General features: G+C 61.6%; 53 protein-coding genes and 1 pseudogene (2 of these 54 running past the window's edge). 22 read left to right on the top strand and 32 right to left on the bottom strand.

Translation table 11 applies throughout. From position 1 onward, the window contains the following. A protein-coding gene (locus IE095_RS01195; RefSeq protein WP_189409623.1) for an FAD-binding oxidoreductase crosses the window boundary here: on the bottom strand, window positions 1-648 show its beginning. It extends 768 nt beyond the left edge of the window; the window shows 648 of its 1,416 coding nt (coding positions 1-648); the start codon lies at window positions 646-648; its stop codon lies off the left edge, out of view. Then, window positions 648-2,069, bottom strand: coding sequence for a metalloprotease TldD (gene tldD, locus IE095_RS01200; protein WP_189409625.1), 1,422 nt, complete (start codon window positions 2,067-2,069; stop codon window positions 648-650). The genes IE095_RS01195 and tldD overlap by 1 nt, the downstream gene beginning before the upstream one ends. Window positions 2,070-2,238: 169 nt before the next feature. Between tldD and coxB the strand changes: the two genes are divergently transcribed. The 10 genes from coxB (at window position 2,239) to IE095_RS01250 (ending at window position 10,524) form a co-directional block, all read left to right on the top strand. Beyond that, the gene (gene coxB, locus IE095_RS01205; protein WP_189409627.1) at window positions 2,239-3,147 is read left to right on the top strand and encodes a cytochrome c oxidase subunit II; all 909 of its coding nucleotides are present in this window, start codon (window positions 2,239-2,241) and stop codon (window positions 3,145-3,147) included. A gap of 73 nt (window positions 3,148-3,220) precedes the next feature. Continuing rightward, the gene (cyoE, locus tag IE095_RS01210) at window positions 3,221-4,159 is read left to right on the top strand and encodes a heme o synthase (RefSeq protein WP_189409629.1); all 939 of its coding nucleotides are present in this window, start codon (window positions 3,221-3,223) and stop codon (window positions 4,157-4,159) included. Beyond that, entirely contained in the window at window positions 4,147-4,359 is a 213-nt protein-coding gene (locus IE095_RS01215; protein WP_308428860.1) for a cytochrome c oxidase system small membrane protein, read from the top strand. Before cyoE ends, IE095_RS01215 begins: the two co-directional genes overlap by 13 nt. Further along, window positions 4,356-4,922: a cytochrome c oxidase assembly protein gene (locus tag IE095_RS01220; protein WP_189409631.1), complete on the top strand. Its 567-nt coding sequence runs from the start codon at window positions 4,356-4,358 to the stop codon at window positions 4,920-4,922. The genes IE095_RS01215 and IE095_RS01220 overlap by 4 nt, the downstream gene beginning before the upstream one ends. A gap of 27 nt (window positions 4,923-4,949) precedes the next feature. Next, the gene (locus IE095_RS01225) at window positions 4,950-5,813 is read left to right on the top strand and encodes a cytochrome c oxidase subunit 3 (RefSeq protein ID WP_189409633.1); all 864 of its coding nucleotides are present in this window, start codon (window positions 4,950-4,952) and stop codon (window positions 5,811-5,813) included. Between the two features lie 69 nt (window positions 5,814-5,882). Beyond that, a complete protein-coding gene (locus IE095_RS01230) occupies window positions 5,883-6,554 on the top strand; it encodes an SURF1 family protein (protein WP_189409634.1) in 672 nt (223 codons plus the stop codon). A gap of 10 nt (window positions 6,555-6,564) precedes the next feature. Then, window positions 6,565-7,950, top strand: coding sequence for a threonine synthase (gene thrC / locus IE095_RS01235; protein WP_189410120.1), 1,386 nt, complete (start codon window positions 6,565-6,567; stop codon window positions 7,948-7,950). Continuing rightward, window positions 7,947-9,206, top strand: coding sequence for a M16 family metallopeptidase (locus IE095_RS01240; protein WP_189409636.1), 1,260 nt, complete (start codon window positions 7,947-7,949; stop codon window positions 9,204-9,206). The genes thrC and IE095_RS01240 overlap by 4 nt, the downstream gene beginning before the upstream one ends. Before the next feature lies 1 nt (window position 9,207). Further along, window positions 9,208-9,798, top strand: coding sequence for a GNAT family N-acetyltransferase (locus IE095_RS01245; RefSeq protein ID WP_189409638.1), 591 nt, complete (start codon window positions 9,208-9,210; stop codon window positions 9,796-9,798). Window positions 9,799-9,837: 39 nt separating this feature from the next. Next, window positions 9,838-10,524 carry a M48 family metallopeptidase gene (locus tag IE095_RS01250; protein ID WP_189409640.1) on the top strand — a complete coding sequence of 229 codons (687 nt, stop codon included), beginning with the start codon at window positions 9,838-9,840 and terminating at the stop codon, window positions 10,522-10,524. Here IE095_RS01250 and IE095_RS01255 read toward each other — a convergent pair. Further along, window positions 10,521-11,063, bottom strand: a complete 543-nt coding sequence (locus IE095_RS01255) for an RSP_2648 family PIN domain-containing protein (RefSeq protein WP_189409642.1) — start codon at window positions 11,061-11,063, stop codon at window positions 10,521-10,523. The two genes, IE095_RS01250 and IE095_RS01255, sit on opposite strands and share 4 nt — an antisense overlap. After that, window positions 11,060-12,292: an RSP_2647 family RNA methyltransferase gene (locus IE095_RS01260; protein WP_189409644.1), complete on the bottom strand. Its 1,233-nt coding sequence runs from the start codon at window positions 12,290-12,292 to the stop codon at window positions 11,060-11,062. Before IE095_RS01260 ends, IE095_RS01255 begins: the two co-directional genes overlap by 4 nt. 158 nt (window positions 12,293-12,450) lie before the next feature. Between IE095_RS01260 and edd the strand changes: the two genes are divergently transcribed. After that, the gene (edd, locus tag IE095_RS01265; RefSeq protein WP_189409645.1) at window positions 12,451-14,256 is read left to right on the top strand and encodes a phosphogluconate dehydratase; all 1,806 of its coding nucleotides are present in this window, start codon (window positions 12,451-12,453) and stop codon (window positions 14,254-14,256) included. A 63-nt stretch (window positions 14,257-14,319) separates the two neighbouring features. Next, a complete protein-coding gene (gene eda / locus IE095_RS01270) occupies window positions 14,320-14,961 on the top strand; it encodes a bifunctional 4-hydroxy-2-oxoglutarate aldolase/2-dehydro-3-deoxy-phosphogluconate aldolase (RefSeq protein WP_189409646.1) in 642 nt (213 codons plus the stop codon). A gap of 27 nt (window positions 14,962-14,988) precedes the next feature. Here the strand turns inward: eda and glmM are convergent, their stop codons facing one another. The 7 genes from glmM to speB all read right to left on the bottom strand — a co-directional run bounded on the left by glmM (window position 14,989) and on the right by speB (window position 23,231). Beyond that, complete coding sequence (glmM, locus tag IE095_RS01275; RefSeq protein WP_189409647.1) at window positions 14,989-16,332, bottom strand: phosphoglucosamine mutase; 1,344 nt, start codon at window positions 16,330-16,332, stop codon at window positions 14,989-14,991. Next, window positions 16,329-17,330 (bottom strand): dihydropteroate synthase, encoded by a 1,002-nt coding sequence (gene folP, locus IE095_RS01280; RefSeq protein WP_189409648.1) that lies wholly within the window; start codon window positions 17,328-17,330, stop codon window positions 16,329-16,331. Before folP ends, glmM begins: the two co-directional genes overlap by 4 nt. 45 nt (window positions 17,331-17,375) lie before the next feature. After that, window positions 17,376-18,248 (bottom strand): dihydroneopterin aldolase, encoded by an 873-nt coding sequence (locus IE095_RS01285; protein ID WP_189409649.1) that lies wholly within the window; start codon window positions 18,246-18,248, stop codon window positions 17,376-17,378. Between the two features lie 117 nt (window positions 18,249-18,365). After that, a complete protein-coding gene (locus IE095_RS01290) occupies window positions 18,366-18,992 on the bottom strand; it encodes a cell wall hydrolase (protein ID WP_189409651.1) in 627 nt (208 codons plus the stop codon). Between the two features lie 155 nt (window positions 18,993-19,147). Beyond that, window positions 19,148-21,763, bottom strand: coding sequence for a putative PEP-binding protein (locus tag IE095_RS01295; protein ID WP_373295386.1), 2,616 nt, complete (start codon window positions 21,761-21,763; stop codon window positions 19,148-19,150). Between the two features lie 53 nt (window positions 21,764-21,816). After that, window positions 21,817-22,269 (bottom strand): DUF1499 domain-containing protein, encoded by a 453-nt coding sequence (locus IE095_RS01300; protein WP_189409652.1) that lies wholly within the window; start codon window positions 22,267-22,269, stop codon window positions 21,817-21,819. Beyond that, complete coding sequence (gene speB, locus IE095_RS01305) at window positions 22,266-23,231, bottom strand: agmatinase (RefSeq protein ID WP_189409653.1); 966 nt, start codon at window positions 23,229-23,231, stop codon at window positions 22,266-22,268. Before speB ends, IE095_RS01300 begins: the two co-directional genes overlap by 4 nt. Window positions 23,232-23,482: 251 nt before the next feature. Here speB and IE095_RS01310 point away from each other — a divergent pair, with 251 nt between their 5' ends. After that, window positions 23,483-23,773 carry a hypothetical protein gene (locus IE095_RS01310; RefSeq protein WP_189409654.1) on the top strand — a complete coding sequence of 97 codons (291 nt, stop codon included), beginning with the start codon at window positions 23,483-23,485 and terminating at the stop codon, window positions 23,771-23,773. On the opposite strand, the gene IE095_RS01315 is transcribed toward IE095_RS01310, so the two are convergent. Next, entirely contained in the window at window positions 23,770-24,984 is a 1,215-nt protein-coding gene (locus IE095_RS01315; protein WP_189409655.1) for an MFS transporter, read from the bottom strand. The genes IE095_RS01310 and IE095_RS01315 overlap by 4 nt on opposite strands. A gap of 96 nt (window positions 24,985-25,080) precedes the next feature. Here IE095_RS01315 and IE095_RS01320 point away from each other — a divergent pair, with 96 nt between their 5' ends. Continuing rightward, a complete protein-coding gene (locus IE095_RS01320) occupies window positions 25,081-25,983 on the top strand; it encodes a LysR family transcriptional regulator (protein WP_189409656.1) in 903 nt (300 codons plus the stop codon). 73 nt (window positions 25,984-26,056) lie between these two features. Here IE095_RS01320 and ispG read toward each other — a convergent pair whose 3' ends face one another. From ispG to hemA, 3 genes are all read right to left on the bottom strand, one after another. Beyond that, a complete protein-coding gene (gene ispG, locus IE095_RS01325) occupies window positions 26,057-27,181 on the bottom strand; it encodes a flavodoxin-dependent (E)-4-hydroxy-3-methylbut-2-enyl-diphosphate synthase (protein ID WP_189409657.1) in 1,125 nt (374 codons plus the stop codon). A gap of 76 nt (window positions 27,182-27,257) precedes the next feature. Then, window positions 27,258-28,439, bottom strand: coding sequence for a helix-turn-helix domain-containing protein (locus tag IE095_RS01330; RefSeq protein ID WP_189409658.1), 1,182 nt, complete (start codon window positions 28,437-28,439; stop codon window positions 27,258-27,260). A 113-nt stretch (window positions 28,440-28,552) separates the two neighbouring features. Further along, window positions 28,553-29,776 carry a 5-aminolevulinate synthase gene (hemA, locus tag IE095_RS01335; protein WP_189409659.1) on the bottom strand — a complete coding sequence of 408 codons (1,224 nt, stop codon included), beginning with the start codon at window positions 29,774-29,776 and terminating at the stop codon, window positions 28,553-28,555. A gap of 256 nt (window positions 29,777-30,032) precedes the next feature. On the opposite strand from hemA, the gene IE095_RS01340 reads away from it, so the two are divergent. After that, a complete protein-coding gene (locus tag IE095_RS01340) occupies window positions 30,033-31,418 on the top strand; it encodes a M20/M25/M40 family metallo-hydrolase (RefSeq protein ID WP_189409661.1) in 1,386 nt (461 codons plus the stop codon). Between the two features lie 94 nt (window positions 31,419-31,512). Here IE095_RS01340 and IE095_RS01345 read toward each other — a convergent pair whose 3' ends face one another. Both IE095_RS01345 and IE095_RS01350 read right to left on the bottom strand, forming a co-directional pair. Continuing rightward, window positions 31,513-31,854: a BrnA antitoxin family protein gene (locus IE095_RS01345; RefSeq protein WP_189409663.1), complete on the bottom strand. Its 342-nt coding sequence runs from the start codon at window positions 31,852-31,854 to the stop codon at window positions 31,513-31,515. Then, window positions 31,842-32,102 carry a BrnT family toxin gene (locus tag IE095_RS01350; protein ID WP_189409664.1) on the bottom strand — a complete coding sequence of 87 codons (261 nt, stop codon included), beginning with the start codon at window positions 32,100-32,102 and terminating at the stop codon, window positions 31,842-31,844. The genes IE095_RS01345 and IE095_RS01350 overlap by 13 nt, the downstream gene beginning before the upstream one ends. A gap of 259 nt (window positions 32,103-32,361) precedes the next feature. Between IE095_RS01350 and IE095_RS01355 the strand changes: the two genes are divergently transcribed. Beyond that, window positions 32,362-32,547, top strand: a complete 186-nt coding sequence (locus IE095_RS01355) for a hypothetical protein (protein ID WP_189409666.1) — start codon at window positions 32,362-32,364, stop codon at window positions 32,545-32,547. A 109-nt stretch (window positions 32,548-32,656) separates the two neighbouring features. On the opposite strand, the gene IE095_RS01360 is transcribed toward IE095_RS01355, so the two are convergent. The 3 genes from IE095_RS01360 to IE095_RS01370 all read right to left on the bottom strand — a co-directional run bounded on the left by IE095_RS01360 (window position 32,657) and on the right by IE095_RS01370 (window position 35,532). Then, window positions 32,657-33,295: a DUF2971 domain-containing protein gene (locus IE095_RS01360; RefSeq protein WP_189409668.1), complete on the bottom strand. Its 639-nt coding sequence runs from the start codon at window positions 33,293-33,295 to the stop codon at window positions 32,657-32,659. Continuing rightward, window positions 33,296-35,251, bottom strand: coding sequence for a DNA topoisomerase IV subunit B (parE, locus tag IE095_RS01365; protein WP_189409670.1), 1,956 nt, complete (start codon window positions 35,249-35,251; stop codon window positions 33,296-33,298). A 65-nt stretch (window positions 35,252-35,316) separates the two neighbouring features. Beyond that, window positions 35,317-35,532: a hypothetical protein gene (locus IE095_RS01370; protein ID WP_189409672.1), complete on the bottom strand. Its 216-nt coding sequence runs from the start codon at window positions 35,530-35,532 to the stop codon at window positions 35,317-35,319. An 84-nt stretch (window positions 35,533-35,616) separates the two neighbouring features. On the opposite strand from IE095_RS01370, the gene IE095_RS01375 reads away from it, so the two are divergent. Then, window positions 35,617-36,513, top strand: coding sequence for an NAD-dependent epimerase/dehydratase family protein (locus IE095_RS01375; RefSeq protein WP_189409674.1), 897 nt, complete (start codon window positions 35,617-35,619; stop codon window positions 36,511-36,513). A gap of 30 nt (window positions 36,514-36,543) precedes the next feature. Here the strand turns inward: IE095_RS01375 and IE095_RS18525 are convergent, their stop codons facing one another. Further along, a complete protein-coding gene (locus tag IE095_RS18525) occupies window positions 36,544-38,502 on the bottom strand; it encodes a CAP domain-containing protein (RefSeq protein WP_189409676.1) in 1,959 nt (652 codons plus the stop codon). A gap of 138 nt (window positions 38,503-38,640) precedes the next feature. Further along, window positions 38,641-40,155, bottom strand: coding sequence for a helicase HerA-like domain-containing protein (locus IE095_RS01385; protein ID WP_189409678.1), 1,515 nt, complete (start codon window positions 40,153-40,155; stop codon window positions 38,641-38,643). 413 nt (window positions 40,156-40,568) lie between these two features. On the opposite strand from IE095_RS01385, the gene IE095_RS01390 reads away from it, so the two are divergent. After that, on the top strand, window positions 40,569-41,240 hold the full coding sequence (locus IE095_RS01390; protein WP_229804394.1) for an invasion associated locus B family protein: 672 nt from the start codon (window positions 40,569-40,571) through the stop codon (window positions 41,238-41,240). Window positions 41,241-41,312: 72 nt separating this feature from the next. Here the strand turns inward: IE095_RS01390 and IE095_RS01395 are convergent, their stop codons facing one another. Genes IE095_RS01395 through IE095_RS01410 form a run of 4 tightly spaced genes read right to left on the bottom strand, consistent with a single transcriptional unit; the run spans window position 41,313 to window position 45,583 of the window. Further along, window positions 41,313-42,542 (bottom strand): beta-ketoacyl-[acyl-carrier-protein] synthase family protein, encoded by a 1,230-nt coding sequence (locus tag IE095_RS01395; RefSeq protein ID WP_189409679.1) that lies wholly within the window; start codon window positions 42,540-42,542, stop codon window positions 41,313-41,315. Further along, window positions 42,542-42,805 carry an acyl carrier protein gene (locus IE095_RS01400; protein WP_189409680.1) on the bottom strand — a complete coding sequence of 88 codons (264 nt, stop codon included), beginning with the start codon at window positions 42,803-42,805 and terminating at the stop codon, window positions 42,542-42,544. The genes IE095_RS01395 and IE095_RS01400 overlap by 1 nt, the downstream gene beginning before the upstream one ends. Before the next feature lie 3 nt (window positions 42,806-42,808). Continuing rightward, window positions 42,809-43,918: a UDP-3-O-(3-hydroxymyristoyl)glucosamine N-acyltransferase gene (locus IE095_RS01405; RefSeq protein ID WP_189409681.1), complete on the bottom strand. Its 1,110-nt coding sequence runs from the start codon at window positions 43,916-43,918 to the stop codon at window positions 42,809-42,811. A 45-nt stretch (window positions 43,919-43,963) separates the two neighbouring features. Beyond that, window positions 43,964-45,583, bottom strand: coding sequence for a L,D-transpeptidase family protein (locus IE095_RS01410; RefSeq protein ID WP_189409682.1), 1,620 nt, complete (start codon window positions 45,581-45,583; stop codon window positions 43,964-43,966). 309 nt (window positions 45,584-45,892) lie between these two features. On the opposite strand from IE095_RS01410, the gene mepK reads away from it, so the two are divergent. Continuing rightward, window positions 45,893-46,462, top strand: coding sequence for a peptidoglycan L,D-endopeptidase MepK (mepK, locus tag IE095_RS01415; RefSeq protein WP_189409683.1), 570 nt, complete (start codon window positions 45,893-45,895; stop codon window positions 46,460-46,462). A gap of 49 nt (window positions 46,463-46,511) precedes the next feature. Here mepK and IE095_RS01420 read toward each other — a convergent pair whose 3' ends face one another. Together IE095_RS01420 and IE095_RS01425 are read right to left on the bottom strand one after the other, a co-directional pair. Then, a complete protein-coding gene (locus IE095_RS01420) occupies window positions 46,512-47,252 on the bottom strand; it encodes an RlmE family RNA methyltransferase (protein WP_189409686.1) in 741 nt (246 codons plus the stop codon). 1 nt (window position 47,253) lies between these two features. After that, on the bottom strand, window positions 47,254-48,396 hold the full coding sequence (locus tag IE095_RS01425) for a Ppx/GppA phosphatase family protein (protein WP_189409688.1): 1,143 nt from the start codon (window positions 48,394-48,396) through the stop codon (window positions 47,254-47,256). Window positions 48,397-48,630: 234 nt separating this feature from the next. Between IE095_RS01425 and IE095_RS01430 the strand changes: the two genes are divergently transcribed. From IE095_RS01430 to IE095_RS01440, 3 genes are read left to right on the top strand one after another with little or no spacing between them, the layout of a single operon-like run. Next, complete coding sequence (locus tag IE095_RS01430; RefSeq protein ID WP_189410123.1) at window positions 48,631-48,939, top strand: virulence factor; 309 nt, start codon at window positions 48,631-48,633, stop codon at window positions 48,937-48,939. A 16-nt stretch (window positions 48,940-48,955) separates the two neighbouring features. Next, a complete protein-coding gene (locus IE095_RS01435; protein WP_189409689.1) occupies window positions 48,956-49,879 on the top strand; it encodes a methylenetetrahydrofolate reductase in 924 nt (307 codons plus the stop codon). Window positions 49,880-49,882: 3 nt separating this feature from the next. After that, a complete protein-coding gene (locus IE095_RS01440; RefSeq protein WP_189409691.1) occupies window positions 49,883-50,863 on the top strand; it encodes a methyltetrahydrofolate cobalamin methyltransferase in 981 nt (326 codons plus the stop codon). Window positions 50,864-50,885: 22 nt separating this feature from the next. Here IE095_RS01440 and IE095_RS01445 read toward each other — a convergent pair whose 3' ends face one another. The 4 genes and pseudogenes from IE095_RS01445 to metZ all read right to left on the bottom strand — a co-directional run. Further along, window positions 50,886-52,334, bottom strand: coding sequence for a TrkH family potassium uptake protein (locus IE095_RS01445; RefSeq protein ID WP_189409693.1), 1,449 nt, complete (start codon window positions 52,332-52,334; stop codon window positions 50,886-50,888). Between the two features lie 55 nt (window positions 52,335-52,389). Continuing rightward, the gene (locus tag IE095_RS01450) at window positions 52,390-55,185 is read right to left on the bottom strand and encodes a calcium-binding protein (RefSeq protein WP_189409695.1); all 2,796 of its coding nucleotides are present in this window, start codon (window positions 55,183-55,185) and stop codon (window positions 52,390-52,392) included. A gap of 159 nt (window positions 55,186-55,344) precedes the next feature. After that, a pseudogene (gene folE2 / locus IE095_RS01455) lies at window positions 55,345-56,280 on the bottom strand (GTP cyclohydrolase FolE2); the annotation flags it as partial. A gap of 109 nt (window positions 56,281-56,389) precedes the next feature. Continuing rightward, a protein-coding gene (metZ, locus tag IE095_RS01460) for an O-succinylhomoserine sulfhydrylase (protein ID WP_189409699.1) crosses the window boundary here: on the bottom strand, window positions 56,390-56,673 show its 3' end. 898 nt of this gene lie beyond the right edge of the window; 284 of the gene's 1,182 nt are visible here — the last part of the coding sequence; its start codon lies beyond the right edge, outside the window; its stop codon occupies window positions 56,390-56,392.

Here is a 56,673-nt window from a genome sequence, read left to right on the forward strand (position 1 = left end):
CAGGATCAGTGCGGCGGCGGTGATCACGCCCAAAGTTCCCTCGGCCCCGATCAGCAGGTCGCGCAGATCGTAACCGGCATTGTCTTTGCGCAGACGGGTCAGGCCGCGCCAGATGGTGCCATCGGCCAGAACCGCCTCAAGCCCCAAGCAAAGCGAACGCGCATTGCCATAGCGGATGACGTTCACGCCCCCGGCGTTGGTCGCGAGGTTCCCGCCGATGGTGCAACTGCCTTGGCTGGCCAGCGTCAGCGGGAACAAACGGCCCGCCGCTGCGGCAGCGTCCTGCACTTGTTGCAAGGTGCAGCCCGCTTCGGCGACCAGCATGTTCTCCTCTGGGAAAATATCGCGGACACGGTTCATCCGCTCCAGCGAAAGCACCAAGGGCAGCGGCCCGTTGGCCATCAGCTGCCCACCAACCAACCCCGTCCCCCCGCCCCAAGGCACGATCCCGACCGACGCCGAAGCACAGGCCGCGACTATACTCGCCACCTCCTCTACCGAACGCGGCAAGGCCACAGGCCCCGCTTGCCCCGTCCATCGCCCACGTGGGTCGGCCAGATGCCGGGGTTCTGCCTCGCGGATGGTGCCTTCGGGCAAGTGCGCCGCCAGAAAGGCCGCAAATTCGGGGGTCAGCGCATTCAAAGCCATCAGGCCGCCGCCCCGCCCACCGTCAGCCCGCCGATCATCAGCGTCGGCTGCCCCACACCCACGGGCACCCATTGCCCGGCCTTGCCGCAGTTGCCGATGCCGGGGTCCAGCTTCATGTCATTGCCAATGGCGCGGATATGTTTCAGCGCCGTCGCCCCGTCGCCGATCAAGGTGGCCCCTTTCACCGGCGCGCCGATCACGCCGTTCTTCACGCGATAGGCTTCGGTACAGGAAAACACGAACTTGCCATTCGTGATGTCCACCTGACCGCCGCCAAAGCCCACTGCATAAATGCCGTCCTTCAGCGAGGCGACAATTCCCGCCGGATCATCCGTGCCGCCCAGCATATAGGTGTTCGTCATACGGGGCATCGGGATATGCGCGAAACTTTCGCGCCGCCCGTTGCCCGTTGCGGCCACCCCCATCAGCCGCGCATTCTGCCGGTCCTGCATATAGCCGACCAGAACCCCGTCTTCGATCAGCACATTGCGCTGCGACGGCGTGCCTTCGTCGTCGATGGAAATGGACCCACGCCGATCCGGCAAGGTGCCGTCATCCAGCACCGTTACCCCTTTGGCGGCAATCTGCTGCCCCATCAGGCCGGCAAAGGCGCTGGTCTGCTTGCGGTTAAAGTCGCCTTCCAGCCCGTGGCCAATCGCTTCATGCAACAGGATTCCCGGCCAGCCCGGCCCCAGCACCACATCCATCACCCCCGCAGGCGCGGGTTCCGCGTCCAGATTGACCAAAGCGATCCGCAAAGCCTCGCGCGCGGCGGCTTGCCAAAGCGTGGGTTCCATCAGCGCGGCCAGCCCGTAACGCCCGCCCTGCCCCGTCCCACCGCTTTCGCGCCGCCCGTTCTGTTCGACGATCACCGAGATGTTCAGCCGCGCCATGGGGCGAATGTCGGCCAGCCGCAGCCCTTCGGGGCGCAGAATCTCCACCTCTTGCAGACCCGCCGAAAGCGTCACCGAAACCTGCACCACGCGCGGGTCAAGCCCCCGCGCAAAGCCGTCAATTTCCCGCAGGATGTTGATTTTCGACGCGAAAGACGCGTCGGCCATGGGGTCGGCACTGGTGTAAAGCCGCTGGTTGGTGCCACGTGGGCTGGGGGCCAGAACGCCCCCGCTATCTCCTACGGCCAGACGCGCGGTCTCCCCCGACCGCCGCAAGGCCTGCACCGAGATTTCGGTCGAATGGGCATAGCCCGCCACCTCGCCCTTGACCGCCCGCAGGCCAAAACCTTCCGATGCGTCATAGCTGGCGTTCTTCACCCGCCCGTCGTCCAGCACCAAAGCCTCGGACCGGCGACGTTCCAAGAACAACTCGCCATCCTCGGCCCCAGCGGTGGCGCGCCGCAGTTCGGCCAAAGCCTCAGCCTCATCCAGATGGGTTTCAAAGGGGCGAAAGGCGGATTCGGTCATGTTCTGTCCTTGATCTGGCGCAATCCAAGCTATCTACGTCACAGTTTCGCTTGTCGCGGCTTGCCTAATATGGTTTCACCAGCGGCAGAAACAACGGGATTCTGCTGTGACAAACGGCAGCCCCTGAACGACCGGGCCGCAAGGCCACCAAGCCACACGGGATAGCCAGATGAAAACCTTCCGCGTTCTTTCGGGTTTGACGGCCGGGGCCACCGCCCTTTTCGTCGCCGGTGCCGCCATTGCCCAAAGCCTGCCCATCATTGGCGCGCCGCAGGACAAGTTGATGGGCTTTCAGCCCGCCGGGACCGAGCTGGCCGAAGGCATCCATTGGCTGGATCACTTTATCCTGATCATCATCACCGTGATCACCCTTTTCGTGACCGGCCTGCTGATCTACGCCATCCTGCGCTTCAACCAGCGCGCCAATCCGAAGCCGGCAAAATTCACGCACAATACGCCGCTTGAGGTGATGTGGACCCTGATCCCTATCGTCATTCTGGTGGTGATCGGCGCGTTTTCCCTGCCGCAACTCTTTCGCCAACAGGAAATCCCGCAGGCGGACATCACCATCAAGGTCACGGGTAACCAGTGGTATTGGTCCTATGAATATGTTGATGTTGAAGGCGTGTCCTTTGACAGCAACATGATCGGCGCTCCGGCCAATGGCGGCACCTTCCGCCTGACGCCCGAGGTTGAAAAGCAACTGGCCGATGCGGGTTACACCAACAAGGAATTCCTGCTGGCCACCGACACTGCCGTTGTCGTGCCCGTCGGCAAGACCATCGTGATGCAGGTCACCTCGGTCGACGTGATCCATTCGTGGAAGATCCCGGCCTTTGGCGTGATGCAGGATGCTGTTCCCGGTCGTCTGGCGCATCTGTGGTTCAAGCCTGAAACCGAAGGCATCTATTTCGGCCAATGCTCGGAACTCTGTGGCCAGGCCCATGCCTATATGCCGATCACCGTTAAAGTCGTCTCGCAAGAGGTTTATGACCGCTGGCTGGAGTCGGCCAAGGCCGGTGATGTGGTTCTGAGCCAAGCATTGCTTGACGGCACGACTGAAGTCGCCGCGAACTAAGGCCGCAAGGCCAATCAAGGCCGCCGGGCTATCGGCGGCCTTTGTGCATGACCCAGATGATCGGACCCCAGGGATGAGCGAGACCCAGGCCATTCAGCAAACCGGCGAGGCAGGCTTTGGCGATTTCCTCGCCTTGCTGAAGCCGCGCGTGATGTCGCTGGTGGTGTTCACCGCTTTGGTGGGCCTGATCGTGGCCCCCGTGCCCGTGCATCCGGTGGTGGGCTTTGCTTCCATCCTGTTCATCGCGCTTGGCGGCGGTGCCTCGGGTGCTTTGAATATGTGGTGGGATGCCGACATCGACGCCATCATGCGCCGCACGCAGGGCCGCCCGATCCCCTCGGGCAAGGTCGCACCGGGTGAGGCTTTGGGTTTCGGTCTGGCGCTTTCGGGGCTTTCGGTGGCGATGCTGGGTTTGGCGGCGAATTGGTTCGCGGCGGCTTTTCTGGCCTTTACCATCTTCTTCTACGTGGTTGTCTATTCGGTCTGGCTGAAACGCCTGACGCCGCAAAACATCGTGATCGGCGGCGCCGCCGGGGCCTTTCCGCCCATGATCGGCTGGGCGGTCGCCACGGGCGGGGTTTCCATCGAAAGCCTGCTGATGTTCGCCGTGATCTTTATGTGGACGCCGCCGCATTTCTGGGCCTTGGCGCTGTTCATGAAGGATGATTACGGTCGCGCCGGGGTGCCGATGCTGACCGTGACGCACGGCCGCAAGGCGACCCGTGCCCATGTTCTGGCCTATACGATCCTGCTGATCCCCTTTTCGCTGGCGCTGGCCCTGTCGGGCATCGGGGGCTGGGTGACGCTGGGCGTGACGCTGATCCTGAACGCGATCTTTGTTTTCGGCGGCTGGAAAATCTGGCACCGGGATGAGGCCACGGCCGAGGCGGACAGCTACCGTGTTGAAAAGCAGGTCTTCCGCTTTTCCCTGTCCTACGTCTTTCTGACTTTTGGCGCGCTGGCCTTGGATATGTTGCTGGGCACCCGTTGGCCCATGGCGTGGTGGGGCTGATCGTGGCGCATTTTCCCAAACCCCATGAACTGCACCAACGCCGTTTTGGCCGCAATCTGGGGCTTGGCCTGTCGCTGGCCGCTTTCGTGGCGCTGGTCTTTGCGCTGACCGTGGTCAAGGTGACGGGCGGCGATCCGATGGCGGCGATGTCCGGGCAAACCCAAGGCGTCACCGGCCCGATCAAAGGGGCGCAACCATGACGCCAAAGAAAACCGCCATCTGGCTTGTGGCCCTTGTCGCCACCATGCTTTCGCTGTCCTTCGTCGCCGTGCCTTTCTATGACTGGTTCTGCCGCACCACCGGCTTTGGCGGCACCACGATGGTCGCCGAAGAAGGTTCGGACACGATCCTGGATCAGACCATCCGCATCCGCTTTGACGGCACTGTCGATGGCGGGATGCCGTGGGAGTTCAAGCCCGTGGTCCGCACCATGGAACTGCGGATCGGTGAAACGGCGCTGGCCTATTACACCGCGCACAACCCGACCGACCGGGTGATTGCGGGCACGGCCAGCTATAACATCACGCCGGATGCGGCGGGCGGCTTTTTCTTCAAGATCGACTGTTTCTGCTTTACCGAACAGGTTCTGCAACCCGGTGAGACCGTCGAAATGCCAGTCAGCTTTTACGTTGACCCAGAAATCGTCAAAGACCCCGAGGGGCGCTATGTCCCCGAGATCACGCTGTCCTACACTTTCTACGAAACTGCCCTGCCCGACACGCAGGCCGCGCTTGAAGCGGTCAAGCCGGGCGCGGTAAACTGAACAAGACAAAGACCGAGGGAAACCGCCATGGCTCATGCCAAGAACCACGACTATCACGTCTTGCCACCGTCGATTTGGCCCTTCGCGGGGGCGATCAGCGCCATCGTGATGCTGGCCGGGGCCGTGGCCGGGATGCATTGGTCCCCCGCCGAGGGGCAAGAGGTCACCGGCATCGTCTGGTTTGTTCTGGCCTATAAATGGTTCCTCATCGGCCTGTTGATGGTGCTTTATGTCATGTTCGGCTGGTGGTCGGATGTGGTGACAGAAAGCCAGGCCGGCGATCATACCCCGGTGGTGCGGATCGGCCTGCGCTATGGGTTCATCATGTTCATCATGTCCGAAGTGATGTTCTTCGTGGCATGGTTCTGGGCCTTCTTCAAAAACGCGCTCTATCCGATGGGGCCGCAAAGCCCGGCGATTGACGGCGTCTGGCCGCCGGTGGGGATTGAAACCTTTGACCCCTGGCACCTGCCGCTGATCAACACTCTGATCCTGCTGTGCTCGGGCTGTGCCGCCACTTGGGCGCACCACGCGCTGGCGCATGAGAATAACCGCAAGGATCTGGTCAACGGCTTGATCTTGGCGATTGTTCTGGGCCTGATCTTCACTGTCTTCCAGATCTACGAATACAGCCATGCCGCCTTTACGCTGGGCAAGGATGCGGTCGCTGAAAACTCGATCTATCCGTCGACCTTCTTCCTCGCGACCGGCTTTCATGGTTTCCACGTTCTGGTGGGCACGATCTTTCTGGCCATCTGCTTGGCCCGCGCATTGAAGGGCCATTTCACGCCAGAACGCCATATCGGCTTTGAAGCTGCCGCTTGGTATTGGCACTTTGTCGACGTGGTTTGGCTGTTCCTTTTCGCCTCGATCTACGTCTGGGGCCGCTGATCTACGATGTCTTGAACTTTCGGGCGCGGGGTGGTCAAACACCCCGCGTCTTGCGTTGAAAGGGCCACCGTGCGTCGTCTGATCCTTCCCCTGCTGTTCGGCCTTTGCGGCGCGGCTGTGCTGATTGGGCTGGGCGTCTGGCAATTGCAGAGGCTGGAATGGAAGGAAACCGTTCTGGCAGCCATGGCGGCCCGCATCGGTGGCCCGCCTATCCCCCTGCCCGAAACGCCCGAAAAGACTCGCGACAATTATCAGACGGTCACGCTGACGGGCCGTTTCCTGCCGGGGCATCTGGACGTCATGTCCGGCCAGAAACTGGTCGGCCCCGGTTTCCGCGTGATCGCCCCCTTTGAAACCGAGGAGGGGCGGCGGGTGATGGTGGACCGTGGCTTTGTCCCCGATGCCGAACGCAAGACGCCAAGAACCGGCGCAGGTGTCACCGAAATCAGCGGCAACCTGCTTTGGCCCGACGATGCCGACAGCTATACCCCCGCCCCGAACCTGACCGAAAACCTCTGGTTCGCCCGCGATGTGGTGACGATGGCCAAGGCTTTGAACACGGAACCGGTGCTGATCGTGGCCTTCACCGACACGGGTGAGGGTGTTTCCCCCGTTCCCGTCGATACGATGTCGGTGCCGAACAACCATTTCCAATACGCCATGACATGGTTTTCCTTGGCGCTTGTCTGGTTGGGGATGACAGTCTTCTGGCTTCGGCGTATGGCTTTGCGGATCAATTGACGGCGGTATGATGCGTTACATCTCGACCCGGGGCGCGGCCCCTTCCCTGACCTTCGGCGAAGCGATGATGACGGGCCTTGCCCGTGATGGTGGGCTTTATGTGCCCGAGACGATTCCTCATATCTCACCGGACCAAATCGCCGCACTGGTGGGGCAATCCTATGAGGATATCGCTTTTGCCGTGATGCGCCCCTATATCGGGGATCTTTTCACCGATGCCGAATTCAAGGGCTTGATTGCCAAGGCCTATGCAGGTTTCGGCCACATGGCCCGCGCGCCGCTGAAACAATTGGCGCCGAACCATTTCCTGCTGGAGCTGTTCCACGGCCCGACGCTGGCTTTCAAAGATTTTGCCATGCAGCTCATCGGCCAGATGATGCAGGCGGCCCTTGCGAAATCGGGCGAACGGATCACCATCGTGGGGGCGACCAGCGGCGATACGGGTTCGGCGGCGATAGAGGCGTTCAAGGGTCTGGCGAACGTCGATGTCTTTATCCTGTTCCCCCATGGCCGCGTTTCGGAAGTGCAGCGCAGGCAGATGACAACACCGGATGCCGCGAACATCCATGCGCTGGCGATTGACGGGACGTTTGACGATGCCCAAGCGCGGCTGAAGGATATGTTCAACGACTTTGCCTTCCGCGATGGTGTGCGGCTGGCGGGGGTCAATTCGATCAACTGGGCGCGGGTTCTGGCGCAGGTCGTCTATTACTTCAGCGCCGCCGTTTCGCTGGGCGCGCCGCATCGCAAGGTGTCGTTCACTGTGCCCACCGGCAATTTCGGCGACATCTTCGCAGGCTATATTGCCCGCCAGATGGGCCTGCCCATTGAAAAGCTGGTGATTGCCACGAACCAAAACGACATACTGCACCGCGCGCTTTCCACGGGCGATTATCGCCCCGATGGCGTCGTTCCTTCGATCAGCCCTTCGATGGATATTCAGGTTTCTTCCAACTTTGAACGCGCGCTGTTCGATGCCTATGGTCGCGACGGCAAGGCGATTGCCGCACTGATGGACGATCTGAAAGCGGGCGCGTTCCACATTTCCCAAGGCGCGCTGGAAACGCTGCGCGCGACCTTTGCGTCGGGCCGCTGTTCCGAAAGCGAAACGCAAGACACCATCCGCCAGACCCTGAACGACAGTGCGGAACTCCTTTGCCCGCATTCGGCCGTGGGCGTCTATGTGGCGCAGGATCATCTGGGTGCAACCCCGATGATCACCTTGGCTACCGCCCACCCTGCGAAATTCCCCGATGCGGTGGAACAGGCCAGCGGGTTGCGCCCCGCCCTTCCGCCCCGCATGGCCGATATGATGACCAAACCCGAACGCGTGACCCGCGTGCCGAATGACCTTGCCGCCTTGCAGGCGCTGGTTCGTGAAAGGATTGCCCGTTGACCATCCGTCTGGATACATTGCCCAACGGCCTGCGGGTCGTGACCGAACATATGCCGGGGCTTTTGTCGGCGTCCGTTGGCGTCTGGGTTCTGGCCGGTGGGCGGCACGAGGCGGCCGAGCAAAACGGCATCGCGCATTTTCTGGAACATATGGCCTTTAAGGGCACGAAAACCCGCAGCCCCCTGCAGATTGCCGAAGCGATCGAGGATGTGGGCGGCTATATCAACGCCTATACGTCGAAAGAAATGACCGCCTATTACGCCCGCGTCTTGTCTGGCGATGTCGCGCTGGCCTTGGATGTGATTTCCGACATCGTGCTGAACCCGGTCTTTGCGAAAAAAGAAATCGAAACCGAGCGCCATGTGATCCTGCAAGAAATCGGGCAGGCTTTGGACACGCCCGACGACATCATCTTTGACTGGCTGCAAGAGGTGTCCTATCCCGACCAACCCTTTGGCCGCACGATCCTTGGGCCAGAGGAACGCGTCGCGGGTTTCACAAAGGCGGACCTGCAACGCTTTGTTGCGGAAAACTATGGTCCCGGTCAGATGATCGTCGCGGCAGCGGGTGGGGTCGATCACGACACGATCCTTGCGCAGGTGAAGGAAATCTTTGGCGATCTGAAGCCCAAGGCGCAACCCGGTCTGGCCCCCGCCCGCTTTGCCGGGGGCGAACGGCGGACGGTCAAAGATCTGGAACAAGCCCATTTTGCGCTGGCCTTTGATGCGCCGAACTATCGCGCCCCCGATGTCTATGCCGCGCAAGTCTATTCCACGGCGATGGGCGGCGGCATGTCCTCGCGCCTATTCCAGAAAATCCGTGAGGAACGTGGGCTTTGCTACACGATCTTTGCGCAGGCTGCGGCCTATGAAGATACCGGGCAAATGACGATTTACGCGGGAACGTCGGGGGAAGAGGTCGCAGAATTGACCCAACTGACCTTGGACGAACTGAAACGCGCCGCCGAGGATATGTCCGAGGCCGAAGTGGCCCGCGCCCGTGCGCAGATCAAGGCGGGGATGCTGATGGGGTTGGAAAGCCCCTCAAGCCGCGCCGAACGCATTGCACGCCTGCTGGCGATCTGGGGGCGTATCCCCGACATCTCTGAGGCGGTCGAAAAGATTGACGCGGTGGGTGTCGAACAGGTGCGCGCCTATGCCGGGGCCTTGCTGTCCGCAGGTTCGGCGCTGGCGCTTTATGGGCCGGTTGAAAAGGCCCCTGACCTTGATCTGATCAAGGCGCGGCTGGCCGCGTGACATGCTGGGTCTTCGCCGCGTCACCCGTCTTCGGATCGAAACGCAGCGCATGACGCTGCGCCTGCCCGATCATGGCGATTTCAATGATTGGGCCTCTTTGCGCGACCATTCCGCCGATTTCCTGATTCCATGGGAACCGTCGCGCTCCAACGACCATCTGTCGCGCAAATCCTTTACCAACCGCGTCTATTGGGCAACCCGCGCCGAACAGCAAGGCACCGCCCTGCCCCTGATGATGATCCGCCGCGCCGATGATCAACTGATCGGGGCGATCACCTTGGACAACATCCGCCGTGGCCCGGTGCAGGCGGGGACTTTGGGCTATTGGATCGGCCAGCCCTTTGCCCGCCAAGGCTTTATGCGCGAAGCGATCCTGGGCGTCGTCCACCATGCCTTTACCGCACTGGACCTCAGCCGGATTGAGGCTGCGTGCCTGCCGGAAAACGCCCCCAGCCGGGGTGTGTTGGAAAAATGCGGCTTCAAATACGAAGGTGTGGCGCAAAGCTATTTGCAAATCAACGGCCGCTGGCGCAACCATGTGCTTTACGCCAATCTTCGGGGTGATCGGCGGGGCCGAACGGATGTGGGCTAAGGCCCTTTCTTTTGGCGCAGCAAACCCCATCTTAGACCCATGCTTTGGCTGATCCTGACCCTTGTTGCGACGGTGGCAATCGCCCTTGTGACCCACCCGATGAAGGTGGCGGCGACCTTGCAGCATCTGAAAGACAACAGCCGCCGGATGGACGACCCCGATCTGATGGCGCGTGTCCAGCTTTTGGCTGAAGCGATGGATATCGCCGCCATTCCCGTGCGGATTTATGAGGTGGATCCGATCAACGCCTTGGCCGCCCCTGATGGACAGGTCTATATCACACGCGGTTTCATGCAGGCCTATCGTTCGGGCAAGGTTTCCGCCGATGAACTGGCGGGCGTCGTTGCGCATGAATTGGGCCATGTGGCCCTAGGGCATGGCCGCAAACGGATGATCGACATGACGGGGCAAAGCGCCCTTTTTATGGTGTTGCAAGTCGTGCTTTTGCGGTTCGTGCCCTTCGTGGGCTTCTGGATCGCAGGAATCTTGACGCAAGCCATCGGTGCCCATCTGTCGCGCAAGGCGGAACATGAGGCCGATGCCTATGCGACAGCCCTGATGCTGAAATCCGGCATCGGGACCGAGGCGCAAAAGTCGATGTTCCGCAAACTGGGCAGTCTTACGGGCAATGCAAGGCCACCCGCCTGGGCCGCAAGCCACCCCGCACCCGAAACCCGGATCGCAGAAGTCGACGCGCGCGAAAGGCGCTGGGGCATCAAGGCCTAGGCCCCGACCGCCTTGCCCAATTTGTGCAAACGCAGGCGTTTCAGCAGGCCTTTCAGACCCACCTCCTCCCCCGCCCTTGCACTGGCCGCCGCCCGCACGCGTTCCAACACGGCGTTCACCTGATCCGGCGCGCCAGACCACAATTCCCACAGAAACCCATCCGGATCACGCCGTTCCACGCCTTCACTGGCCAGCAGTCCACGCGGAAAATCAGCGGCATTATAGGTCAATATCGCATCCGCATGGCCCGCAATCGCCACGGCCAGAACATGGGCATCGTTCATATCGGGCAGGACAAGCCGCTGTTCCACGCCAGGTGCCGCAGGCAAAAGCGCCCGTGGAAAGGCCGCGTTCAGCCGCGCCGCATCCTGCCGCGCCTCTTGCTCATCCAAAGGCCCGCGCTTTCGAACCGCCCGCGCCCATTCTTCCAGAATGCGGTCCGACCACAAAGGTTGATACAGACCCTCAGCCGCCACGCCCGCCAAGATCCCCCGCAAAAGCGGCGGATACAGAACGCAGGCGTCTAAGACGACTTTCAACCGTCCAGCCGGAAGAACAGCGATTTCAGATAACCGCCTTCGGCCAGCTGCGGCAGGATCGGATGGTCCGGCCCGGCAAAGCCGGTGTGGATCAGTTGCGACCGCCGCCCGGCCCGCCCAATGCCCCGCGCACTGGCATTGCGGAACGAGGACAGATCCGCCGCATGGGAACAGGAACAGCAGACCAGATAGCCCCCCGGTGCAACCAGCAAAGCCGCCAGTCGCGCCACCCGTTCATAGGCCCGCAACCCCGCCTCCAACGCCGGTTTCGCAGGCGCAAAGGCCGGTGGATCGCAGATCACCAGATCGAATTCCGCGCCTTCCGCCGCCAAAGCCTCCAGCACCTCAAACGCATCGCCTTGCCGCGTGTCGAAACGATCGGCCAGACCGCTGGCTTCTGCCCCCCGCCGCGCCAGTTCCAGCGCGGGCGCGCTGGCATCGACGGCCAGCGCCGAATTCGCCCCGCCCGCCAAAGCCGCCAAGGCAAAGCCGCCCACATGGCTGAACATGTCCAGCACCCGCGCGCCTTTGGCCAAACGCGCCGTCAGCGCATGGTTCGGCCGCTGATCGTAAAACAGCCCCGTCTTCTGCCCGCCCAACAGGTCGGCCATATATGTGGCCCCGTTCATCGGCACGGGCACAGGCCCGCCGACCAAACCATCCAGCACCACGGTTTCCTCGGGCAAACCTTCAAGCCCCCGCGAACGGCCCGTGCCGTTTTTCACAACAGTATCGACGCCCGTCACCGATTTCAGCGCCGCCACCAGCGCCGACAGATGGATTTCCACCCAAGCCGCATTCGGCTGCACCACGGCCACTGGCCCGAAACGGTCGATCACCATGCCCGGCAATCCATCCGCCTCGGCATGCACCAGTCGGTAGAACGGCTGATCAAACAGCCGCTCCCGCAGGGCCAAAGCCACCCGCAGACGCGCCGCGAACCAATCTTCGTTGATCTCGGCGTCCGGGTTGCGGTCTAGAACCCGCGCGATGATCTTGGATTTGGTGTTCACCGTCACCAGACCCAGGGGCCGCCGCTCGACATCCTCCAGCACCGCCAGCGCCCCCGGCAGCAACGCCTGAGTCCGCCGGTCCGTCACCAGCTCATCCGCATAGACCCAAGGGAATCCGTGCCGGATCGCCCGGGCCTCGGCCTTGGGTTTCAAACGCACCACGGGGCGCGCATTCGGGCGGGCGGCGTCATCGCCATTCTGATCATGATCGTTCATGCCCCGCCCATAGCGCCAATGGATGCAACCGAAAAGCCCTTGCTTGGTTTTCCCCCGGCAAAGGGCTATTTTCAACTTATGCGCCGACAAGGCCGCTTCATCACTTGTTAGCGCTAACAGGCCCTGCTACATTGTCCGCGAACCGCAGGAGAAGCCCCATGTCGCTGAACCCCACGATTGACCGCGTGACCGACCGGATCCGCGAAAGGTCCGAACCCATGCGCAGCGCTTACCTCGCGCGGATGCGGGCGGCCCGCGATGAAGGTCCGGCGCGGGCGCATTTGTCTTGCGGCAATCAGGCCCATGCCTATGCGGCGATGGGGGCGGACAAGGCCACGCTCATGGCCGACCGCGCCCCGAATATCGGCATTGTGACGGCCTACAACGATATGCTTTCCGCGCACCAACCCTATGAGGCCTATCCCGCCCTGATCCGTGAGGCGGCGCGGAAACATGGGGCGACGGCCCAGGTGGCGGGCGGCGTGCCCGCCATGTGCGACGGGGTGACGCAGGGTCGCGCGGGCATGGAACTGTCGCTGTTTTCCCGCGACGTGATCGCCTTGGCGGCAGGTGTTTCGCTGTCGCACAACACCTATGATTCGTCGCTTTATCTGGGCGTCTGCGACAAGATCGTTCCCGGCCTGATCATGGCGGCGGCGACCTTTGGGCATCTTCCGGCGGTGTTTGTGCCCGCTGGGCCGATGACCTCTGGCCTGCCGAACGATGAAAAATCCAAGGTGCGTAATGCTTTTGCGAATGGAGAGGTCGGGCGAGAGGCGCTGATGGCCGCCGAAATGGCCAGCTATCACGGGCCGGGCACCTGCACCTTTTATGGCACGGCGAACACCAATCAGATGCTGATGGAATTCATGGGTCTGCATCTGCCCGGCGCCTCCTTTGTGAACCCCAATACCCCCCTGCGCGACGCCTTGACGCTGGCCGCTGTCGAACGCGCTGCGCATATCAGCGCCTTGGGCAATGACTATCGTCCGGCGGGCGAAATTCTGGACGAACGCGCCTTTGTGAATGGTGTGGTCGGGCTGATGGCCACGGGCGGTTCGACAAACCTTGTGCTGCATTTGCCCGCGATGGCCCGCGCCGCAGGGATCGACCTGACTTTGGACGATTTCGATGCCCTGTCCGACGTCGTGCCGCTGATGGCCAAGGTCTATCCGAACGGTCTGGCCGATGTGAACCATTTCCACGCGGCCGGTGGTCTGTCCTTCATGATTGGGCAGTTGCTGGATCAGGGGCTTTTGCACCCCGATGCGAAAACCATCGCGGGCGAAGGGCTGTCGCATTACCGGCAAGAACCGAAACTGCGCGACGGCGTGCTGGTTTGGGAGGATGGCGCGGCGGATACGCTGAACGACAAGATCCTGCGCCCTGCGGCCACCCCTTTTGCGGCGACGGGCGGGTTGAAACTGCTGAACGGCAATCTGGGCACGGGAATCATCAAAATTTCTGCCGTGGCCCCCGAACGCCATGTGATCGAGGCCCCTGCCCGCGTCTTCCACACGCAAGAGGCGGTGAAAGCGGCTTTCAAGGCGGGTGAGTTTACCGGTGATACGGTCGTCGTGGTCCGCTTCCAGGGGCCGCAGGCCAACGGGATGCCGGAACTGCATTCGCTGACGCCCATGATGTCGGTCTTGCAGGACAAGGGTTACAAGATGGCCCTTGTCACCGATGGCCGCATGTCGGGTGCCTCCGGCAAAGTCCCCGCCGCGATCCATGTCAGTCCCGAGGCAGCGGCAGGTGGCCCCTTGGCCCGCGTGCAGGACGGCGATATTCTGCGGCTCGATGCCACCAAGGGCACGCTGGAAATTCTGACCCCCGGCTTTGACGCCCGCACGCCCGTTCAGGCCGACCTTACCGCCAACGCCTTCGGCATGGGCCGCGAATTGTTCGATGTCTTCCGCCGCAATGTCGGCCCCGCCAGCGCCGGGGCGGCGGTCGTCGTCTGACCCTTGCCCTTTCATCCGGCCTGACATACCGCTTTCAAGACCCACACAACCAAAGGAACCGCCATGACCCCCGAACAGCAAAGCGCGAAAGCCCGCGAAATCTGTGCCTTGGCCCCGGTGGTTCCGGTTCTTGTCATCCATGACGTCGCCCATGCCAAACCCTTGGCAAAAGCCTTGGTCGCCGGTGGCCTGCCCGCCTTGGAAGTAACGCTGCGCACCCCCGCCGCGCTGGACGTGATCCGCGCGATGGCCGAGGTTGAAGGCGGCGTTGTTGGGGCAGGCACGCTGCTGACCCCCGCCGATGTCAAGGCCGCGAAAGCCGCTGGCGCGCAATTCGGCGTGGCTCCGGGCGCGACCGACCGCCTGATCGGCGCTTGTGAGGATGAAGGTCTGCCCCTGCTGGCCGGGGCCGTGACGGCATCCGAGGTTATGACCCTGCTGGAAAAGGGCTTCACCATGGCGAAATTCTTCCCGGCTGAAACCAGTGGCGGTGCGGCGGCCTTGAAAGCGCTCGGCGCACCCCTGCCGCAGATGACCTTTTGCCCCACCGGCGGCATCAGCCCCGACAATGTGGCAAGCTACCTTTCCCTTTCCAACGTCGCCTGCGTCGGCGGAAGCTGGGTCGCCCCCAAGGGCCTGATGGAAAAGGGCGATTGGGCCCGCATCACCGAACTGGCCCACGCCGCCGCGGCTTTGCCACGCTAACGTCGCGGCAGGCCGGTCCAAACCCCATCAGACTGCGGCCTGCACCGCCGAAACGATGCCATCAACCACTTCGGTCAACAGCGCATCGTCCTCGCATTCCGCCATCACCCGGATCAGGGGCTCTGTCCCTGATTTGCGGATCAACAAACGCCCCTTACCCACCAGCCGCGCTTCGGCCTCGGCCACCACGGCCTTGACCTCGGCCGCCTCCATCGGGGTCATACCCGCGCCAAAGCGCACGTTCTTTAGCATCTGCGGCACGGGCACGAACTGGCGGCTCAGCGCATCAGCCGTTTGTCCCGTCCGCACCATTTCCGCCAGAAATTGCAAGCCTGCAATCAGCCCATCGCCCGTCGTCGCATAATCCGTCATCACGATATGGCCGGACTGTTCGCCCCCCAGATTGAACCCACCGCGCCGCATGGTTTCCACCACATAGCGGTCGCCGACGGCGGTGCGTTCCAGCCCGATCCCCTGCCCGCCCAGCCAGCGTTCCAGCCCCAGGTTCGACATCACCGTCGCCACCAGCTTGCCGCCGCGCAAGCGCCCTTCAGCCGCCCAACGGCTGGCCAAAAGCCCCATGATTTGGTCGCCGTCTGCCACCTGGCCCCGCTGGTCCAGAATCATCACCCGGTCGGCATCGCCGTCCAGACAAATCCCCATATCCGCCCCATGCGCCACCACTGCCTCGGCTGCCGTCTGGGTGTGGGTCGATCCGCAATTCAGGTTGATGTTCGTGCCATTGGGCGAAACCCCCACCTGGATCACCTCGGCCCCCAATTCCCAAAGCACCTCGGGCGCAGCCCTATAGGCGGCCCCGTTGGCGCAATCGATCACCACCTTCAACCCGTCCAGCCGCAGGCCCGAAGGGAAGGTCGATTTCACCCGTTCCACATAGCGAAAACGCCCGTCGTCAATCCGCTTGGCCCGGCCAATCTGTTCCGGCTCGGCCAAGGCCATCTCACCCTCGACCAGCGCCTCAATCTCCGCTTCGGCCTCATCCGACAGCTTGAAACCGTCAGGGCCAAAGAATTTGATGCCGTTGTCCTGATGCGGGTTGTGGCTGGCGGAAATCATCACCCCCAGATCGGCCCGCATGGAATGCGTCAGGAAACCCACAGCAGGCGTCGGCACGGGCCCCAAAAGCAAGACGTTCATGCCCGTCGAGGTCAGCCCCGCCGTCAGGGCGTTTTCCAGCATATAGCCCGAAAGCCGCGTGTCCTTGCCAATGACCACCCGATGCGCCGCCGAGCCTTCGCGTCGGAAAAACCGCCCCGCCGCCGCGCCCAAACGCAGGGCCATTTCCGCCGTCATCGGATATTGGTTGGCCCGTCCCCGAACCCCATCCGTCCCGAACAATTTGCGCGTCATTGGCCCATCCCCGTTACCGCTTGCCACAGGCGCAGGGCCTGTCGCGTCATTCCCACATCATGCACGCGCAAAATTTGCGCCCCCTGCATCACCCCGGCCAAGGCCACAGCCACTGACCCCGGCGCGCGACGGTCGGCGTCGGCCTCTTGCGCGATGGTTCCAATGAACCGCTTGCGCGACACGCCCAAAAGAAGGGGGCAACCCAGCCCGTGAAACAGCGACAACCGCTCCAGCAGCGCCAGATTATGCGCCAGCGTCTTGCCAAAACCGATGCCGGGATCGACGATGATCCGGCCCCGCGCGATCCCCGCCTGTTCGGCAAAGGCGATCCGTTCGGCCAGATGGTCATAAACATCCAGCAGCACATCGCCATAGCGCGGATCGTCCTGCATATCCTGCGGCGTGCCCTGCGCATGCATCAGGCAAACCGGCCAATCACCCGCCGCCAAAACCCCTGCCATCGCCGGGTCATGCCCCAGCGCTGACACGTCATTCACCATCGCGGCCTCGGCCGCCAATCCCGCCTTCGCAACCGCAGCCTTGCGTGTGTCCAGACTGACCGGGGCCAAAGCCTGCACCGCCTGAACCACAGGCAGAATGCGCGCGACCTCCTCAGCCTCGGGCACAAAGGCCGCGCCGGGACGGGTGCTTTCGCCCCCCACGTCGATGATCTCGGCCCCTTCGCCGATCAGTTCAAGCACATGCCCCACCGCGTGGGCCGCATCGAGATAACGCCCGCCGTCGGAAAAACTGTCCGGCGTCACGTTCAGAATGCCCATCAGACGCGGCGCGTCCATCGACAGGCCCACCACATCCGCCCGCTTTGCCGTCAACCGCTCCCGCCACTCAGCGGGCAAATCCGCCACGGGCAAAATGCGCGGTGCCTGCCCGCGCTGCAAAAGCTCTACCTGCGAAAACCATGACCATCCCCCGGCCAAGGGCAGCGCTCCCTCGGGCCGTGCCACGTCACAGATTGGAATCGGGCGAAAATACTCCATCGCCACGGGTTAGGCCCTTCGCCCGCTTCGGGCAAGCCCGCCGGATCAGGCCGCCCTAAAGGGCACGCGGCTTTCCGCGCGCAGCGTTACAGGCCCGTGAATGACCAAAGCCCGCGCTTTCAGATGTTCCGCCAGCCAAAGTGCCAGTTCCTGCCCATCCGCCCCTTTCGGCGCATCGGCATGGTCCAGCACCAGTTTCGACGGGGCCCAAACGATCACCCGCCCCCGCCGCAAGGCCCAGTCAATTTCTGTGGCGCTTTCCACCACCACGCAACGCCCATCCCGCGCGGCCAAAACCCAAGCGTTCTGCTCCATCGCCAAAAGATCGACCCGCCGCTGCGTCAGCGCATTTCCTGTCACCGGACGCAAACCCTCCGGCATCCCCACGCACAAGGCCAAAGGCGCACCCTGCCCCACCAGCGCATCAATCCGCGCCGAAAGATCGGCGGCGCCGATTGTATCATTGTCCAGATAGGTGATCAGCGGTGCGGGCGGCGCTTCCTCGGGTGCTGATGCCGCCTCGCCCTTACGCCGCTCAATCTCCACCCCCAGCGCATAGGGCCCGACATCCAGCTTTTCGATCCGCAGGAACAGCCGACGCGCCTGCGGTTCCGCCAAAATCCGCGCAGCCACCCCTTCCGCCAGGGTCTCCAGCAGGTTCAAACGCCCCGCCGCCAGTTCCGCCGCAATCGCCTCGGTGATCCTGTCATAAGACAGGATCCGGTCCACGTCATCCTCCAGCGGCTGATCATAGCCCGCCAGTTCGACAACGACATTGAAACGCAACCGTTGCTGACGCCCGCGTTCGCCCTGAAACGCCCCAATATCGGCGCTAACGATATGATCGCGCAACGAAATGCGGTCGGCTGCGGCTGGCAGCCGATCTTCCGGATGGGCGAAGGCCCCGCTTTGATCCATGGCCCTCACCGCCCCCTGCTTGCGCCACCCTCGTAGCGCAGCCAAAGAACGGCGTCACCACCGGATACGACGCAAAGCAGCCCTCAGCGCCCTCATCTTTTTAGCCGAGTGTCGCGCTCACGCCCCTGGCTGGCGATAAAACAGATGCGCACCAATCTGCGCCGTTTTCGGGAAACGCTTGCTCCAGCCGGGACGCACCCGTTTCGTGTGGAAATGCGTCGCCCCATCGGTCAGGCGCCGCTCTGCCCCGTCCAGCATCAACCGCGCGATCCGCCCGGCCTGCAAAGCCGCATCCTTTTCCCGCATCTTCACCCGCCCATCGCAGGCAAAGCTGAACTGGCAGGCTCCACGACCGCCCTGATGCACCACACCGCAGACCGTCCGCGGATACAGCGCACTGTCACGACGGTTCAGGATCACTTCCGCCACAGCGAACTGACCCTCAATTTCCTCGCCCCGCGATTCAAAATACAGCGCTTGGGTCAGGCATTGCCATTCCTCGTCGCCCTCTGCCTTGGGCAGGCTGTTCACCCAGGCCTCGTCATAGCGCAGATTCTGCTCAGCGGCTTTCCAGACCAGCGGGGCCACCATGTCCCCCGCCGCATCGGCCAGAAGAGCCACCTTCTGTTGGGCACTATCCAGCCACTCTGCCGGTGCCTTCGACGCCCCTGCCGCAGAGAAAAAACCAGCCGCTGCCACCAAGGCCATCGCCCCGGCGGTTGCCCGCACACTTTTCAAGATCATTCACATGCTCGGTCTTGTTGCCGTTGGTCCCGCAACTTTCCCCACCCGGGAACCGCTTTGGAACGCGGCTGAATTGGACCTGCCCCCGCATGGGGTCAAACCCATGTGGCCGAAATCACACGATTTTTGGCGAAATTCCGCCGAATCAGTCGGCGTTATTCCGCCGCCGCAGAAGATTGTTGCGGGCGCCCCGCCGCCTCAGCACGCAAATTGCGCCCGCGCAGCGCCAGATGGGCCGCCGCCAGCCGTGCCTGCGGCACGCGATAGGGCGAGCAGGACACGTAATCGAACCCCGCTTGACGGCAGAAATCAATCGACTCCGGGTTGCCCCCATGTTCGCCACAAACCGAAAGCGTCAGATCGCCCCGCGTCTTGCGACCGCGTTCTGCTCCGATCAGCAGCAGTTCCCCCACACCTTCGACATCCAGAATGTGGAACGGGTCTTCGGTAAAGACCCCCTGCCGCACATAGGTGTTCATGAACCGGCCCGCATCATCGCGCGACAATCCATAGGTCATCTGGGTCAGGTCATTCGTGCCGAACGACAGGAACGCCGCATGTTGCGCAATCTCGCCCGCCCGCAGCGCGGCCCGTGGCGTTTCGACCATCACGCCCAGCTTATAGTCAAAACTGGCCCCCGTCTGCGTCCGCACCGCTGCGGCCAGTTGGTCAATGCGGGTTTTCACCAATTCCACCTCACGCCGGGCCGAAACCAGCGGAATCATAATTTCCGGGACCACGGGGCTGCCCTGCCTTGCAGCCTCCACCGTCGCCTCGAAAATCGCGCGCGCCTGCATGTCATAGATTTCGGGCAACACGACCCCCAGCCGCACCCCCCGCATCCCCAGCATCGGGTTCACTTCCGAAAGGGCCTCGGCTCGCCGTGTCACATCGGACAGGGGTTTGTCCAACGCCTCGGCCAGATCGCGCAGGCCTTCGCGGCTTTGCGGCAGGAATTCGTGCAAGGGCGGGTCGAACAGCCGGATGCAGACGGGTTGCCCCTGCATGATGCTGAACAACTCCGTGAAATCCGCCCGTTGCATCGGCAAAAGCAGGGCCAAAGCCGCCGCCCGATCCTGCGCCGTATCAGCAAAGATCATCTCGCGCATGACGACCAGACGGTCCGCATCAAAGAACATATGCTCCGTCCGGCAAAGGCCGATGCCTTCCGCCTTAAAGGCCCGCGCCGTCCGCGCGTCGGATGGCGTATCCGCATTGGCGCGAATACCGATATCGCGCACCCGGTCGGCCCAGCCCAGCAAAGTCTGAAAACTGTCGTCCTGCCCCGGCGGCAGCATATCCACCACGCCGGCCAAAGCCTCACCCGTGGTGCCATCCACCGTGATCCGCTCGCCCTCGCGGAATTTGCGGCCGTCCGGCGTCGTCAAAAGCCCCAGCCGCGCATCGATCCGCAGGTCAGACGCCCCGACGATACAGGGCAGCCCCAACCCCCGCGCAATCACCGCCGCATGGCTGGTCATGCCCCCGCGTTCGGTCAACACCCCCGCCGCCGAATGCATCCCGCGAATATCTTCGGGTGCGGTCTCACGCTTCACCAGAATGCAAGACTCGCCCCTTGCCGCCAAAGTCTGCGCTTCGGTCGAGGAAAATACCAGAACGCCCGTCGCAGCCCCCGGACTGGCGGCAATCCCCTTGACCAGCACATCGCGTGGCCCACGCGGATCGACCTGCATGTGCAAAAGTTCGGCCAGCGAGCGGGGCTCGACACGCATCACGGCCTCTTCTTCGGAAATCACCCCATCATTCGCCAAGGCCACCGCAATCCTCAGATTGGCCCGCGCCGAACGCGGCACCCGCACGGCATCAATCACCGCCAGATTGCCATCTTCGATGGTGAATTCGATCTGCATCTCTTCGCGCAAACCCTTGCGGCAGATCGCCCCATAGCGCAGCAAATCGGCAAAGATGTCGGGGGCCGCCTCTTCCAACGAAGCCCCCCGCTTGTCGCGCGTCAGATAAATGGCCTCTGTCCGCCGCAGGGCATCGCGCCCCTGCGACTGCGACAAATAGCGCCCGGTGATCTGCGGCAGACCCAAAAGCGGATCAACGAACTGAATGACCCCCGCGCCCGACAGTCCCTGCCCGAAACCTTGGGCCATCTCCTGCACGATCAGCCCCAAACCCGCCCCGTCCGGCGCGCCCTTGGCCTGCCGCAACAGCCGCGCCGAAGTGCCCTCCCAGGCCCGCGCCATCGACCGCAAGACTTCCGACAATTGGCGCCCCGGATCTTGTGGAAAGGGTTCGTCCATCTCGTCTTCGTAGCGCCGCAGCGCCTCGGCCAAAGCCTCGGCCTTGGGTGCAGGGCTGGCGAACATATCCGGGTCCAGCCGCGCCACGTTCACCGCATAGCCCTGCACGAAACGCAGATACATCGCATCCGCTGCCGCCTGCCCATGGCTTTGCGTCAACTGCGCGTGGCGTTCAGCATTCAGCCCCACATTCAAAACCGTCGCAGGCCCGCCCCAAGCCGGATTTTCCGGGCTCGGTCGAACCGAGACGAGGGCGCCAGAGCCAAAAAGCGCCAAGAGGCCAGTATTATTAAGCTTTTTCCCCGCCGCGATCGCCCGAACGGTCGAAAAAGGCAATGCAACGGTGTGGGGGACAGGCATTTCCAACCGGATCAGCCGTTGCAGACATTTTGCCCGCCAGCCATGCGTCGCCGCTGCGATTTTCGCAGTCATGGTTGCTTCGGTGAAATCCATGGCCATCGGCTCTTGCTGCACTGCGGCGATCCTCCCTTCGCGCAGCATAGTCCGATTGATCCGTCACGCAAGCATGATGATGGAAGCCGTTGAATTTCCGTTCAGATATCGGGCGCTTCGTTCAATCCAAGCGCCTCTTGCAACCAGCCCTGCAACCGCGCTCGGTTCACCCCCCAATCCCTCGGGCCGAACCTTTGGCGGGCATAAAGACACAGGGTTTCGCCATCTGGCATCACTTGCGCGGTGGTGTAGTCGGGAAATCCCCAGATCAGGCTGCGGCTGACCCAAGTGATCCGCCCCTCACTGGCCACCAGTTGCTGCGTGCGTGGGCTTGCGAGGGCCACTTTGTCCAACTTGGCCAAGGTCGCCAGAGCTGGCCCCGCTGGGGTATAGCGGTGGCCGGGTTCCATACAGGCCAAGGTCGAATGCGCTCTTGCCTGAAAATCCGCCGCCGCCAGATCGACATGCCAATCCGCCGGATCGCTGGGCAACAGCCGGATCATGGCCCCCGCGCCCAAGATCAGCAGGACAGCGAAGGCCAGAAACCGTTTCATCTTTGGGTCTTGGCCCAATGGTAAAGGCAGATCAATTCATGCGCGACATGGGCGCCGGCGATGGCGGTCGCGCCGGTGGTGTCATAGGGGGGCGAGACTTCGACGACATCCCCGCCGACCATGTTCACCCCCGCCAGTTCGCGCAGGATCGCTGCCGCTTGCCAGGAATGCAGGCCTCCCCAGACCGGGGTTCCGGTGCCGGGCGCGACCGAGGGGTCAAGGCAATCGATGTCAAAGGTCAGATAGGTGGGATGGTCGCCGACGATGCCCTTGGCCCGCTCCACCACCCAATCCACGCCTTTTTCGTGGACCAGCCGCGCGTCGATCACGTTCACGCCGAGATAATCCTCGGTCATCGTCCGGATGCCGATCTGGACCGAACGTGAGGGGTCGATCAGGCCCAGCTTCACGGCCTTGTAAAGGAATGTCCCGTGATCGATCCGTTCCATGTCATCGTCCACCCACAGGTCGGAGTGGGCGTCGAAGTGGATCACTGCGAGGGGGCCGAACTTGGCGGCGTAGGCGCGCAGGATGGGCAGGGTGATGAAATGATCACCGCCAAGGGTGATCGTGCCCGCCCCCGCCGCCAGAATCTTCGCGATATGGGCGGTCAGCGTGGCGGGGAATTCGCTGGTCTTGGCGTAGTCAAAGGCGAGGTCGCCGTAGTCGACGATGGCCATTTCTTCCAGCGGGTTCGTGGGCCAGCCGTAGGGCGGGTCGAAGGGTTGCAGGCTGGAGGCCTCACGGATCGCGCGGGGGCCGAAACGGGCGCCGGTGCGGTGGGTGACGGCCTGATCGAAGGGGACGCCGGTGATCGCCAGATCGACCCCCATCAGGTCTTTCGTATAGGTCCGCCGCAGGAAGGAGGTTGCCCCGCCGAAGGCGTTTTCAAAGGCCAAGCCGCGCAGGCCGGGGCGGGTGAAGGCGGTGTCTACCTGAGTTTTGGCATCTTCGAGGGCCATGATCGCTCGCAAGGAAAGGTTCGCGGGCGTCGTTGTCGGGGCCGGAGACAACCCTGATCCGGCCCATCCAGATTGAGCAAGCCGAGGGCGAAGGTCAAGCCCTGCCCCGAGGAAACAGATTTCACGCGTGAAAAGCACTATAACAAATTGATATATAATATCTATTCATTATTATGAATATTAAAACGCCCAGCAGTCGCCCTGCGATGCCAAGGCTTGCCCCGTGGCGACATGCCACCTAAAACAGTGACATGCGCCTTGTCCTGATCCTTTGCCTGTTGCCCCTGCCTGCCGTTGCGGATGCGGCATGGACGGCGGAAAAATGCAGCCGTTATGCCCGCGCTTGGGACCAGTTGGCCGAAACACCCGATCTTTCCCCCGCTTTCACCGATGCCCAGAATGCGTTCATCGCGCGGGGCTGTCAGCCACCGCGCGATGTTTGTCCCGGCTCTGCCGCCGATCTGGAAACCGCCGACCTTTTGTCCTTGATGGCCGTGGCCGAAGGAATGGCGGGTTCCTTTCTGCCCTTTGCCTGCGATTAGGCCATCACCGGCGCGCGCAGGATTTCGCCCCTAAGCCCCACGGCCAATATCACCGCGCCGACGCCCATCAGAATGACGGCCATCACCTCAAATGCGCCTGCCAGTCCGAACAGCGCGATCAGGGGGGCCGAGATCAGCGGCGAGGCGAATTGCCCGGCGAAAAAGGCCGTCGTCAGCAGGCCCGAGGCCCGGCCCCGCAGATCGGCCGGCACAAAGGCCATGAAGAAAGTGGTGTAGTTCGGCATGGATGGCCCCATGCCGATGCCCATCAGCAAAGACCCGACCAACAGCGTGACCGGCCCCGTCGCCAAGGCCATCACCACCAGTGCTGCGCCCATGATCACATAGGACAGGCCAAAGACCGCGGTGGCCGACAGATAGCGGCGGATGCGGCCATAGTTCAGCGCGCCGGGGATCGAGGCAAGCGTCATCGCCGCCATGATCGCCGCCATTAGCATGGGGTTTGTCACCCCCTTTTCGGCCATCAGGAATGGGCCACGGGTGGGCAGCACATAGAACATCGCCATGAAGAAAAAGCCCAAAGGCGCCGTCACGCCAAAGGCGGCCCAAGGAAAGCGGCTGTCGCTTTTGGCCCGCGACAGCGTGGCGCGTTCCGCCTTGCGCGCGGCAATCGCCCGCGCGTGGGGTTGCAAGGCTGCGACCGCCAGCAAAGCCACGGGCAAGACCAGCGCATAGACCGCGAAAGCGCCGCGCCAGTGCAGCGCGGCCAAAGCGCCGCCCGCCAGCATCACCACGATGCCGCCGCCCGACATGGCCGCCCCCTGCCAGCCCAGAAACCGCGCCCGCGCTGGCCCCTGCCAAAGGTCAGCGCCCCAAGTCATGCCCAGCGTCATGGTGCCCGCGACGCCCAGACCCAGAATGAAACGGCCAATCAACATGCCTTGCAGGCTGTCCACCCAGAGGCCGGACGTGCCGCCGATGGCATAAAGCAGCGCCGAAACGATCAGCAGGGTCTGGCGGTTGAAGCGGTCCACCATCCAGCCCATTGCCCCCGCCGACAACACGATGGCCAGCGACGGCAGCGAAAGCAGCAGGCCCGACAGGGTTTCAATGCCGTCAACATCGGCATAATGCTCCTTGAGCCCCGGTAGCGAAGGCGAAATGGTGGCATTGGCCATGATGGTCAGCGCCGAAAGCATCAAAACAGAAGCGGTGACAAGCCGCCCCGGAACGGGAGGATGATCGGTCATTGGATTGTCCAGATTTGGAAACTTGCTTGACGTTTCATGTCTCACAATTCAAATTGATGGACAAGACAGCAATTCGTGAACGGATAATCCACAATCATGCATAATGACCTTGACCTGCCCGCCCTGCGCGCCTTTCGGACCGTGGTGCGCGAAGGATCGTTTTCCAATGCCGCGCTGGCGCTGCGGATGCCCAAATCGACAGTTTCCAAGAAAGTGGCCGATCTGGAAATGAATCTGGGGGTGCGGCTGATCGAACGATCAACGCGCCAGTTGCGGGTGACGGCGGAGGGGGAGGTTCTGGCGGCGCGGGCGGAACGCCTTTTGTCCGAGGCCGAGGATATTCGCCGTGCCTTGGGCGAACAGGGCGGCGCGCCCAAGGGGCATCTGCGCATTGCGGTGCCGCAGGCGATGGGCGACATGCTGATGGGGCCGATTGCGGCGCGGTTTCTGGCGGCCTATCCGGACATTTCGCTGGAAATGCATTTCATGGACCGCCCGGCGAACCTGTTGGAGGAAGGCTTCGACGGGGCCTTGCGGCATATGTATGAAGAGGACGGCAGCCATGCGGCCAAGGTGATGCTGCGGGCCTATGCGGTGTTTGTGGCGCATCCTGCTGTCGCCTCGGCACTGGACCTGCAACATCCGATGGATCTGGTCGACGTGCCGTTGATCGGAAAATCCGCAGGCTGGAACAATGGGTTGCAACTGGAGAATGGCTTGCAGCGGACGGTGCTGAACGTCAAGCCGCGGCTGGCGTTGGGGTCTTTCCTGTCGATGCGCGATGCGGCGATTGCCGGGGCGGGGGTGGCGATCCTGCCGATTCCCTTTGCCCTGCCCGACCTGCATGAAGGGCGGCTGGTGCGCGTGCTGTCCGACTGGCGGACACCGCAGAAAGAGCTGACCTTTGTCTATCCCTCGGCGCAGTCGGTGACGGCGCGGCTGCGGGTGTTCATGGATTTCCTGCAAGAGGAACTGGCGCTTTACGACATTCAGGAGTGACAGCGGCACAGGGCGCTGGGGCATCGGATCGGTGGATCAAGGCCCCGGCTCGGCGGTCGGGGCGATGATGCGCCTATTCCGCGGCTTGGGCCTGCTCTGCCTCAATCTGCGCGGCCTTTTCCTCGACCAGCTCGACGATGTGATCGACCATCTGGTCATTGGTCATCTTGTGGGCCTGCTTGCCCGCCAGATAGACCATGCCGGACCCTGCCCCGCCGCCGGTAAAGCCGATGTCGGTCATCAGCGCCTCGCCCGGGCCATTCACCACGCAGCCGATGATGGAGAGCGACAGGCTGGTCGTCACATGGGCCAAGCGATCCTCCAGTGCGGCGACGGTTTTGATCACGTCAAAGCCTTGGCGGGCGCAAGAGGGGCAGGAAATGATGGTGACGCCGCGATGGCGCAGGCCGAGGGATTTCAGGATTTCAAAGCCGACCTTGACCTCTTCGACCGGGTCTGCGGAAAGCGAGACGCGAATGGTGTCGCCGATGCCCATCCATAGGAGGTTGCCCAGACCGATGGCGGATTTGACGGTGCCGCTGACAAGGCCCCCCGCCTCGGTGATGCCCAGATGGATGGGGGCATCGGTGGCTTCGGCCAGTTTTTGATAGGCGGCGGCGGCGAGGAAGACATCGGAGGCTTTCACCGAGATTTTGAATTCGTGAAAGTCGTTATCCTGCAAGAGTTTGATATGGTCCATGCCCGATTCGACCATGGCATCGGGGCAAGGTTCGCCGTATTTTTCCAAGAGGTGGCGTTCGAGGGAACCGGCGTTGACGCCGATGCGGATGGAACAGCCGTGGTCTTTGGCGGCTTTGACAACCTCGGCCACGCGTTTGGCGTCGCCGATATTGCCGGGATTGATGCGCAGACAGGCGGCGCCAGCCTCGGCGGCCTCAATCGCGCGTTTGTAGTGGAAGTGGATGTCGGCGACGATGGGAACGGGGCTTTCGGCCACGATTTCGCGCAGGGCGCGGGTGCTTTCGACATCGGGGGTAGAGACGCGGACGATATCGGCCCCGGCGATGGCGCAGCGCTGGATCTGTTCGATGGTGGCGGCGATGTCGGTGGTGAGGGTGTTCGTCATGGTCTGGACAGAGATGGGGGCATCGCCGCCGACCAGAACCTTGCCCACGCGAATCTGGCGGGAGGGGCGGCGGTAGATGTTTTTCCAGGGACGGACGTGGTTCAGCGACATGGGAGACCCGATGTGATTGGCTGAGCCTTGCTAGCTTATGCCGGGCCCGGCGGCAACGCCCGGCCCGAAGATGTGATCATTCGGCCGGGGCGTCGGGGGCGATGACGTCGGAGGCGTCGGCGACAGCCTGGACAGCCTTTTGCAGTTCGGCATCGCTGGACAGATCGACGGCGGCGTAGGTTTCGGTCACGGCGTCCACCGAGAGCGGCACGTTTTTGGCCACCCGTCCGTCGGTCGCCACGGGACCATAGGTCGTGTCGCCGATCATGAAATAGGTGGCACCGGAATTGCCTGCTTTCAGCAACGCAGCTTCTTCCAGTTGCGGGACGACATAACTTTGGCCGGCGTCCAGCGTTTCACTGAACAGAATGGTTCCGTCAGGGGCCTTGACCTCGACCCACGAGGGGCGCGCGGCCACAATCGTCACGACTTTTGGCTTTTCAACCACCTGCGGAGCTTCGGGGCCCATGGCTTCGGCCAAGGCCTGATCGACGGCGCTTTCGCCTTCTGCGGGCGTCGCAGCGCCCGCCATCCGGCCCGGATCAATCGCGGCAATCGGCCCATCACGCGGCACAACAATCGGCTCAGCCAGCGGATCAGGGCGGTCCAGCCGGGTCACGCGGCCATCGGCCACGTTCGCATCCGGCGCGGTCAGGCTGATGCCGCCCACCGGGTCAATATCGGCCACCACAACGGGTGGCTGTTCCACCGGCGCGATTTGCACACGCTGCACTTCCTGCAGAACGGTCCAGCCGCCGTAACCAAGCCCGCCAATCAGCCCCAGCAGCACCAGCACCGAACCCACCGCCGCAGGTTCCACCCGCGACAGCCAGCTTTCGCTGCGCGGCACAAAGCTGGCATTCGGGTCAGCGAAGGGATCGCGCACCTCGGCCCCCAAGGGCGGGCGCGTCTTGTTCGCCGGAGCGGCCGCCGCCGACGACATGCCATGCGCGATTTCAAAATCGGCTTCGGCACAGAATTGATGAAAGGCCGCGTCGGCATCCATGCCCAGATAACGCGCATAGGAACGCACATAGCCCGCCACAAAGCCGGGGCTTTCAAAGGCCGAAATGTCGCAATTTTCGATGGCGGCGATATAGGTCGCCTTGATCTTGAGTTCACGCTGCACATCCAGCAGCGACTTGCCCAGCGTGGCGCGTTCGCCCCGCATCAGGTCGCCAAGGCGAAGCTCAAAATCATCGAAACCCTTGGGCGTTTCCGCCTCTGCAACCGAAGGTTTCGTCCTCCGCCAGATCATGCGCCTGTCCCGTGTTTTTTGTGGCAGCAAACGAGTCGTTCCCCACGACTCATTCCTGATCGTATTGGCCGGAAATTAGCACAGGGCAAGGCCCAATGCACCGCCGGAATCGATTAAGCCGCCCCTTCGGCGCGATTCAGCGCACAATGGCCCCAAAGTGCATCCAAAGCGTTCACCAATTCATTGATCAGACGCACATCATGCTGCGGCGAGGGCGTGAAACGCAGGCGTTCCGTTCCGCGCGGCACGGTGGGGAAATTGATCGGCTGCACATAGATGCCGAAACGATCCAGCAGCATGTCGGACAGCATCTTGCAGTGCACCGGATCGCCGATATGCACCGGCACGATATGGGTGCCGTGATCATCCACCGGCATCCCCAGCGCCCGCAGCCGCATTTTGAGCAGTTTGGCATGGGCCTGCTGGGCATCGCGCAGATGCTGCGCGCCCTTCACAATCCGCACCGATTCTGCTGCGCCTGCCGCAATGGCCGGCGGGATCGAGGTGGTAAAGATAAAGCCCGGCGCATAGGACCGGATGGCATCGACCATCTTGGCGCTGGCCGCGATGTACCCCCCCATCACGCCAAAGGCCTTGGCCAGCGTCGCATTGATGATGTCGATGCGCCCCATCAGCCCATCGCGTTCCGCCACCCCTGCCCCACGCGGACCATACATGCCCACAGCGTGAACCTCGTCGATATAGGTCAGCGCGCCAAATTCTTCGGCCAGTTCAACAATCTGCCGGATGGGGGCAATGTCGCCATCCATCGAATAGATCGATTCAAAGGCAATCAGCTTGGGCGCCGCCGGATCATCGGCCGCCATCAGCGCGCGCAGATGGGCCACATCATTGTGCCGGAAGATGCGCTTTTCGCCGCCACCGCGCCGGATACCTTCGATCATCGAGGCATGGTTCAAGGCGTCGGAATAAATGATCAACCCTGGGAACAGTTTTGGCAGGGTTGAAAGCGTGGCATCATTGGCGACAAAGGCGCTGGTAAAGACCAAGGCCGCCTCTTTGCCATGCAGATCGGCCAATTCCTGTTCCAGCGCGCGGTGGTGCAGCGTGGTGCCGGAAATGTTGCGCGTGCCGCCGGAACCTGCCCCGGCCGCATCAAGCGCATCTTTCATCGCGGCCAGAACCTGCGGATGCTGGCCCATGCCCAGATAGTCATTGCCGCACCAGACGGTGATCTCTTGCAGGCTGCCGTCGGGACGGCGGCGCGTGGCACGCGGGAAATGGCCCTGATGCCGTTCGATATCAATGAATGTCCGATAACGCCCTTCGTCATGCAGACGGTTCAGGGCGGCATCAAGGGCATTGTCAAAGTGCATCAGTCTCTCCCATCGGTCGGCTTGCCTTGCGGCTGGCGTCCTCGGTCTGCCACATGCCCTTGGCATCCACCTTGACCTGGGTCAAGTCCAAAGGCCGGATTTCCGACCTTTGGCCCGGCGGCCAATGCCCGGATTTCCCTGATATTACGCCTGATCTGCCGCTGCTGCATGGCAGGCTTGCGTCTCTTCACCCCAATGTGATCCCTTCCCCCGTCTTGGGTCGCCTGCTAGCCTGCGGCAAACGATAGGAGCGCCCATGGACCTGAACCCCATTCTTTCCCGCGTCGATGCCGATTTGCCCGCCGCGATGGACCGATTGCTGGAACTGCTGCGCATCCCGTCGATTTCGACCGATCCAGCCTTTGCCGAGGATTGCGCCCGTGCCGCAGACTGGCTGGTGGCGGATCTGCAATCCATCGGCTTTGCGGCATCAGCGCGCCCGACACCCGGCCATCCGATGGTGGTGGCGCATTATGATGGGCCCCCGGACAATTCAGGCCCGCATATTCTGTTCTATGGGCATTATGACGTGCAACCCGTTGATCCTTTGGATCTTTGGGATCGCGCGCCCTTTGACCCTGCGGTGGAGGAGACGGCCAAGGGGCCAGTGATCCGGGGGCGCGGTTCGGCGGATGACAAGGGCCAGTTGATGACCTTTATCGAGGCTTTCCGGGCGTGGAAGGCTGAAAAAGGCAGCCTGCCGTTCAAGATCACCGTGTTTCTGGAGGGGGAGGAGGAATCGGGTTCGCCGAGCCTGATCCCGTTCATGCGGGACAATGCCGCCGAATTGCGGGCCGATCTGGCGATGATCTGCGACACGGGGCTGTTTGAAAGCAAGGTGCCCGCGATTGTGACGATGCTGCGGGGGCTGTTGGGCGAGGAAATCACGATCCACGGGCCGAACAAGGATCTGCATTCGGGCATGTATGGCGGGGCCGCGATCAACCCGATCCGTGTGCTGAACAAGGTGCTGGCGAGCCTGCATGACGAGACCGGGCGGATTGCGATTCCGGGGTTTTATGATGGGGTGCGCGAGCTTTCGGATGAAATGCGGTCGCAATGGCAGTCTTTGGCCTTTGATCACGCGGCGTTTCTGGGGGATGTGGGTCTGTCGGTTCCGGCAGGGGAACAGGACCGGACGCCGCTGGAAATGCTGTGGTCGCGGCCGACGGCCGAGGTGAACGGGATTTGGGGCGGCTATATCGGGGCGGGGTCGAAAACTGTGCTGCCGGCCGAGGCCCATGCCAAGCTGACCTTCCGGCTGGTTCCGGGGCAGGATCCGCTGGACCTGCGGGAAAAATTCCGGGCGCATGTGCGGGCGCAATTGCCTGCGGATGTGACGGTGGAATTCCACGCGCATGGGGCCAGCCCGGCCGGGGAAATGACGGTGGATCACCCGGCGTTTCAGGCGACGCGGGCGGCTTTGTCCGAGGAATGGGGGCGTCCGGCGGCTTTCGTGGGTTGCGGCGGGTCGATCCCGATTGCGGGGTATTTCAAGACGGAACTGGGGATGGATGCGCTGCTGACCGGGTTCGGGCATGACGATGACCAGATTCATTCCCCGAATGAGAAATATGCGGTGGAAAGCTTCCACAAGGGAATCCGGTCCTGGGTGCGGGTTTTGGCGCGGCTGGCGGGGTGATTTCACGCGTGAAAATGTGTGTAAATTATTGATATTGAATATATATTCAGTGATTTGAATTCTTTTTGGGGTGTAGGTCGGACCGAGGCCCGACCTACGCATCCAACCCGAGGGCGCGGCGCAGGGCGGCGTTGGCGCGGGTCTGCCAGCCTTTGCCATCGGCCTTGAGCGCCGCCAGAATGTCGGGGTCCAGATGCAGCGTCACGCGCTGTTTGCGCTGTTCGGGGGGCATGGGCGGGCGGCCAAGATAGCCGTGCTTTTGCAGGGTTTTCACGAGGTCGGGGAATTCCCAGACGGGTTTGGCGGCGGCAAACCATACATCATCCAACTCTCGCGCATCCGGGTCTTGGGCGATGCCTTTGTTGATTTCGGCGTCTTCCTCGGGGGTTGGAAGACGCACCTTTTGCCCGGTTGGACTGTCTTTCAGGTCAGCCATCGCTCCACCTCTCTTGCATTCGCCTTGCGCAAGCTGATCAGCCGCCGACGGTTGCCGCGCGGTGTGTAGACCAGAACGCACAGCCGTTCGCCAATCAGGCCCGAGGATTCAAACCTTTCCTCGCCATAGTCGCGGCGCAGATCAACCTCGGTCTTGGCCGAAGCCCAGTCAAAGCCCTCGACCAAGGCGAAATCCACCCCGTGTTTGGCGCGGTTGGCTTGGCGTTTGTCGTCGTCCCATTCCCACATTTATATGCATACATTAAGTGGCGGTCAAGTGTAGGGGCAGGTTAGGATGCGTTGGTTAATGCGGGGTGAAGGTTGGGAAACGCATCGTTTGGGGGTTTGGGGTGGGCGTTGGGTGGGTGAAACCCACCGTCCGGGTGGGTTTTGGTGGTTGCCCCCCGTTTTGAGCCGCCGCCATGAAGGCGCGCTTGACCCGCAGCCTTGGTTCGCGGCACAGGATGGATTGAGCGTTCGGCGCGTTAAGGCGGGCAAGAGGTCAGAAATGAAAGACTGGCTGGGCGGGTTCGATTTCCTTTGGGATTTGCCAAAGGCGATGCTGCCAGAAAATTTGGGCCTTGTGCGAACAGCGCTGAACCTCGTTTGGCAAATAGCCTTGGTTGGTGTGCTGGCTTATGTCGCCGTCACGCAGATTTATTATGAGTATTTTTTGTGGGTCGTTGAGAGGTAGAGTGCGTGATTTCACGCACCGGTTTGGGGTCTGGTGCGTGCGAGCATGGCATCCTACGAGGGGTTGGTTTTTGGGTGTGGTGCGCCATGAATGCGCACCCTACGGCGCGCTAATCCGAAATTTCAATACTAAACTCAGTTCGAGATTTTCTCATTCGTTTGACATAAACAGATGAATCTACAAGCCCCTCAATTTTTGAACGAGAGACTTCAGACTTTGGACCAATCATCACCCTTGTCAACTCAAGACTTTTGCTAAACGGAACAAACACCAATGGTTGTTGCCCAAGCTCCTGATCAATTGCAACAATGAATCTAACCTCATCCTCATATTGCCAATCCGTTGATTTTACAGAAAATGCTAATTTTACGAGTTCAATTTTATGCTCATGGCTCATCTGCGATATGCTGGAAGATACGATGCGCGTACTTCGATATTCTACTGGCAAACAGCCCTCAGCCTCCACCTCAAACTCAAGGACAATACCTTTTCCACTATCGCCGTAGTGCGCCCACATCAGTGGACTATCAAACCTTCGAGAAAAACAACAAATGCAAATCGGGTTTGAAACGTGCCTTCCCCTTCTATCGATAAAATTCTCCCAAACAATATTTTCCTTTTCAGAAGCAAAAACTACACCAAAAAAATCAAAGCTGTCGTTTAAGTCAGAAATACGTGAAGCCTTTATTTGACGCTCAGTTAACGTCTTAATCGCAAACTCGGCCGATAGAAATTTATACAATTTCATTCAAACATCCAACTCCTCCACAAACCGCGCGTTCTCTTGAATATACTGGAACCGCAGCTCGGGCTTTTTGCCCATCAGCCGCTCCACCAGATCGCCCGTCTCGCCCGGTTCATCCTCATCAATCGTCACGCGAATGAGTTTTCGGGTCAAGGGGTTCATGGTTGTGTCTTTCAGGTCTTTGGCGTCCATTTCGCCCAGACCTTTGAACCGTTGCACGTCGATCTTGCCTTTGCCGCCCAGGCCTTTGGCCAGCCAGTATTCTTTTTCCACATCATCGGCGACATACAACCGTTTCGCCCCCTGGGTCAGGCGGTAAAGCGGGGGGCAGGCCAGGTAGAGGTGGCCCTTGTCGATCAGGGGGCGCATTTGGGTGAAGAAGAAGGTCATCAAAAGGCTGGCGATATGCGCGCCGTCGACATCGGCGTCGGTCATGATGATGATCTTGTCATAGCGCAGGTCATCGACGTTGAAACGGGTGCCCATGGAGACACCCAGCGCCTCACAGATATCGCGGATTTCGCTGTTTTCCGACAGTTTGCCCGAGGCCGCGCCCAGAACGTTCAGGATTTTACCTTTGAGCGGCATCAGCGCCTGATATTCGCGGTCGCGGGCCCCCTTGGCGGAGCCGCCGGCGCTGTCGCCCTCCACCAAGAAAAGTTCGGTCCCTTCGCGGTTCTTGGCGGTGCAGTCGGTCAGCTTGCCGGGCAAGCGCAGGCGTTTGGTGGCGGATTTGCGCTGGGTTTCCTTTTCCTGACGGCGGCGAAGGCGTTCTTCGGCGCGCAGGATGAGGAAATCGAGGATGGAACCGGCGGATTTGGTGTCATTGGCCAGCCAGTTGTCGAAATGGTCGCGGACGGCGCCTTCGACCCATTTGGCGGCCTCTTCGGTGGCGAGGCGGTCTTTGGTTTGGCCGACGAATTGCGGTTCGCGGATGAAGACCGAGATGAGGGCGCAGCCGCCGGTGAGCATGTCGTCGCGGGTGATGAGTTCGGCCTTGCGGTTCTTGACCAGATCACCATAGGCGCGGATGCCTTTGAGGATGGCGGACCAAAAGCCGGATTCATGGGTGCCGCCCTCGGGCGTGGGGACGGTGTTACAGTAGGATTGGATGAAACCGTCGCGAGAGGGGGTCCAGTTGATGGCCCATTCGACGGAACCGGGGACGCCGTATTTGTCCTGAAAGCCGACTTTGCCGGCAAAGGGCTTGTCGGCATAGGTGGTGGCTTTTTCCAGCGTGTCGGAAAGGTAATCGGAAAGGCCGCCGGGGAAGTGAAAGGTGGCCTCCATCGGCGTGTCGCCGTCGGGGATGGCGGATTTCCAGCGGATTTCGACGCCGGAAAAGAGATAGGCCTTGGAGCGGGCCATTTTCAGCAGGCGATGGGGTTTGAAGGCCTGGGTGCCAAAGATCTGGGGATCGGGGTGGAAGGTGGTGGTGGTGCCGCGGCGGTTGGGGGCGGGGCCGATTTTCTGGATGGGGCCAAGGGGTTGGCCGCGCGAGAATTTCTGGGAGAAAAGCTCGCGGTTGCGGGCGACTTCGACATCCATGCGGTCAGAGAGGGCGTTGACGACAGAGGAGCCGACGCCGTGAAGGCCGCCGGAGGTTTCATAGGCCTTGCCGTTGAATTTGCCGCCGGAGTGGAGGGTGCAGAGGATGACCTCGAGCGCGGATTTGTCGGGGAATTTGGGATGGGGATCGACGGGGATGCCGCGGCCGTTGTCGCGGATGGTGAGGGCGCCGTCGGCGTGAAGTTCAACCTCGATCCGGGTGGCGTGGCCGGCGACGGCCTCGTCCATGGAGTTGTCGAGGATTTCGGCAGCGAGGTGGTGGTAGGCGCGTTCGTCGATGCCGCCGATATACATGCCGGGGCGGAGGCGGACGGCCTCTAACGGCTCCAGCACCTCAATCGAGGAGGCGTCATAGGTGTCTTTTCCGCCGGAAAGAAGATCGTCGGCCATGATGCGCCCCCTGTGGTGATCGCGTGATTAGATCAGTTGGGGGCGCGGGGCGCAAGATGTGGGGGTTAGGTGGCGTCGCCAGTGGGTTTGAGATGGTTGCGCAACATGTCGATCAGCGCTTGGGGATCGCGGTTCCCCTGCGGCTGCGCCTCAACCCATTTTGCGGGCAGATAGTAGCCGATCACCTGACCGTTTTCGATCAGTTCGACGGGTTCCCCGTCCTTTGCCTTGCGGGATTTGGCGAGGGCGTGAAGGTCGTTCAGGGGAAGGATGCGCGACATGGGATTCCCGGCTTGTGTTCGGGCATTTTGCGCGGCAGAACGGGTGAAATCAAAGACATTATCGTTAAAATTGGGAGGGACCACATGCGCGTTCTGTTCACGGGGGGCACGGGGAAGGCGGGGAAGCATGTGGTGGCTTACCTGGCGGCGGCGGGGCACAAGGTGCTGAATTTCGACCGGGTTCCGCTGATGCATCCGGGGGTGCATGACCTGATGGGGGATATCACCGATGCGGGGCAGGTTTATTCGGCGATGTCCTCCCATGCGGGTTTTGACGAGATGGAAGACCCAAAGGGCGCGCAGGTGTTTGATGCGGTGGTGCATTTCGCGGCGATCCCGCGGCTTTTGCTGGCGCCGGATACCGAGACTTACCGCGTCAACGTCTTGGGCACCTATAATGTGATCGAGGCGGCGGTGAAGATGGGGGTGAAGAAGATCATCATCGCCAGCAGCGAGACGACCTATGGTCTGTGTTTCAGCGATGGGGTGGTGGACCCGAAGGTTCTGCCCTTGGAGGAAGACTACGACATCGACCCGATGGACAGCTATGGCATGTCCAAGAAAGTGAACGAGGTGACGGCGCGGTCGTTTCAGCGGCGGTCGGGGGTGGACATTTATGCGCTGCGGATCGGGAATGTGATCGAGCCGGATGAATATGACAAGTTCCCCGGTTTCTTTGCCGATCCGGGGCAGCGGCGGCGGATCACATTCAGCTATATCGATGCGCGCGATCTGGGGCAGATTGTGGATCAGTGTTTGCGGAAGGATGGGCTGGGGTTCCAGGTGTTCAATGCGGTGAATGACACGAATTCGGTGTGTCAGCCGAATGCGGAGTTGTTGGCGGAGTTTTTCCCGAAGGTTCCGGTGTCGCGAGAGTTGGAGCGGAACGAAAGTCTGTTGTCGAACCGCAAGGTGCGCGAGGTTCTGGGGTTCAAGGAAGAACACAACTGGCGGCGCTATGTGGCCGATCCGATGGGATGAGAAAGGGGGCCGGTTGGCCCCCTTTTGGTTTCAGATGATTTCGACTTGTGCCGTCATCAGCTGTTCGAGCGTTGTATGTTTGAGGCGCAGTGTATCACCGAATTCGAAATGCAAGACCACATCCGTTCCATCAACCTCGACGTTGCCTTGCTCACTTGCCCAGTCCACGAAATCTTGGGCATCGTTCAGATTGGCGGATGAAATACGAAGAACGTCCTGCAAGATATTGAAATCATTTATGACATCAACATCATCGGCACTGTCATCGCTGTTCGAAAAGACAAAGACATCCGCACCTTCGCCACCAGTGAGTGTATCGTCCCCCGCGCCGCCAATCAGTGTGTCGGACCCGGCGTCGCCGTTCAACAGGTCGTTGCCGTCGTCACCTGACAGGAGATTGTTCCCGTCGCCAGCCTGCAAGGTATCGTCGCCTGAACCGCCGTAAAGCGTATCGTTACCCGCATCGCCATCGACGCGATCATTTCCGGCGTCGCCATAAAGCAGATCGTCCCCGTTTTCCCCGTTGAGGGTATCATTGCCCTCGCCGCCTAGCGCAGTGTCGTTGCCGTCGCCGCCCAAGATCAGGTCATTTCCGGCCTCACCCAGCAAGCTGTCGTTGCCAGCTTCACCGGAGAGTTCGTCGTCGCCACCGTTTCCACGAAGGCTGTCATGCCCTGCCCCGCCGAACAACTGATCGATGCCGTCGCCACCGCTGATGCTATCGTCGCCATTGCCGCCGAACAGTTCGTCATCCCCGACGCCGCCCGACAGATCGTCGTTGCCGTCGCCACCGATCAGCATGTCATTGCCTTCGCCGCCGGACATCGTGTCGTTGCCCAGACTGCCCGACAGATAGTCATGGCCTGCTTCGCCATTCAGCCTGTCATGCCCCTTTTGCCCCAGCAGCCGGTCATCGCCGTCGCCGCCGTTCAGGGTGCTGGTGCCGTTGCCGCCGTCCAGCGTGTCGTCGCCAGCATCGCCCCAAAGCGTGTCGTCGCCGTCCTGGCCCAAAAGGCTGTCATTGCCATCGCCACCATAGAGCTTGTCCTGGCCAGAGCCACCGAACAGCGTATCGTTGCCGCCCTGCCCGTTCAGCGTGTTGTTGGCAATATTGCCCCAGAGCCGGTTGTTGCTTTCGCTGCCAGTCAGGGTCACGGCGCTGATGCCCAGGGCCTTCATGTCCTTGATCGAGCCGGACACCAGATAGGTGCTGGTCGAGACAAGCAGCAGGTTGTTGCTGACGACATCGAGTTTGGCGTTAAAGCCGCTGCGGCCGTTCAGGGTGTCAATCTCGACCACGGCCTTGCGGCCACCATCGATGCTGACGCGGGTGTTGTCCGAGGGGGTGACGCGCAGGGCATAGCCGCCCGCCGCCGCTGCCTTGACCAGACGGCCACCGTCCATGGAAAAGGCCAAGCCCTGCCGACCCTCGCCGATGTTATAGAAATTGTTGCCATTCTTGTCGTTGAAGACAACGCCAGTGACATAGGTATAGCCGCGCGAGCCAAAGCCCTGCGTCAGCATCGACACTTTATGGCCGCCAAAATTGCCCTGGGCCAAACCATAGCCCACCTCGTTCAGCCAACCCGACAACAGGTTGTAACGGTGGCCGGCCGAATCAAAAAGCATACCGTGCTGCGCCGCGGTCAGGCGTTCCAGCGAGTTGGCAAAGCCAACCGAGGCATAGTTGATGTTTTCGGCGTTGGCTGTCCAATCAAAGCCCGCCTGACGGAAACGGGTGGATGGCGTGCCATCGCCAATGCCGTCATGCGCAAATTTATCGACGCGGAGCATGTGGTTGGAATGCTTTTCCGCCGCGACCTGCAATTGCGTGCTGGGGGCTAGAACCTGCTTTGGCGCGGTTGAAATCGGTCCGGGCAAGTTCCCCTGATTCAACCCGATCTTTTGAAGCGCGGCTTCTTTGGATGGATCCATCCGCGCCCTGTTCAACAACTCGATACCGTACTGTTCTGCTGCCGAAAGTCCCATGTCTTACCTTTTTGTCCCTTTGACGGGCCCCACCCGCTTGTCCTTCCCTTTCACCGGGAAATGGGGCGCGGATGGGGCACCAATCGACAGAAGACAAGGCCAAAAACAACGCTTTGGCGCAATTCTATCACGATTACGTCAGCGGCTTTTGAAGAGTGAGCCGAGAATCCCGCGCACAATGGCCTGACCGGACTTGGTGCCCAGTTGACGGGCGAAGCTTTTGGTAAAGGCTTCGGTGACGCTGTCGGAGCGGCTGGAGGATTTGGGCTTTTCGACGCGATCCTCGCGTCCGCCATAGCGGCGGGCGTTTCGGAAGCCGTCGTCGGCCTGTTCGGCCTGCTGGGCCGCCTTGTCGGCGCGGGCGCGGAGGCGTTCAAAGGCCGAATCGCGGTCGATGGTCTGGTCGTATTTTCCCGCCAAAGGCGAATCGGCGATGATCAGGGCGCGGGTGGCGGGGTCGACGGGGCCCAGCTGGGAGGATGGGGGGCGGACAAGGGTTCGCTCGGCGACGCCGGGAATGCCCTTGGCCTCTAGGAACGACGTAACAGCCTCGCCCGTGCCGACCTCGCGGATGGCGTCTTCGATGCTGAAACGAGGGTTCTCGCGGTAGTTTTGCGCGGCCATGCGCAGGTCTTTCTGGTCTTTGGCGGTGAAGGCGCGCAGAGCGTGTTGGACGCGGTTGCCCAACTGGCCAAGGATGACCTCGGGGATGTCCGCCGGGTTCTGGCTGATGAAATAGACGCCGACGCCTTTGGAACGGATAAGGCGGGCGACCTGTTCGACCTTTTCGATGAGGGACTTGGGGGCGTCGTTGAAGAGAAGATGGGCCTCGTCAAAGAAGAAGACGAGTTTGGGTTTGTCGGGATCGCCCACCTCGGGCAGTTCCTCGAACAGTTCGGAGAGAAGCCAGAGGAGGAAGGTGGCGTAAAGGCGGGGGGATTGCATCAGCTTGTCAGCAGCGAGGATGTTGATGCGGCCACGGCCCTGATCGTCGGTGAGCATGAGATCGGCGAGTTCAAGGGCGGGTTCGCCGAACATCTGGGTGGCCCCCTGATTCTCAAGCACCAACAAGCGGCGCTGGATGGCACCGACGGAAGTGGAGGAGACAAGGCCGTAGCGGGCGCCGATGTCGGCGGCGTTTTCGGCGATGAAGGTGAGCATGGCCTGAAGGTCTTTGAGATCAAGCAGCGGCAGGCCCTCATCATCGGCCAAGCGGAAGGCGACGTTCAAGACGCCTTCCTGGGGTTCGGTGAGTTCCAGAAGGCGGGAGAGCAGCAGCGGGCCCATTTCCGAGACGGTGGCGCGGACGGGGTGGCCTTGTTCGGCGAACATATCCCAGAAGGTGACGGGAAAGGCGGAATATTGCAGATCAAGGCCAATGGTGGCGGCGCGTTTGACAAAGGATTCGTGCAGTTTATGGGTGGGGCTGCCGGACGCGCCAAGGCCTGAAAGGTCGCCTTTGACATCGGAGAGAAAGACGGGAACGCCGGCGGCGGAAAAACCTTCGGCCAGGATTTGCAGGGTGACGGTCTTGCCGGTGCCGGTGGCCCCGGCGATCAGGCCATGGCGGTTGCCGTATTTCAGCAGAAGGGTCTGCGGTAGACCATAGCCTTCGCCGCCGCCGCCCACAAAGATGCTTTCGGTCTGGTCCATCGTTCTTCCCCGTATGGTTCGGATTGAACATACATCCTTAACCGCTTGATGCCAGTCTGGGGACGCGCGGGGGCGTGTTCTGCCTGCGTGTTGTGACTTCCTCCCTGTTGACTGGCCGTGCCCTGCGGGGCGCGGCTTTTTTGTTTGCGCGAACGGAAGATTTCCCTGCAACTTGGGTGTTGACGCGGGCTTTTTTCCCGCCTAGCTTCCGAAACCAGAAAGTCGGCCAGTCCGACAGGGAGCAAAATGAGATCGAAAAAGGGCCGCCACCACGGCCCTTTTTCATTTGCTCAGACCCTGATCACATGCCCAAGCTTCCCCGGCGGAAAGCTGCCGTGCGGGCGGTATTTCCTACCTGACTTGGCGCGGATGGCGTGATAAGCCGCGCGCAGAACAGGCAAAGGACATTGAAAATGGCCAAGACGAAATTGACGCCGCTGCTGGCTTTGGTGCTGATGCTGGGCACAGGCAATGCGGTGATGGCACAGGAAGCGACGACCGAAGCGCCAGAAGCAGGCACGACGACGGAAACCGCTGTGACGCCTCCGGCGGAGGGTGAAGCGGCGGCCCCGGCGGAGGGCGCAGCAGATCCGGCGAGTGAATTCTCGATGGGGCAGCCAGACCCGGACGGGCCGGGGTCAATCTATGTGGCGGCGACGCATGGCGATTGGCAAGTGCGCTGCGTGAAGACCGAGGATGGGTCGGACCCCTGCCAGATGTATCAGTTGCTGAAAGGCGCTGAGGGCAACGCCGTGGCCGAGATCGCCCTTTTCCCGCTGCCGGCGGGTGGCGAGGCGGCGGCAGGGGCGAACTTTATTGCCCCTCTGGGCACGCTTTTGACCGAGGCGTTGCGGCTGGGCGTGGATGGAGCGACGCAGAAGGTCTATCCGTTCACCTGGTGCGACAACGGCGGTTGCGTGGCACGGGTTGGGCTGACGACGGAAGAGCTGGCCGGATTCAAGAAGGGCAATGCGCTGAAAGCGACGATCGTGCCGGTGGGTGCTTCGACCGAAAAGGTGGATGTGACGGTGTCGCTGAAAGGCTTTACAGCGGCCTATGACGCGCTGCCGGTGCCTAAGGAATAAGGGGCGGCGCGTGCAAGCACGCATCCTACCGCAAGGAACAAGGCCGATCCTTTTGGGGTCGGCCTTTTCAATTCAGGGGTTTGCTGCGTTTTCCTCATGTTTACGCAGAGCCAGGACGGCATTCATGCCGCCGAAAGCAAAGGCGTTGGAGAGGGCGGCTTTGATGGGGGCCTGCCGGGCGGTGTTGGGGACGACATCCAGCGCGCATTCGGGATCGGGTTCCTGATAGCCGATGGTGGGGGCGATGACGCCGTCGCGCAAAGCCAGGATCACCGCCAGCAATTCGACGGCCCCTGTCGCGCCGATGAGATGGCCGTGCATCGCCTTGGTGGAGGACACCAGCAGATGGTCGGCATGGGGGCCGAAAACATCGGCGATGGCGGCGCATTCGGTTTTGTCATTCGCCGCCGTGCCGGTGCCGTGGGCGTTGATATAGCCGACCTCATCCGGTTTCATCTTGGCATCCGCCAAAGCCCCGGCGATGGCGCGGGCGGCCCCGGCGCGGGAGGGCATGACGATGTCGGACGCATCAGAATTCATCGAAAAGCCACTGATTTCACAGAGGATTTCCGCCCCACGGGCGCGGGCGTGTTTCAGATCCTCGAACACATAAACCGCCGCCCCTTCGCCCATAACCATGCCGTTGCGCGTCAGGCTAAAGGGGCGACAGGCGTCGCGGGACATGACGCGGAGGCCTTCCCAAGCCTTGACGCCGCCAAAGCACAACATCGCCTCGGCCCCGCCAGCCAGCATGGCCTTGGCCTGCCCGCGTTTGACCATCTGATAGGCGAGACCCATGGCATGGTTGGAGCTGGCGCAGGCGGTGGAGACGCTGAAAGAGGGGCCGCGCAGGTTGAATTCCATCGAGATATGGGCAGGGGCAGCGTTGTTCATCAGGCGAGGAACGACAAGGGGATGAACGCGGTTTTTGGCCTCTTCATAGACGGTGCGATAGCTGTCATCCCAAGTGTTGACGCCGCCGCCTGCGGTGCCCAGCACGACACCGGCGGTCAGGCCCATGCGGCCATCAAAGTTCAGGCCCGATTGGGCGACGGCCTGCCTTGCTGCGACAAGGGCGAATTGGGTGAAGCGGTCGTAGAGGGAGAGTTGCTGGCGGTTGAAGTGCGTTTCCGGGTTCCAGTCGCGGACCTGCGCGCCGATCTGGACGGCAAGACGTTCGACATCGCGGAAATCCAGCGGGCCGATGCCGCATTGGCCTTGGTGCATGGCGGCCCACGTCCCCGCCACATCCTGCGCCAAGGCGTTGACGGTGCCTGCCCCGGTGATGACGACGCGGCCCATCAGGCGGCGCGGGCGGCAATCAGGCCTTCGACGGCGCGGACGATGGCCCCGACAGAGCTGAAATCAAAGTCGGATTTTCCGGGTTCATTGGCGTTGAAGGGGACGGCGATGTTGAAGGTTTCTTCGATGGCAAAGATCGCCTCGACCAGACCAAGGCTGTCGATACCCAGATCGCCAAGGCCCGCGTCCAAGGCGATTTCGTCGGGCTGGCGCAGGGCTTGTTCGGCGATGATCTCGCGGATGCGCTGGGTGACATCGGCCATGGTCTACTCCGTCTCTGATGCGGCCCCATCCTGACCGGGAATTGCAACAGCTTTCTGAAGGGCGGCGAGGCTGGCGGCCATGCGGGGCAAACGGCGGAGGGCCTTTTGCATTTCGAGATGGGTTTCCATCTTGACCGCCGGATAACCCAAAAGGACGCGGCCCTTGGGGGCATTGGTAAAGATCTTGGTGCCGCCGCCGGCAATGACATCATCGCCAACAAAGATGTTGTCATTGACGCCGCATTGGCCGGCCAGAACAACACGGTCGCCGATGCGGGCGGAACCGGCGATGCCGACCTGACCGCAGAGAAGGCAATCGCGGCCGACCTGGACGTTGTGGCCGATATGGACGAGGTTATCCAGCTTGGTGCCGGAGCCGATGGTGGTGTTGCGGATGGTGCCGCGATCAATGGTGGAATTGGCCCCGATTTCGACATCATCGCCAATAGTGACGGCCCCAAGCGAATGGATGCGGGTCCAGCTTTGTTCGCGGATTTCGTCGCGCTGGCCAAGGGTTTGGCGGATTTCTTCAACGCCGGATTTTTCGGGGGTGACGAAGGAGAAGCCATCGGCACCGATGACGGCCCCCGGCTGCGCAATGAAACGGTCACCGATGGTGACACGGGCACCGATCTTGGCCCCTTGGAGGATGAGGGCATCGGCCCCGATCTGTGCGCCTTCGGCGATGGAGACATGGGAGGCGATGCGGGCGCCCTGGCCGATGGTGACGCCTGCGCCGATGGTGACAAAGGGGGCGATGGCGACCCCTGCCCCGATCTGGGCGCTGGGGTCGATGACAGTCATGGGATGGATGCCGGGGGCGATGGCAGGGCCGGGGTCAAGCATGCAGGTGAGGCCGGACATGGCAAGACGGGAGCGGGGGGCGAAGATGGCGGCCTTAAGGCCAAGCGCCTGCCAGTCGGCACCGGGCCATACGACAGCAGCCAGCGCCCTGCCCTGCGCCAGACCGCCCGCGTATTTGGGATCCATCGCTAGGGCCAGATCGCCCGGCCCGGCGGTGTGGGGTTCGGAGGCACCGGAAACGGGAATCGTCAGATCACCCGCCGCCTCGGCCCCCAAGGCCTGTGCAATTTCGCCAATCGTATGGGTCATCGGGCCTTCCTTGTCTGGCGGGGCAAGAAGGCCCCTGCCAAGGATTTAGCCCTGAACCCCCACGGGCGCTACCCCAGCCTCGACCAGCGCATCGAAAATCCGCCCATCGCGGCCATAGACATCACGGCGATAGTTCATCTGGCCTTTGGCCGTGGGAAAGGCGGTGAAATAAACCAGATGGACGGGGATGTGGTTTTCAAAGGGCACGCTGGTTTCGCGGCCCGTTTTCAGGGTCGTGTCAAACTCTTCCTCGGCGGCCAGAGACTGGCGCGACAGGAGGGCATGGGCAAAGTCGAAGGGATCGGCCAGACGGATGCAGCCGTGGCTGAAGGCGCGGACTTCCTTGGCGAAGAGGGATTTCGACGGCGTGTCATGCAGGTAGATGTTGTATTGGTTGGGGAACATGAACTTGACCAGACCCAAGGCGTTGCCGTCCGAAGGGGCCTGCCGCATGGCATAGGGGAAGTTGCGGGCGTTGTAGGCGGCAAAGTCGATGTTGGCGCGGCTGACGGCCCGGCCATTGCGGTCGATCAGTTGCAGATGGCCCGCAGCACCCGGATTGCGCTGCATCATCGGCAGGTATTCTTTGACGGTGATGGAACGTGGCACGCTCCACGAGGGGTTCACCACCATATATTCCATTTCGTCGGAAAACTCGGGGGTGCGCTGGTCGGGGACATCCTTGCCGACGACGGAACGGGTCTGGAAGGTGACCTTGCCATCGTCGATGATCTTGGCGGTAAAGTCGGGGATGTTGACCCAGATATGGCGTTTGCCGCGGGGCATGTCCATCCAGCGCTGGCGTTCCAGCGCGACGATCACCGATTCCAGCCGTTCGGCGGGGGCGACGTTGATTTCGGCCATGGTGAGTTCGTCGGCGACGCCATCCGCTTCAAGCCCGTGGTCAAGCTGGAAAGCCTGCACAGCGCGGGTGATGGCGGCGTCATAGTCTTGGGTGGCGGTGAGGCCAAGATAGCCCATGGCCGCCAGACGGTCGCGCAGGGCCACGACCAAGGCCCCGGATTGGCCCGGTTCCAAGGCTTTGGCTTCGACCGGGGCACCCCAGCCGTTGGTCGAAGAAAGCCGTTCCAAGGTGATTTTGGCTTTGACCAGTTGGGCGTATTCCGGCGACTGCGGCGGCAGGTCAGAGAGCCAGGCCACAGGATCGGCGGCCGTCAGGAAGGCTTGCAGGTTCAAGGCGGGGTCGACAACGACCACCTCACGCTTGATGCCCGCATCGACATCGGCGGGGACCAAGGCCCCCGATTGCAGGTCATGGGCATAGGTCAGCAGGGCGCGCGTCATCCGAGCCTCAAGCCGGCCACGATCGCCTTCGGTCTGGGCGGCATGATAGGCGGCAACCAGTTCGGCCACGTCATAGCGGGCGACGGGCAGGCCATGATCACCGGCATGGGAAAGGGCCGTGAGCAGGGCCTGACGGCGGTCGGCATCATCGGCATCAGTCCAATGCGCCTCGTATCCATTGGCGCGGTAATGGGCCGAGAGGATGGGATCGTCGACCACAGCCTCGGCCAAGGCGCGCACAAAGGGGGACAGACCTTCGGTCTGCGCGAAAACCGGGGAAGCGCCCGTCAAAAATCCGGAAAATGCCAATCCTGCCCAAAGGCCCGACTTCAAACGTCCTGCAACAATTCCCAACGCCATAAGTCCCTCGATCCTGCTTGCCTTAACACAGGGATGTGAGATTTCGTGCCCCTTGTCCAATCACAAGCCTGCCAAATACCCGAAAAATCGTCACATTCTGGCAACGGTTCCTCACAGTCGCAGCGTCACCCTGCCCCGCTGGAACGATTCAGCAAATTTTTGCCTATTGCGGTGCATTCTGCGCTGAGGCGGGCATTCTGCACTTTCCAGACGATTCGTGCTGTGCAATAGTTTCAGCACACTTGGGGATAAGTGCAGAGAACCGCAGAAACATGCGGTAGAATACCAGCGTAGGGACAGGCGCTCAGAATGACGAACAACACCTCGGCAGGCATCTCGCGGCGTGGCCTTTTGGGTATTTTCGCAGCGACAGCAGTTGTGGCAGCCCCCACTTATTCCAAAGCCTTTGGCCTTTTGCGTGGGGCGGGTGATATCCGCCGCGTCAGCATGTATTCGGGCCGAACCGGCGAAAGCGTGAACACGATCTATTGGCTGGAGGGGGAATATATCCCCGAAGTGCTGAAAGAGATCAATTTCTTCATGCGCGACTTCCGCACCGGCGATGCGATCAAGATGGATCCGAAAAATCTGGACATCATGGCGGCGGCGCATCGGCTGATGGATGTGTCGGAACCCTATATGCTGTTGTCGGGCTATCGCAGCCCGAAGACCAATTCGATGCTGCGGTCCAAGTCGGGTGGTGTGGCGAAAAACTCGTTGCATATGGTGGGGCAAGCGGCGGATCTGCGGCTGAAGTCGCGGTCGGTCGGGCAGATGGCGAAAGCCGCTGAATCCTGCGCCTCGGGCGGTGTGGGGCGCTATTCGCGGTCGAACTTTGTGCATATGGATTGCGGAGCGGTGCGCCATTGGGGCGGCTGATCTGCGAATACACGGAATGAAAAAGGCACCCTGCGGGGTGCCTTTTCGTTTATTCGGCGTCGTCGTCTTGTGGTTCGGCTGGCTTGCGCCCCTTGAACCCCATCGCCACCACGAACTTTTCCGAACTGTCCGAACGGCTGGCCGGTGGTTTCACATTCGCCACCTTTTGGAAATTTTGCTTGAGCAAGGTTTGCAGCGTCTGTTCTGCGCCCCCCGCCAGAACTTTGGCGACAAAGGAACCGCCGGGTTCCAGCACGTCAAAGGCGAAATCCACCGCCGCCTCGCACAAGGCGATGATGCGGAGGTGATCGGTGCCCTTGTGGCCGCTGGAGGCGGCGGCCATGTCAGACATGACCACGTCGGCCGGCCCACCCAACCAATCCTTGACCTGCTGGTCGGCCCCATCGGCCAGAAAATCCAACTGATGGATCTGCGCGCCGGGGATGGTTTCCACCTCTTGCAGATCGACGCCCAGAACGGTGCCCTGCGCTTTGCCCTTGCGGTCGCCCAAGGCGTTGACGCGGACGACCGCCACCTGACACCAGCCGCCCGGCGCGCAGCCCAGATCGACGACGCGGGCGCCGGGTTTAAGGAAACCGTATTTGTCATCGAGTTCCAGAATCTTATAGGCCGCCCTGCCCCGGTAGCCTTCTTTCTTGGCCCGCTGGACGTAAGGGTCATTCAACTGGCGTTCGAGCCAGAGGGTCGAGGACAGCTTGCGCCCCTTGGCGGTCTTGACCTTGACGCGCAAATCGCGCTGGCCCCGGCCGGATGTGTTTTTTTCGGTCATGTCAAAGTCCGTCTTCCAGAACGCCATCCGCGCTCATCTGTGCATAAAGCAGCCCTTCGCGCAGGCCACGGTCGGCCACGGAAAGGCGGTCGGTGGGCCATATCCGCATCAGCGCCTGAAGGATAGCCGCGCCGGACATGATCAGCGCCTGACGGTCGCGACCAATGCGGGGATCGGTGCGGCGGCCTTCTGGCCCCAGCGACAGATAGTCGCGGATCACGGTGTCGATCTGGGCGGAGGTCATGCGGAGACCGTCCACCTTGTTGCGGTCATAGCGTTTGAGGCCAAGGAAAGAGGCGGCGACTGTGGTGATGGTGCCGCTGGTGCCGATGATCTGAAAGCCTTCGCGGGGGGCCTCGGCGTTGTAGGGGGAAAACGACGCCAGGTTTTCTTCGAAAAACCAGCTCATCAGGGCAAAGCGGGCGGCATCGTCATCGACATCGCCGAAATGGTCCTTGAGGGTGGCAACGCCAAGCGGCACGGAAATCCAATCGACGACGCGGGCGCCATCGGCCCCCTGGGCACCAAAGCCGGTGCGGAGGTTGAGGATGGACCGGGGGCGATCCTCGGGTGGGACGCCGGAAAGGTCGATCCAAACCAGTTCGGTGGACCCGCCGCCGATATCGACGACAAGCAATTGTTCGGTGCGGCGTTCGACAAGGGGGGCGCAGGAAATGACGGCGAGGCGGGCCTCTTCCTCGGCGCTGATGATTTCCAGCCAGAGGCCGGTTTCGCGTTTGATCTGGCGGATGAATTCGCGGCCGTTCTTGGCGCGGCGGCAAGCCTCGGTCGCGACCAGCTTCATGCGTTTGACGCCGTGCTGTTCCAATTTGCGCTGGCAGACCTTGAGCGCCTGAATGGTGCGGCCCATCGAAGCGCGGCTAAGGCGGCCTGTCGCCTCAAGCCCCGCCCCCAGTTGGACGGTCTTTGAAAAGCTGTCCACGACCTGAAACTGACTGCCCGTGGGTCGGGCAATCAGCATCCGGCAGGAATTGGTGCCCAGATCCAGCGCCGCATACAAAGGCGACGCCGGACCGGGCGCTGTAGCACGGGCTGACGGTTCAACCGTCAGGGGCAAGGGCGCGGATTCGCCTTTGCCCTGCTGCGGGATCGCGTCCGCCCGTCGGGGACGCTGGGGCGTCATGACCGCCCTCCATTCGTGGTTGGAACAAAGGTAGCCCGCTTGGGGTCAGGGCGCAAGCATTCCCATCCCTGTCAAGAAGTTCATGAGAAGTTTTCAATTCGAGGGCTATCGCGGGGCCAGGGGAAAGCCGCTAGAAGGCATGGGTCGCAAGCGACACGGGACATGTCGAAAACCGACCTTGAGGGTGGGCATGGGCCGATTAGAAGGAAGTCACAGCAGGGGACGGGCGGGCATATGCCGGATTTGGTGATCGTGTACTGGCGGGATATTCCGGCACAGGTGATTGTGGGCCGGGGACGTCAGGCGGCGAAGGTGCAATTGCCAGAGCGGTTTGAACAGGCGATTGACCGGGCGGCGATGAAGGGTGGCGCGCGGGACACTGACAGCTATCTGGCCGAATGGCGCAAGGCCGATCCGGTGAGCGTGGAAGGTGAAGCGGTGGCGGTGGCCACGGCGGAAGCGGCGCGGATCGATGCGGAATATGATCAGGCCCGGCTGAAACTGCTGATTGACAATGATGGTTGGGCGGAGGCCCGACCCTGACCTTCTGGAGAGTTTGATGGCCCTGTTTTCCCTGCGCCGCGATACGGCAACCCATGAAGGGCCAAGCCCCGAAGTGGAAGCCTTTCTGCAAGGCTATTCGATCGAGGTGATGCCGCGGACGGCGGAAAAGGTGGAAAGCTTTCGGGCGATCCTGCCGAAAGGGACGCGGGTCTATATTGCGCATATCGATGGGACGCCGATTGCCGATATGGTGGCGACGGCGAAACGGCTGGCGGGGGAAGGCTTTGACGTGATGCCGCATTTCCCGGCGCGGATCATCCCGGACCGGGCGACGCTGGCCGATTGGGTGGCGCGCTATCGGGGTGAGGCGGGGGTAAAGCAGGGTCTGCTGCTGGGCGGTGGGGTGAACACGCCGGCGGGGGATTACAATTCGTCGATGCAACTGCTGGAAAGTGGCTTGTTTGGTGATTTTGAACGGCTGCATGTGGCGGGCCATCCCGAAGGAAACAAGGACATCGACAAGGACGGTGGTGATGCCATCGTTTTGCAGGCGTTAAAGTGGAAACAGGCGTTTTCGGAAAACACCGATGCTAAGATGGCGGTGGCGACGCAATTCTGTTTTGAGGCGGCCCCGGTGATTGCTTGGGCGGATCGTCTGGCGGCGGAGGGGATTTCGCTGCCGATCCATATTGGTGTCGCAGGCCCAGCCAAGCTGCAAACGCTGATCAAATTCGCCATTGCTTGCGGGGTTGGGGCGTCTTTGCGGGTGCTGCAAAAGCGGGCGATGGATGTGACGAAACTGCTGCTGCCCTATGAACCGACCGAGTTTGTGGCCGAGTTGGCGGCGCATAAGGCAAAGAACCCGAATTTCGGCATCGAACAGGTGCATTTCTTCCCGCTGGGCGGCATCACGACGAATGCCACCTGGGTGACCAACAACGGCGGCACGGCAGGCGTGCCCGCAGCCCAACAAGGATAAAGCATGACACGGACCGTCATTGAATCGAAAAGCAAAACCGTCGTCATCGGCTTTGATGAACCCTTTTGCGTGATCGGGGAAAGGATCAACCCGACGGGCCGCAAAAAGCTGGCCGCCGAGTTGGAGGCGGGGAATTTCGAGACCGTCGAAAAGGACGCGTTGGAGCAGGTGGCTTGCGGGGCGATGGTGCTGGACGTGAACTCGGGCGCCGTGTTCACCAACAAGATGGCCGAAGACCCGCGCTATGCCGACAACAACTTTGTCGAGCCGCCCCTGATGCGGGAAATGATCCTGCGGATTCAGGCGATTACGGACACGCCTTTGTGCATCGACAGCTCGGTTCCCGGTGCTTTGGAAGAGGGTTTGAAGGCCTGCGAAGGGCGTCCGCTGCTGAACTCGGTCACGGGCGAAGAACACCGCTTGGAACTGGTTCTGCCGCTGGTCAAGAAATACAACGTGCCGGTCGTGGCGATTTCCAACGACGACACGGGGATTTCCGAAGACCCGGATGTGCGTTTCGCCGTGGCGAAAAAGATCGTGGAACGGGCGGCTGACTTTGGCATTCCGGCGCATGACATCGTGGTCGATCCGCTGGTCATGCCCGTGGGCGCGATGGCGACAGCGGGACGGCAGGTGTTCGAATTGGTGCGGCGTCTGCGGGATGAGCTGGGCGTGAACACGACTTGTGGTGCCAGCAACATCAGCTTTGGCCTGCCCCACCGGCATGGCATCAACGCAGCCTTTCTGCCGATGGCGATTGGCGCGGGGATGACCAGCGCGATCATGAACCCGGTGCGTCAGGTGGAAATGGAAGCGATCCGGGCGGCGAACTTTCTGATGAACCACGATGCGAATGGCGGGGAATGGATCCGCTTTTCCAAAGTGCTGGAGGCGGTTGAGGGCGGTCTGTCCTTTGCCGAGGCGAGTGCGGCGGCCACCAGTGCGGCCGGCGGTCGGCGCGGCGGTCGTCGCGGTCGCGGCTAAGATCACGCTTTGGCGGGCCGGATCAGGCCCGCCAAAAACGCGGCATCAGCAGAACGAAAGCCGCGAGCAGGGCAACCCGGCCCAGAAGCATCGAAAAGGTCATCACCCATTTCGCCGAATCCGGGAAATCCACGAATGTGGCGGTCGAGGCCGTGGCCGGGCCGATGGCATAGCCGATGTTGCCAATACTGGCCCAGACACCGAACAGCGCCGATTCCCCATCGACCCCCAGCAGGGTGACGAAAACGCTGAGCACCCCCAAAAGCAAGATATAGGCGGTGGTGTAAAAGATGAGGCCGTCCATCGTTTCATCATCGACGGTGCGCCCATCGTATTTGATGGCGATCACCTGACGCGGGCTGGAAATCTGGCGCGCCTGCGCCCAAAGCGCCTGAATGATGACCTGCACGCGGAAAACGCTTAAAGCGGCCGAGCTGGAGCCGGAACAGCCGCCGATCATGCCGACAACAAAGGCCACCACAAGGGCAAATCCCCCCCAGGTACCAAAATCGCCACTGCCAAAGCCTGTGGTCGTCATGATCGAGATCAGGTTGAACAGCGCGCGGCGAAATGTTTCCTCGACCGGACCGCCATGGGCCCAGACCCGCCAGATGGTGACCAAGACAGCAGCCGTCAGAATCCAGCGAGCCATGGAACGCACCTGACTGTCGCGCCACAACGGGCGGGCATCGCCGGCGACCAGTTGGACAAAGCGGATGTAGGGCATAGCCCCCAGAAACATGAACAGGATGGCGGCATATTCGATCGGGCCAGGATACTTTGAAAAAGAGGCATCCATTGGGGCAAAACCGCCGGTGGCGATGGTGGACATGGCTGTCACGACAGCATCCAGCGGCGTCATACCCAAGGCCGAATAGGTGGCCATGCAGGCAACGATCAAACCCGAATAGACCCCGAGCAACGACAAAGCGATGTCTGAGGCGCGTGGCAGAACTTTGCCCAAGGTGTCGTAGCCTTGCACGCGGAAAAACTGCATCCCCCCCACCCGCATGACAGGCAGAAAGATCATGGCAACGAAGGCAATACCCAATCCGCCGATGCCGTTAAGCATCCCTCGCCAAAGGTTCACACCCGAAGGCAGATTGTCGAGGCCAACAATGACGGTCGACCCGGTGGTGGTGATGCCCGAGACGGATTCAAAATAAGCATCCGTCAGATTGAGGCCGGGCGCGCCCAGCATGAAGGGCAGGCAGCCAAAGAACGAGACAATGATCCAGGCAAGCGTGGTGATAAGATAGGCCTGCCGTGTGTCAAACAAGATAGAAACGCCATTGCGGGTGGAAAGGGCCACCAGCCCGCCAATGGCCCCGCTGATCAGGGCTGCGGTAAAAAACGCGCCCGCGTTGCCATTGCCCTCGACCGCATCGACAGAGGCCGGAATCAGCATGAGACCGGCCAAAGCAACCAGCATCAGGCCAATGACGTAAAAGACGGGGCGGATATCCTGCATTGTGTTGGCAGGAATGGCTTTGCCCCCGGCGTTTGTCAACGCCGGGGGCAAAGGCCTAGAACAGGAAGTCGTCGGCGTTCAGGCGGGCGTCGTTGGTGATCTTGATGGTCCAATCGACCTTGCCATCGCCGTTGACATCGCCCTGCAACAGTCCGTCGGCGCGGTCATAGCGGACCTGATCGGCCTTGCCCGAGAAAGCCCTGCCGCCGATGAAACTACCGCCGTCCATGAATGCAGACAGGTCAATGCTGTCGCCTGCGCCGAAATCACTGATCACGTCGCGGTCGATCTGACCCTTGTTGCGGAAGACGAAAACATCATCGCCCGCGCCACCCGTCATGTTGTCGCGACCAAGGCCACCGGTCAGCCGGTTGTTGCCCGCGTTGCCGATCATGCGGTCATCGCCTGCGCCGCCGGTGATGTTGAGGTTGAGGCTGCCCGAAAGGGTGAAAACCTCGACATTGGCATAGCGGCTGGCGACGAGGGAAACCGTTTCGCTGAACACGCGGTCGCGGCCAGCATCGGCACCCTCGACCACCTGGGTCTGGGCGTTCAGGACATAGTAGTCGTCGTTGCCTGCGCCGCCGTCGAGCGTGTCGGTGCCTTCGCGGCCGCCGAGGGTATCGTTCCCGGCCCCGCCATAAAGCAGATCATTGCCCTGGAAGCCCATGAGCAGGTCATCACCGTCATCACCGTGAAGCGTGTCGTCGCCCTCACCGCCACGAACGTCGTCGTTGCCCGCGCCGCCGAAAAGGCTGTCATTCGCGCCTTCCCCGGTCAGGGTGTCATTGCCCTCACCCCCATAGGCGGCGGCGGTGACATTGGTGTTGTGCAGTTCAAGCGTGTCGTCGCCGGCATTGCCGGTGAGGACAACGCCCTCACCATAGCCTTGCAGCATGTTGTTGGCTGCATTGCCAATGGCCTGAAGGCCGTTACCTTGGACGCCAGCGTTTTCGATGCCGATGTAGTTGTTCAGATCGACGTTGATGCTGAAAGCATAGAGCCAGTCATTGCCGCCGCTGGGATCGGCACTTTCGATCACGACATCGGTGATGTCGTCGATGAAATAGCCATCGTTGCCGTCGCCCCCTGAAAGCGTATCGGTGCCGCCAGCGATGGTGTCAAAGAACCGACCGCCGATCAGCATATCATCGCCCGCACCGCCGGTCAGGCTGTCATTGCCCAAGCCGCCGATCAGCCAATCGTCGCCTTCGGCCCCTTCAAGCGTGTCACTGTCATTGCCGCCGTCGAGCGTGTCGTTGCCTTCGCCGCCGGAAAGACTGTCGGCGTTGCCTTCACCGTAAAGTTGGTCATGGCCATCGTCGCCTGCCAGCGTGTCGTTTCCAGCGTCGCCCGAAAGGGTGTCGGCGTCCGCGCCGCCGAAGAGTTGATCATTGCCTGCACCGCCCGACAGGCTGTCTTGGCCCGCATCGCCGGACAGGTAGTCATTGTCACCGCCGCCATAAAGCGTATCGGCGTCGGCCCCACCATAAACGAAGTCGTTGCCGTCGCCGCCTTCCAGCAGGTCATTGCCATCGATCGCTTGCAGGATGTCGTCGCCAGCCTCGCCATAAAGCCGGTCATTGCCGGCGCCACCAATGATCGAGTCATTGTCGTCACCGCCGTTCAGCGTGTCTTCCCCAGCACCGCCGAAGATCTGATCCCGGCCTTCGGCACCCTGGATGTCGTCGTTTCCGGCGTCGCCGGTCAGATTGTCATCGCCCGCGCCGGCGTGGATATAATCGTCGCCCTCACCGCCGTCGATGGTGTCGTTGCCGTGGTAGGACAGGATCGCGTCATTGCCATTGCCGCCAAAGATCATATCGGGGTCAACATGGCCGACGATCCGATCATCGCCATCGTCACCGTACAGTGTATCGGTGCCACCGGGATCAGCCTGCAAGGTGTCATTGCCATCACCGCCATAGACCAGATCAGCCCCATCGCTGCCGTAAAGGCTGTCATCGCCAAGGCCGCCATAAAGGCTGTCATTGCCATGGCTGCCATAGAAGGTGTCATTGCCCGCGCCGCCAGAAAGCGAGTCTACCCCATAGCCGCCATAGAGAACGTCAGCATCGTCGCCACCGTCCAGCGTGTCATTGCCATCGCCACCATCGAGCGTGTCGTTGCCGTCGCCGCCCGACAGGCTGTCATGGCCATCGCCTCCCGAGAGGGAATCCTCGTCAGCGCCGCCGTAGAGTGAATCGTCGCCGAGATAACCTAACAGAGTGTCGTTGCCCGCCTCGCCCGACAGGCTGTCCTTACCATCATCTTGGCCAGACATTGCAAAGGTCGCCAAGTAATCGTCACCGTCGCCGCCGTAAATTGTATCGTCGCCCAGAAGCCCGATGATCAGGTCATTGCCCGCTTCGCCATAGGCCAGCATCGTGCCGCTGCTTTCAGAAAGCACATCGTGCCACATGGTGTCATCACCGGCCCCGCCGTAATAGACGTTGTCGCCGGGGCCACCATACAAGACATCATTGCCATTGCTCCCCGAAAGCGTGTCGTTGCCTTCGTCACCGTAAAGAAAATCGCGGCCATCACCCCCGAACAATGAGTCATGTCCCGTGCCACCGAAAAGGCTATCGTCGTCGTTGCCACCGAAAAGGCTGTCGTTACCAGTCCCGCCGTAAAGCAGGTCGTTGCCACCATCCGCTGAGAACCAATCGTTGCCACCACCGCTTATGGTGTCAAAGTCGTCAGCGACAACATCGGCCCAACCGCCAAAAACACCAATAGTATCGTCGCCGTTACCGCCGACAACTGTCATGGGGGAATAATTCGTGAACGTTGCGGACTCGTTGCCCGATGGCACATGAAATTCTTCCCAAGGATCATTTACGTTCATGCGATAATACATTGAGCAACACCGTTGTTGATTGCGTGTGGACCGAAAGTGTTAGACCCTATCAGGGTTGCAAGAACAAGCACTCGATTTCGAAACAATCAGGCGGAACTGCCTGTACGCAGCACCGGGCTGGAAAGTCAGTTTAAACTATTTGCAAACCTATCGCTTGACCAGACTTTCAAACAAAGTCGGATCCAAGCTTTGGCTGGCAAAAGTCTCGCCTTCTGTCAGCAAACTGACCGCATCATGGGAATGCAAGGATTCCTGATGGCTGGCAACAATCCGAAAATCGCCCACCCGCGCATCACCTTGCAACGCCGCGGCAAAGCTGCGGGCGGCGTCTTCGACGAAGATGGGGTTGGCGGCGTTCAACTCGGCAAAGGCCTGTTCATCCTCACGTTTCACCATCACCTGCGTCTCGGTGGGCACGCCCGCGCGGGCGAGTTCAATCAGGTCTTCGAACCACAGAACGGGGCCATCCTGCAATTCCACGGAAATGCGGGCGACGGAACGTTGCGAATGGGGCGTGGCCAATTGGCCGCGCGTCTGGCGGGCGTGTTCGGACAGTTCCAAGGAACAGGGGCAGGTGCTGGAATAGACGTAATCCAGATGGATGATCTTTTTGCGAATGCCCGCCTTTTCGACCAATTCCAGCGCAATGTCGTAATATTGCCAGCCTTTCAGCCCGGAACGCAGGCTTTCAACCTGCATCGGAAAGGACAAGCGCATTTGAATGCGGGCGTCAAAGGAACCGAGGTCGCGCTTATAATCCTGCAACGCCGCTTCGATCACGCCCATGGAAAAGGTTTCATCGGCATGGGCGTAAAAAGAGCGCATGATGCGGCTCATATTGATGCCCTTTTGGTCGGCCTCAAGGCTGACGGTGCCGGTGACGCTGGTTTCCAGCATCCTATCTCCACCGGAACGGGTGCGATAACGGATGGGCAGGCGAAAGTTGGAAATGCCGACATGCTGAATGCGCTTGCGCGCGCCGACGATCAGGCTGGCAGGGCCGTTTTGCAGATCGGGCAGGCTGGCGCGATAGGCGGGATCGGCGCGGAAATCTGTGGGGTAGTCGCGGGACAGGACGGGATAGGCGGGCACGGCGGCCTGATCATTCTTGACGTTCATCTTGGTCCCCTTTGGTTCTGTCCAAAGATAGGCCGCCGGTGAGGGTTTCAACCCCACTGGCGGCAGATCACCGTCAAATTGCGGCGAGGCCCTGTTTCAGATCGGCGATCAGGTCGTCTGCATCTTCAAGCCCGACCGAAAGACGGACAAGGCCGGGGGTGATGCCAAGGCTGGCTTTCTGATCATCGGGCAGGCGCTGGTGGGTGGTGGTCGCGGGATGGGTGGCGATGGTTTTGGCATCGCCGAGGTTGTTGGAAATCTTGGCGATTTCCAAGGCGTTCAACATGCGGAAAGCGCCGTCCTTGCCGCCTTTGACCTCAAAGGTGACAAGGGTGCCGCCGGTGCCCAGTTGCTCCA

It is taken from the genome of Neogemmobacter tilapiae (assembly GCF_014652215.1).
In the GTDB taxonomy this organism is placed as follows: domain Bacteria; phylum Pseudomonadota; class Alphaproteobacteria; order Rhodobacterales; family Rhodobacteraceae; genus Neogemmobacter; species Neogemmobacter tilapiae.

Bases quoted from the DNA above. Each gene is read 5' to 3' on its own strand.
- IE095_RS01340 (WP_189409661.1), top strand. From the start codon at position 30,033: ATGGACCTGAACCCCATTCTTTCCCGCGTCGATGCCGATTTGCCCGCC.
- IE095_RS01355 (WP_189409666.1), top strand. From the start codon at position 32,362: ATGAAAGACTGGCTGGGCGGGTTCGATTTCCTTTGGGATTTGCCAAAG.
- IE095_RS01310 (WP_189409654.1), top strand. From the start codon at position 23,483: ATGCGCCTTGTCCTGATCCTTTGCCTGTTGCCCCTGCCTGCCGTTGCG.
- IE095_RS01405 (WP_189409681.1), bottom strand. From the start codon at position 43,918: ATGACCCATACGATTGGCGAAATTGCACAGGCCTTGGGGGCCGAGGCG.
- ispG (WP_189409657.1), bottom strand. From the start codon at position 27,181: ATGTCGCTGAACCACGTCCGTCCCTGGAAAAACATCTACCGCCGCCCC.
- tldD (WP_189409625.1), bottom strand. From the start codon at position 2,069: ATGACCGAATCCGCCTTTCGCCCCTTTGAAACCCATCTGGATGAGGCT.
- edd (WP_189409645.1), top strand. From the start codon at position 12,451: ATGTCGCTGAACCCCACGATTGACCGCGTGACCGACCGGATCCGCGAA.
- mepK (WP_189409683.1), top strand. From the start codon at position 45,893: ATGACGAACAACACCTCGGCAGGCATCTCGCGGCGTGGCCTTTTGGGT.
- parE (WP_189409670.1), bottom strand. From the start codon at position 35,251: ATGGCCGACGATCTTCTTTCCGGCGGAAAAGACACCTATGACGCCTCC.
- coxB (WP_189409627.1), top strand. From the start codon at position 2,239: ATGAAAACCTTCCGCGTTCTTTCGGGTTTGACGGCCGGGGCCACCGCC.
- IE095_RS01360 (WP_189409668.1), bottom strand. From the start codon at position 33,295: ATGAAATTGTATAAATTTCTATCGGCCGAGTTTGCGATTAAGACGTTA.
- IE095_RS01440 (WP_189409691.1), top strand. From the start codon at position 49,883: ATGACACGGACCGTCATTGAATCGAAAAGCAAAACCGTCGTCATCGGC.
- IE095_RS01370 (WP_189409672.1), bottom strand. From the start codon at position 35,532: ATGTCGCGCATCCTTCCCCTGAACGACCTTCACGCCCTCGCCAAATCC.
- IE095_RS01320 (WP_189409656.1), top strand. From the start codon at position 25,081: ATGCATAATGACCTTGACCTGCCCGCCCTGCGCGCCTTTCGGACCGTG.
- hemA (WP_189409659.1), bottom strand. From the start codon at position 29,776: ATGCACTTTGACAATGCCCTTGATGCCGCCCTGAACCGTCTGCATGAC.
- folP (WP_189409648.1), bottom strand. From the start codon at position 17,330: ATGGAGTATTTTCGCCCGATTCCAATCTGTGACGTGGCACGGCCCGAG.
- IE095_RS01260 (WP_189409644.1), bottom strand. From the start codon at position 12,292: ATGAACGATCATGATCAGAATGGCGATGACGCCGCCCGCCCGAATGCG.
- IE095_RS01445 (WP_189409693.1), bottom strand. From the start codon at position 52,334: ATGCAGGATATCCGCCCCGTCTTTTACGTCATTGGCCTGATGCTGGTT.
- IE095_RS01390 (WP_229804394.1), top strand. From the start codon at position 40,569: ATGGCCAAGACGAAATTGACGCCGCTGCTGGCTTTGGTGCTGATGCTG.
- IE095_RS01225 (WP_189409633.1), top strand. From the start codon at position 4,950: ATGGCTCATGCCAAGAACCACGACTATCACGTCTTGCCACCGTCGATT.
- eda (WP_189409646.1), top strand. From the start codon at position 14,320: ATGACCCCCGAACAGCAAAGCGCGAAAGCCCGCGAAATCTGTGCCTTG.
- IE095_RS18525 (WP_189409676.1), bottom strand. From the start codon at position 38,502: ATGGGACTTTCGGCAGCAGAACAGTACGGTATCGAGTTGTTGAACAGG.
- glmM (WP_189409647.1), bottom strand. From the start codon at position 16,332: ATGACGCGCAAATTGTTCGGGACGGATGGGGTTCGGGGACGGGCCAAC.
- IE095_RS01295 (WP_373295386.1), bottom strand. From the start codon at position 21,763: ATGCTGCGCGAAGGGAGGATCGCCGCAGTGCAGCAAGAGCCGATGGCC.
- IE095_RS01450 (WP_189409695.1), bottom strand. From the start codon at position 55,185: ATGAACGTAAATGATCCTTGGGAAGAATTTCATGTGCCATCGGGCAAC.
- IE095_RS01410 (WP_189409682.1), bottom strand. From the start codon at position 45,583: ATGGCGTTGGGAATTGTTGCAGGACGTTTGAAGTCGGGCCTTTGGGCA.
- speB (WP_189409653.1), bottom strand. From the start codon at position 23,231: ATGGCCCTCGAAGATGCCAAAACTCAGGTAGACACCGCCTTCACCCGC.
- IE095_RS01375 (WP_189409674.1), top strand. From the start codon at position 35,617: ATGCGCGTTCTGTTCACGGGGGGCACGGGGAAGGCGGGGAAGCATGTG.
- IE095_RS01345 (WP_189409663.1), bottom strand. From the start codon at position 31,854: ATGGCTGACCTGAAAGACAGTCCAACCGGGCAAAAGGTGCGTCTTCCA.
- IE095_RS01330 (WP_189409658.1), bottom strand. From the start codon at position 28,439: ATGATCTGGCGGAGGACGAAACCTTCGGTTGCAGAGGCGGAAACGCCC.
- IE095_RS01250 (WP_189409640.1), top strand. From the start codon at position 9,838: ATGCTTTGGCTGATCCTGACCCTTGTTGCGACGGTGGCAATCGCCCTT.
- IE095_RS01245 (WP_189409638.1), top strand. From the start codon at position 9,208: ATGCTGGGTCTTCGCCGCGTCACCCGTCTTCGGATCGAAACGCAGCGC.
- IE095_RS01385 (WP_189409678.1), bottom strand. From the start codon at position 40,155: ATGGACCAGACCGAAAGCATCTTTGTGGGCGGCGGCGGCGAAGGCTAT.
- IE095_RS01350 (WP_189409664.1), bottom strand. From the start codon at position 32,102: ATGTGGGAATGGGACGACGACAAACGCCAAGCCAACCGCGCCAAACAC.
- thrC (WP_189410120.1), top strand. From the start codon at position 6,565: ATGCGTTACATCTCGACCCGGGGCGCGGCCCCTTCCCTGACCTTCGGC.
- IE095_RS01425 (WP_189409688.1), bottom strand. From the start codon at position 48,396: ATGACGCCCCAGCGTCCCCGACGGGCGGACGCGATCCCGCAGCAGGGC.
- IE095_RS01435 (WP_189409689.1), top strand. From the start codon at position 48,956: ATGGCCCTGTTTTCCCTGCGCCGCGATACGGCAACCCATGAAGGGCCA.
- IE095_RS01290 (WP_189409651.1), bottom strand. From the start codon at position 18,992: ATGATCTTGAAAAGTGTGCGGGCAACCGCCGGGGCGATGGCCTTGGTG.
- IE095_RS01400 (WP_189409680.1), bottom strand. From the start codon at position 42,805: ATGGCCGATGTCACCCAGCGCATCCGCGAGATCATCGCCGAACAAGCC.
- IE095_RS01300 (WP_189409652.1), bottom strand. From the start codon at position 22,269: ATGAAACGGTTTCTGGCCTTCGCTGTCCTGCTGATCTTGGGCGCGGGG.
- IE095_RS01220 (WP_189409631.1), top strand. From the start codon at position 4,356: ATGACGCCAAAGAAAACCGCCATCTGGCTTGTGGCCCTTGTCGCCACC.
- cyoE (WP_189409629.1), top strand. From the start codon at position 3,221: ATGAGCGAGACCCAGGCCATTCAGCAAACCGGCGAGGCAGGCTTTGGC.
- IE095_RS01430 (WP_189410123.1), top strand. From the start codon at position 48,631: ATGCCGGATTTGGTGATCGTGTACTGGCGGGATATTCCGGCACAGGTG.
- IE095_RS01285 (WP_189409649.1), bottom strand. From the start codon at position 18,248: ATGGATCAAAGCGGGGCCTTCGCCCATCCGGAAGATCGGCTGCCAGCC.
- IE095_RS01315 (WP_189409655.1), bottom strand. From the start codon at position 24,984: ATGACCGATCATCCTCCCGTTCCGGGGCGGCTTGTCACCGCTTCTGTT.
- IE095_RS01395 (WP_189409679.1), bottom strand. From the start codon at position 42,542: ATGGGCCGCGTCGTCATCACCGGGGCAGGCACCGTCAACGCCTTGGCG.
- IE095_RS01420 (WP_189409686.1), bottom strand. From the start codon at position 47,252: ATGACCGAAAAAAACACATCCGGCCGGGGCCAGCGCGATTTGCGCGTC.